This is a genomic window from Pseudohongiella acticola, from assembly GCF_001758195.1.
GTDB lineage: Bacteria > Pseudomonadota > Gammaproteobacteria > Pseudomonadales > Pseudohongiellaceae > Pseudohongiella > Pseudohongiella acticola.
Genome location: NZ_MASR01000001.1, coordinates 2,707,878 through 2,765,548 on the forward strand (window position 1 = coordinate 2,707,878; position 57,671 = coordinate 2,765,548).

At 55.6% G+C, this 57,671-nt stretch carries 39 protein-coding genes and 2 pseudogenes (1 of these 41 only partly in view); 16 read left to right on the forward strand and 25 right to left on the reverse strand.

What is annotated here, in order from left to right; translation table 11 throughout:
* Positions 1-14 precede the first annotated feature (14 nt).
* The 6 genes and pseudogenes from PHACT_RS11725 to PHACT_RS11745 all read left to right on the forward strand — a co-directional run bounded on the left by PHACT_RS11725 (position 15) and on the right by PHACT_RS11745 (position 7,973).
* Positions 15-1,319 carry an adenylosuccinate synthase gene (locus tag PHACT_RS11725; protein WP_070117936.1) on the forward strand — a complete coding sequence of 435 codons (1,305 nt, stop codon included), beginning with the start codon at positions 15-17 and terminating at the stop codon, positions 1,317-1,319.
* Between the two features lie 36 nt (positions 1,320-1,355).
* Positions 1,356-3,080, forward strand: a complete 1,725-nt coding sequence (locus tag PHACT_RS11730) for a potassium/proton antiporter (RefSeq protein ID WP_070117937.1) — start codon at positions 1,356-1,358, stop codon at positions 3,078-3,080.
* Positions 3,081-3,150: 70 nt separating this feature from the next.
* Positions 3,151-4,185, forward strand: coding sequence for an alpha/beta fold hydrolase (locus PHACT_RS11735; protein ID WP_070117938.1), 1,035 nt, complete (start codon positions 3,151-3,153; stop codon positions 4,183-4,185).
* Positions 4,186-4,352: 167 nt separating this feature from the next.
* Positions 4,353-5,573: pseudogene (locus tag PHACT_RS16690) on the forward strand (malic enzyme-like NAD(P)-binding protein); the annotation flags it as partial.
* Between the two features lie 78 nt (positions 5,574-5,651).
* Positions 5,652-6,638: pseudogene (locus PHACT_RS16695) on the forward strand (phosphate acyltransferase); the annotation flags it as partial.
* A 96-nt stretch (positions 6,639-6,734) separates the two neighbouring features.
* A complete protein-coding gene (locus PHACT_RS11745; protein WP_139141521.1) occupies positions 6,735-7,973 on the forward strand; it encodes a hypothetical protein in 1,239 nt (412 codons plus the stop codon).
* Positions 7,974-7,991: 18 nt separating this feature from the next.
* On the opposite strand, the gene PHACT_RS11750 is transcribed toward PHACT_RS11745, so the two are convergent.
* The 3 genes from PHACT_RS11750 to PHACT_RS11760 form a co-directional block, all read right to left on the reverse strand.
* On the reverse strand, positions 7,992-9,287 hold the full coding sequence (locus tag PHACT_RS11750; protein ID WP_281201732.1) for an acetyl-CoA C-acetyltransferase: 1,296 nt from the start codon (positions 9,285-9,287) through the stop codon (positions 7,992-7,994).
* On the reverse strand, positions 9,280-11,421 hold the full coding sequence (locus tag PHACT_RS11755) for a 3-hydroxyacyl-CoA dehydrogenase NAD-binding domain-containing protein (RefSeq protein ID WP_070117941.1): 2,142 nt from the start codon (positions 11,419-11,421) through the stop codon (positions 9,280-9,282). The genes PHACT_RS11750 and PHACT_RS11755 overlap by 8 nt, the downstream gene beginning before the upstream one ends.
* A gap of 118 nt (positions 11,422-11,539) precedes the next feature.
* A complete protein-coding gene (locus tag PHACT_RS11760) occupies positions 11,540-13,153 on the reverse strand; it encodes an alkaline phosphatase (protein ID WP_070117942.1) in 1,614 nt (537 codons plus the stop codon).
* Between the two features lie 240 nt (positions 13,154-13,393).
* Here PHACT_RS11760 and PHACT_RS11765 point away from each other — a divergent pair, with 240 nt between their 5' ends.
* On the forward strand, positions 13,394-15,604 hold the full coding sequence (locus PHACT_RS11765; protein ID WP_070117943.1) for an acyl-CoA dehydrogenase: 2,211 nt from the start codon (positions 13,394-13,396) through the stop codon (positions 15,602-15,604).
* 118 nt (positions 15,605-15,722) lie between these two features.
* Complete coding sequence (locus PHACT_RS11770) at positions 15,723-16,730, forward strand: hypothetical protein (protein WP_070117944.1); 1,008 nt, start codon at positions 15,723-15,725, stop codon at positions 16,728-16,730.
* A gap of 18 nt (positions 16,731-16,748) precedes the next feature.
* Here the strand turns inward: PHACT_RS11770 and PHACT_RS11775 are convergent, their stop codons facing one another.
* Positions 16,749-17,951, reverse strand: coding sequence for an SO2930 family diheme c-type cytochrome (locus PHACT_RS11775; RefSeq protein WP_070117945.1), 1,203 nt, complete (start codon positions 17,949-17,951; stop codon positions 16,749-16,751).
* A 53-nt stretch (positions 17,952-18,004) separates the two neighbouring features.
* Positions 18,005-19,228 (reverse strand): parallel beta-helix domain-containing protein, encoded by a 1,224-nt coding sequence (locus tag PHACT_RS11780; protein ID WP_139141571.1) that lies wholly within the window; start codon positions 19,226-19,228, stop codon positions 18,005-18,007.
* Positions 19,229-19,418: 190 nt separating this feature from the next.
* Here PHACT_RS11780 and PHACT_RS11785 point away from each other — a divergent pair, with 190 nt between their 5' ends.
* Positions 19,419-20,738, forward strand: a complete 1,320-nt coding sequence (locus PHACT_RS11785) for an MFS transporter (RefSeq protein WP_070117947.1) — start codon at positions 19,419-19,421, stop codon at positions 20,736-20,738.
* Positions 20,739-20,793: 55 nt separating this feature from the next.
* Here the strand turns inward: PHACT_RS11785 and PHACT_RS11790 are convergent, their stop codons facing one another.
* Entirely contained in the window at positions 20,794-21,261 is a 468-nt protein-coding gene (locus PHACT_RS11790; RefSeq protein WP_070117948.1) for a CYTH domain-containing protein, read from the reverse strand.
* A gap of 15 nt (positions 21,262-21,276) precedes the next feature.
* Positions 21,277-21,711: a hypothetical protein gene (locus tag PHACT_RS11795; RefSeq protein ID WP_070117949.1), complete on the reverse strand. Its 435-nt coding sequence runs from the start codon at positions 21,709-21,711 to the stop codon at positions 21,277-21,279.
* Between the two features lie 188 nt (positions 21,712-21,899).
* Between PHACT_RS11795 and PHACT_RS11800 the strand changes: the two genes are divergently transcribed.
* Positions 21,900-23,834 (forward strand): lysozyme family protein, encoded by a 1,935-nt coding sequence (locus tag PHACT_RS11800; protein WP_070117950.1) that lies wholly within the window; start codon positions 21,900-21,902, stop codon positions 23,832-23,834.
* A gap of 2 nt (positions 23,835-23,836) precedes the next feature.
* Here PHACT_RS11800 and PHACT_RS11805 read toward each other — a convergent pair whose 3' ends face one another.
* From PHACT_RS11805 to PHACT_RS11820, 4 genes are read right to left on the reverse strand one after another with little or no spacing between them, the layout of a single operon-like run.
* On the reverse strand, positions 23,837-24,454 hold the full coding sequence (locus PHACT_RS11805) for a glutathione S-transferase family protein (RefSeq protein ID WP_070117951.1): 618 nt from the start codon (positions 24,452-24,454) through the stop codon (positions 23,837-23,839).
* A gap of 53 nt (positions 24,455-24,507) precedes the next feature.
* Positions 24,508-25,188, reverse strand: a complete 681-nt coding sequence (locus tag PHACT_RS11810) for a DUF3047 domain-containing protein (protein WP_070117952.1) — start codon at positions 25,186-25,188, stop codon at positions 24,508-24,510.
* Positions 25,189-25,191: 3 nt separating this feature from the next.
* Positions 25,192-27,336, reverse strand: coding sequence for an EAL domain-containing protein (locus PHACT_RS11815; RefSeq protein ID WP_070118409.1), 2,145 nt, complete (start codon positions 27,334-27,336; stop codon positions 25,192-25,194).
* A gap of 27 nt (positions 27,337-27,363) precedes the next feature.
* Positions 27,364-29,670, reverse strand: a complete 2,307-nt coding sequence (locus PHACT_RS11820) for a hybrid sensor histidine kinase/response regulator (protein WP_070117953.1) — start codon at positions 29,668-29,670, stop codon at positions 27,364-27,366.
* A gap of 202 nt (positions 29,671-29,872) precedes the next feature.
* On the opposite strand from PHACT_RS11820, the gene PHACT_RS11825 reads away from it, so the two are divergent.
* Positions 29,873-31,144: a Glu/Leu/Phe/Val family dehydrogenase gene (locus PHACT_RS11825; protein WP_070117954.1), complete on the forward strand. Its 1,272-nt coding sequence runs from the start codon at positions 29,873-29,875 to the stop codon at positions 31,142-31,144.
* 70 nt (positions 31,145-31,214) lie between these two features.
* On the opposite strand, the gene PHACT_RS11830 is transcribed toward PHACT_RS11825, so the two are convergent.
* Positions 31,215-32,717 (reverse strand): DEAD/DEAH box helicase, encoded by a 1,503-nt coding sequence (locus tag PHACT_RS11830; RefSeq protein ID WP_083264543.1) that lies wholly within the window; start codon positions 32,715-32,717, stop codon positions 31,215-31,217.
* Between the two features lie 415 nt (positions 32,718-33,132).
* Between PHACT_RS11830 and PHACT_RS11835 the strand changes: the two genes are divergently transcribed.
* Positions 33,133-35,319, forward strand: coding sequence for a TonB-dependent receptor (locus PHACT_RS11835; RefSeq protein WP_070117955.1), 2,187 nt, complete (start codon positions 33,133-33,135; stop codon positions 35,317-35,319).
* Positions 35,320-35,346: 27 nt separating this feature from the next.
* On the opposite strand, the gene PHACT_RS11840 is transcribed toward PHACT_RS11835, so the two are convergent.
* The 11 genes from PHACT_RS11840 to PHACT_RS11890 form a co-directional block, all read right to left on the reverse strand.
* Positions 35,347-37,308, reverse strand: coding sequence for a NosR/NirI family protein (locus tag PHACT_RS11840; RefSeq protein WP_070117956.1), 1,962 nt, complete (start codon positions 37,306-37,308; stop codon positions 35,347-35,349).
* Positions 37,305-38,291: a calcium/sodium antiporter gene (locus tag PHACT_RS11845; RefSeq protein ID WP_070117957.1), complete on the reverse strand. Its 987-nt coding sequence runs from the start codon at positions 38,289-38,291 to the stop codon at positions 37,305-37,307. The genes PHACT_RS11840 and PHACT_RS11845 overlap by 4 nt, the downstream gene beginning before the upstream one ends.
* Before the next feature lie 78 nt (positions 38,292-38,369).
* A complete protein-coding gene (locus PHACT_RS11850) occupies positions 38,370-38,756 on the reverse strand; it encodes a GtrA family protein (RefSeq protein ID WP_317622265.1) in 387 nt (128 codons plus the stop codon).
* Positions 38,757-38,767: 11 nt separating this feature from the next.
* Positions 38,768-40,102: an NAD(P)/FAD-dependent oxidoreductase gene (locus PHACT_RS11855; RefSeq protein WP_070117959.1), complete on the reverse strand. Its 1,335-nt coding sequence runs from the start codon at positions 40,100-40,102 to the stop codon at positions 38,768-38,770.
* Between the two features lie 3 nt (positions 40,103-40,105).
* Complete coding sequence (locus PHACT_RS11860; RefSeq protein ID WP_070117960.1) at positions 40,106-41,059, reverse strand: NAD-dependent epimerase/dehydratase family protein; 954 nt, start codon at positions 41,057-41,059, stop codon at positions 40,106-40,108.
* On the reverse strand, positions 41,056-42,768 hold the full coding sequence (locus tag PHACT_RS11865; protein WP_070117961.1) for a hypothetical protein: 1,713 nt from the start codon (positions 42,766-42,768) through the stop codon (positions 41,056-41,058). Before PHACT_RS11865 ends, PHACT_RS11860 begins: the two co-directional genes overlap by 4 nt.
* 11 nt (positions 42,769-42,779) lie before the next feature.
* Complete coding sequence (locus PHACT_RS11870; protein ID WP_070117962.1) at positions 42,780-43,553, reverse strand: SDR family NAD(P)-dependent oxidoreductase; 774 nt, start codon at positions 43,551-43,553, stop codon at positions 42,780-42,782.
* 22 nt (positions 43,554-43,575) lie between these two features.
* A complete protein-coding gene (locus PHACT_RS11875) occupies positions 43,576-44,904 on the reverse strand; it encodes an FAD-binding oxidoreductase (RefSeq protein ID WP_070117963.1) in 1,329 nt (442 codons plus the stop codon).
* A gap of 22 nt (positions 44,905-44,926) precedes the next feature.
* Positions 44,927-46,348, reverse strand: coding sequence for a UbiA family prenyltransferase (locus PHACT_RS11880; protein WP_083264544.1), 1,422 nt, complete (start codon positions 46,346-46,348; stop codon positions 44,927-44,929).
* Between the two features lie 111 nt (positions 46,349-46,459).
* Positions 46,460-48,745, reverse strand: coding sequence for a hybrid sensor histidine kinase/response regulator (locus PHACT_RS11885; protein ID WP_070117964.1), 2,286 nt, complete (start codon positions 48,743-48,745; stop codon positions 46,460-46,462).
* Complete coding sequence (locus PHACT_RS11890) at positions 48,726-49,958, reverse strand: EAL domain-containing response regulator (protein WP_070117965.1); 1,233 nt, start codon at positions 49,956-49,958, stop codon at positions 48,726-48,728. The genes PHACT_RS11885 and PHACT_RS11890 overlap by 20 nt, the downstream gene beginning before the upstream one ends.
* 126 nt (positions 49,959-50,084) lie before the next feature.
* Here PHACT_RS11890 and PHACT_RS11895 point away from each other — a divergent pair, with 126 nt between their 5' ends.
* The 4 genes from PHACT_RS11895 to PHACT_RS11910 all read left to right on the forward strand — a co-directional run bounded on the left by PHACT_RS11895 (position 50,085) and on the right by PHACT_RS11910 (position 55,416).
* The gene (locus PHACT_RS11895) at positions 50,085-52,439 is read left to right on the forward strand and encodes a TonB-dependent receptor (protein ID WP_070117966.1); all 2,355 of its coding nucleotides are present in this window, start codon (positions 50,085-50,087) and stop codon (positions 52,437-52,439) included.
* Positions 52,440-52,549: 110 nt separating this feature from the next.
* Entirely contained in the window at positions 52,550-53,668 is a 1,119-nt protein-coding gene (locus tag PHACT_RS11900; RefSeq protein WP_070117967.1) for an alkaline phosphatase family protein, read from the forward strand.
* The gene (locus PHACT_RS11905; protein WP_245730725.1) at positions 53,665-54,726 is read left to right on the forward strand and encodes an alkaline phosphatase D family protein; all 1,062 of its coding nucleotides are present in this window, start codon (positions 53,665-53,667) and stop codon (positions 54,724-54,726) included. Before PHACT_RS11900 ends, PHACT_RS11905 begins: the two co-directional genes overlap by 4 nt.
* Positions 54,727-54,828: 102 nt before the next feature.
* Entirely contained in the window at positions 54,829-55,416 is a 588-nt protein-coding gene (locus PHACT_RS11910; RefSeq protein WP_070117968.1) for a YhgN family NAAT transporter, read from the forward strand.
* A 44-nt stretch (positions 55,417-55,460) separates the two neighbouring features.
* Here the strand turns inward: PHACT_RS11910 and PHACT_RS11915 are convergent, their stop codons facing one another.
* Positions 55,461-56,990, reverse strand: coding sequence for an alanine/glycine:cation symporter family protein (locus PHACT_RS11915; protein ID WP_070117969.1), 1,530 nt, complete (start codon positions 56,988-56,990; stop codon positions 55,461-55,463).
* 43 nt (positions 56,991-57,033) lie between these two features.
* Positions 57,034-57,671 carry the 3' portion of an alpha/beta hydrolase family protein gene (locus PHACT_RS11920; RefSeq protein ID WP_070117970.1) on the reverse strand. 1,069 nt of this gene lie beyond the right edge of the window, so 638 of the gene's 1,707 nt are visible here — the last part of the coding sequence; the start codon falls outside the window, past its right edge — the gene reads right to left on this strand; the stop codon is at positions 57,034-57,036.

Consider the following 57,671-nt stretch of genomic DNA (forward strand, 5'->3'; position numbering starts at 1 on the left):
AGAGTATGGGGAACATGGGTAAGAGCGTTGTTGTTTTGGGCACCCAGTGGGGTGACGAAGGGAAGGGTAAGATTGTTGACCTGCTGACCGAGCAGGCGGCAGTCGTCACCCGTTTTCAGGGCGGCCACAATGCCGGGCATACTCTGGTCATCGGCGGCAAAAAGACCGTCTTGCACCTTATCCCCTCGGGTATTCTGCGTGAGGGTGTCACGTGCGTGATTGGCAACGGTGTCGTGGTCAGTCTGGAAGCACTGATGAAAGAGATCGGTGAGCTTGAGGCCCAGGGCATTCCGGTTCGTGAACGGCTCAAGATAAGTGGTGCCAGCCCGGTTATTCTGCCCTCACACGTGGCGCTGGATCAGGCCCGCGAAACCCGCCTTGGTGATGGCAAAAAGATCGGCACCACGGGCCGTGGTATTGGACCCGCGTACGAAGACAAAGTGGCTCGTCGCGGCATCCGCATGGGCGAATTGTTTAATCCGGAACACCTGGCGCTTCGTTTGCAGGAGGTAATGGAGTACCACAACTTCATGTTGACCAACTATTACAAAGTCGATGCGGTCGACTTTGAGTCAACGCTGGCCCAATGCCTGGCTTATGCGGAACAGGTGCGCCCTATGCTGGCCGATACCGTGGAGCTTGTGCATACACACCGAAAAGCAGGCGACAACCTGATGTTCGAAGGTGCCCAGGGTTCACTACTGGATATCGACCACGGCACCTATCCCTTTGTGACCTCGTCGAATACCACAGCCGGCGGCACCGCCACGGGCAGTGGTTATGGCCCCCTGTACCTGGACTATGTGCTGGGCATCACCAAAGCCTACACAACACGGGTTGGTTCTGGGCCGTTTCCGACCGAGCTGTTCGACGATGTGGGTGCACACCTGGCCAATGTGGGCATGGAAAAAGGCGCAACCACCGGCCGTGCGCGTCGCTGTGGCTGGTTCGATGCTGCAGCTGTTCGGCTGGCAATTCGCATCAACAGCGTGTCGGGCATCTGTCTGACAAAACTGGATGTGCTGGACGGTCTGGACACAATCAAGGTCTGCACGGGTTATGAAACACTGGCCGATGACGGTGACGGGGTCACTGCCTGCATGACAGTGGATCGGTACGAAAGACTGAAACCGGTGTACGTAGAATTGCCCGGCTGGACCGAATCCACCGCTGGCGTGCGCTCACTGGAAGAGCTGCCGGACAACGCACGGGCCTATATCCGTTACATTGAAGACATCATCGAAGCGCCGGTAGACATCATCTCAACCGGTCCTGATCGCGACGAGACGATCATTCTGCGGCATCCTTTCGGCAGTTAAAATCTGGACGGCCGCTGAATAAGTCTGGGATAGAACATGGATTTATTGGCCATTAACAGCTTTTTCCTGATTGGTGCCCTGCTGGTGGGGTTCAGCGTGTTATTTAGCGCTGTTTCCTCCCGGCTCGGTGTTCCGATCCTGTTGATCTTTCTGGGCGTCGGCATTCTTGCCGGTGAGGAAGGCATCGGCGGCATCCTCTTTAACGACTACTCTCTCGCTTTTTTTGCCAGCAATCTTGCCTTGGCCATCATTCTGTTTGATGGCGGTATGCGCACCCGCGTTGCCAGTTTCAAGGTCGCGCTGTGGCCTGCCTTGTCGATGGCGACATTTGGTGTCGTGATCACGGCCGGACTGACTGGTGTGGTCGCTGCCTGGTTATTCGGGCTCAGCCCGCTGCAGGGACTGCTGATTGGTGCCATTGTTGGTTCCACCGATGCGGCGGCTGTGTTCTCCCTGCTGGGCGGCAGACATATCAACGAACGGGTTCGTGCCACATTGGAAATCGAGTCCGGCAGCAACGATCCGATGGCGATCTTCCTGACCGTGACGCTGATCGATATTCTGGCGACGGCGCAGGGGGGGGGCGACAACTCGGCATTGGGGTTCATCGTCAGCCTCGTGCAACAGTTTGGCGTCGGCGTGTTGCTGGGTGGTGCTGGTGGATGGCTGTTGCTGCAGTTGATCAATCGCAGCACACTCGCCAATGGTCTGTATCCGTTGCTGGCCGTCAGTGGCGGTCTGTTCCTGTTTGCCCTGACTGCCTTTGCGGGCGGCAGTGGTTTCCTGGCGATCTACCTGTGTGGTGTGTTTCTTGGCAACAGACCTTTGCGCAGCCGCACCTCCATTCTCAGCGTGCTCGACGGGCTGGCCTGGCTGAGCCAGATCGGCATGTTCCTGGTGTTGGGATTGTTGCTGACGCCCAGTGAGTTGCTGCCCATTGCCGTTCCCGGTCTGTTATTGGCGCTGTGGATGATTCTGGTCGCTCGCCCGCTGGCGGTTTTTGTCAGTCTGGCACCGTTCAGCCGGTTCAAGATGCGTGAGCGCTGGTATCTGTCATGGCTCGGTCTGCGCGGTGCGGTTCCCATCATCCTTGCGGTATTCCCGGTCATGGCTGGATTGCCGGACTCACAACTGTACTTCAATCTGGCATTCTTTGTGGTGCTGGTGTCTCTGCTGGTGCAGGGAACCTCGATACCGTTTGTCACGCGCCTGGCAAAAGTGCAGGTGCCGTCGCAACCCATGCCGATCTCCCGGGCGGGCCTGGAGATTCATCACACCAGTGAATGGGAGCTGTTCGTCTACCGTCTGGGCGCCGAGAAATGGTGCATCGGCCGCGAGTTGCGACGACTCAAGATGCCCGACGGCACCCGCATTGCAGCCTTGTTCAGAGGGCGTGAACTGCTGCACCCAACGGGGAGCACGCGGCTATTGGCTGATGACATCCTTTGCATTATTGCCCATGAGCATGATCTGTCGGCCCTGGGGAAACTGTTCAGCGTGGCGCCGTCCAGTGGCATGGATGACTGGTTCTTTGGCGACTTCATACTTGATGCATCCGCCAGTATTGCCGATCTGGCACCGGTCTATGGTTTGCACCCCGACGTGTCTGTTATGGGCCTGAGTATCGGGGAGTTCCTGAACCAGCGCATGGGCGGCAAACCGGTGCTTGGCGATCAGCTGGAATGGCAGGGATTTATCTGGACCATCGCGGCCATTGAAGAAGGCAGCGTCAAACGCATTGGTCTGAAGCTGGCGCAATGAAACGCATGGCCCGGTTTCGTGTACACTGGCCCAATTTGGACAAAACTCACAACAACAACAGGAGAAAATAATGCCATTGTCGAACTTAGCCATCAATCTTCGTACTTGGGCGTTTGCCGGCGTCATGCTTGGTGCTGCCAGCGTTGCAGCGGCGCAGGGCGAACCCCCCAGTGAGCCGCCTGCTGACTGGGGGCCGGTGTCTGCTTCAATGTCTGAAATTCCGTATCCTTACCCGGTGGATTACATGCCGGTGACGCATTTCGGCCAGGACGGCCTGAAAGCGTATATGGATGTGGCGCCGACTGGCACAGCCAATGGCCAGGCGGTGATGTTGTTTCACGGTATGAATTTCGCCGGTATTGGTTTTGCGCCGACGATCGAAGCACTGGCCGCGGCAGGTTTCCGCGTCGTGGTCCCTGATCGTGTTGGTTATGGTCGTTCCTCAAAAATGGACATTCCCTATAACCTGCACATTTTTGCCTCCGATGCGAAAAAACTGCTGGATCATCTGGGCATTGAACAGAGCGCTATTGTTGGGCATTCCATGGGCGGGATGCTGGCGGCGCGATTCGCCATGACCTATCCTGATACCACCACGCATGTTGTTTTTGTAAACCAGATTGGCATGTCAGATTCACGCCCGGGTCGGCCGTGGCGGGATATTGAAGAGGCTGCCGAGAGCGTCAGGGAAAACACTACTTACCAGTCAATTCTTGCCAACCACATGCGTTACTACAATACCGAAATCAAACCCGAATACCTGGAGTTTGTGCGTTATCAATACGGCCAGACCCTGACTTCTGACTGGCCCCTGCTGGCACGTATCAGAGCCTGGCAGCAGGCGATTCTGTTTTTCGATCCGGTGGTATATGACTGGCAGCATATCGATACCAAAGCGCTGGTACTGGGCGGCGCAGACGACCGCCTGACGCGTGACTTTTCCGGCCAGGCCCGCAATCTGGCAGAAACCCTGCAGAACGCGGAGCTCAATCTGTATCCCGGAATCGGGCATAATCCGCATTTTGAGAACCCGGAACAGTACCATCGTGATCTGGTTGAATTTTTAAGCTCAGATCCGGATGAGCCAGCCAGCTCTGACTGGTAAGACTGGCCGACACCAGGCAATGCCAGCCCCGACTGATGAATTGGCATTGCCGGTAGCATAAGCGCTAAAATAGACCGATCGGCTGCTCGGTCGCACTATCGCCCTTTTGAGGGCGATAGTTTTTTACAATCAGTCATGTCACCGTGCCACAGACAGGAAGGACCTACATGTCAGAAGACTCATTCAAGGACAGCGCGCTTCGCTACCACTCAGAACCGACGCCGGGCAAACTTGCCATTCGGCCGACCAAACCACTTGCCAACAACAGGGATCTGTCGCGCGCCTACTCTCCGGGTGTGGCATTTGCCTGTGAGGCGATCGCCGAGGATGTCAATGAAGCGGCCAATCTGACCGCCCGAGGCAATCTTGTCGCCGTTATCACCAATGGCACAGCGGTGCTGGGCCTGGGCAATATCGGGCCACTTGCTGCCAAGCCGGTGATGGAAGGCAAGGCAGTGTTGTTCAAGAAGTTTGCCGACATTGACGTGTTTGATATTGAGATCAACGAAACTGATGTCGACAAACTGGTCGACATCATTGCATCGCTGGAACCTACGTTTGGCGGTATCAACCTGGAAGATATCAAGGCACCGGAGTGCTTTCTGGTAGAAAGACGTCTGCGCGATATCATGAACATTCCGGTGTTCCATGATGACCAGCATGGCACAGCCATTGTCGCTGCCGCTGCGGTCTACAATGGTCTGCGCATCGTCAACAAAAAGTTCGACGAAATCAAGCTGGTAGCATCCGGCGCTGGTGCGGCCAGTATCGCCTGCGTCGAATTGTTGATCAGCATGGGTGTGAAAAAAGAAAACGTGCGCATGCTGGATCGAAACGGTGTTATCTATCAGGGCCGCCAGCAAGGCATGAATCCATGGAAAGAGCAGTTTGCGGTGGATACGTCGGATCGTACCATCGAAGACGCCATTGTTGATGCTGACCTGTTTCTGGGGCTTTCAGGCCCGGGCGTGCTGAATGGTGCCATGGTCAAAACCATGGCGCGCGATCCGCTGATTCTGGCGATGTCGAACCCGATACCTGAGATTATGCCGGAAGAGGCGCGCGCCGCCAGACCTGATGCAATCCTGGCAACCGGTCGTTCCGATTATCCCAACCAGGTTAACAACGTTCTGTGTTTTCCGTTCATTTTCCGCGGCGCGCTGGACTGCGGTGCCACCCATATCAATGACGAAATGAAGCGTGCCTGTGTTCGTGCCATTGCTGATCTGGCGACGCGTGAAATATCCGAGACAGTGGCCAAGGCTTACATAGATGAGGAGCTCAAGTTTGGTCGCGAGTACCTCATCCCCAAGCCGTTTGATCCGCGGTTGATCGAAGAGGTGCCTTTGGCGGTTGTCAAAGCAGCCATGGCCAGTGGCGCCGCCACCCGGCAGATTGATGATCTGGACGCATATCGCAACAAACTCAGCGCCTACGTCAACAGCAGCCGTCTGTTTATGCAGCCGTCCATTGATCTGGCCGCTAAACATCCCGCGCGCATTGTCTACGCCGAAGGCGAAAATGAAGACGTGCTGCTGGCCATGCAGGCTGTGGTTGACGAAGGCGTGGCCAAACCGATTCTGATTGGTCGTCCACAGATCATCGATGCGAAAATCGAGAAAATGGGCTTGCGACTGGTGCCCGGCACCGATTTTGAGGTCTTCAACTCCGAAGAAGCCGATGTGCACAAAAAGTACTGGCAGTTTTACCATCAACATGTCGGCCGCTCCGGTGTGTCTGTGGATGCTGCCAGAACGACAGTGCACAGCAATACCACGGTACTGGCGGCACTGATGGTGGCCATGGGCGAAGCTGATGGCATGGTCTGTGGCAAGGTCGGTCGTTTTGACGCGCATCTGAAAGACATTCGACCCATTATTCGATCAACCAAACCGGGTGGCCGTCTGTCGTCTGTCTGCGTGTTGCTGATGGATGATGGTCCGCTGTTCCTGACTGATCCTTTTGTAAATGTTGACCCGGACGTCGATGATATCGTTGATATCGCCAAGGACGCGATTCGATTTGTCCAGCAATCTTTTGACATCGAGCCGGTGGTGGCACTGTTGTCACATTCCAATTTCGGTACCTATGAGGATGAATCGGCACTGAAAATGAAAACTGCTGCGCATCGCCTGCGTATGCAGATGCCGGAAGTACAGATTGATGGTGAAATGCACGCCCTGACTGCGCTGAACCCGGACCTGCGGGCCACGGTTTTTGAGGGTTCCACAATCAAGGGCCGCGCCAATGTACTGGTCATGCCTAACATGGACACGGCCAGCATTGCGCTTGGTCTGCTGCGCTCGTTTACCAATGGCCGTTTGATTGGTCCGTTCCTGTGCGGTCTGGAAAAACCAGCCCATATTCTGATTCCGTCGGTATCAGGTCGGGGTATTCTCAACCTCACTGCGCTGGCGTCGGCGGATATTTATCAGCACAAACAGAATCTATAGCTGTTGCCGGGTTCGTTAAGGCATGTCGATGCGCTGCGGTTGCCATGCTTTACGGTTCGGTGACGTTTCTGCTACGTAAATTTCGGGAGCAAACTGATGTCGGTGAGTAAGCCCGCAAGGGTCCTCATGGTTGGCGGTATGGCATTGCTGATGTCATTCAACGTTCTGGCACAGACTGCGTGGCGTGACCCTCACCCACAGCGACTGGATGGGTTCGTGGAGGGGCGGGAGTTTCTCTACAATAGTTCCAGCTTCATCAATCGATTCAGCTACCGGCAGTTATCGCAAGTGCCGGCGCCCGGTGAAGACGGGTTGTCTAGCACCGGTGGAAGTATCACCGGGGATGAACTGTACCTGGAAACCAGTCTGCAAAAAACACTGTTTTTTGATAATGATACAGTCGGTGTTATTGCGCGGGTGCAGCGCCGCGAAGATTTTGATGGGCGTTTTGATCGACAGTTACTCGGTGTGGTCAGGAAGTTCGGCGATCACTGGCAAGGTATCCTGTCGGCGGATGTGTCGGGCGACAAAGGCGAAATAGATTTTTATTATGAAGCAGCCTGGCAGCCGGATTCGTCGCAAAGATTACGATTGGCGCTGGTGCAGGTCGATCGTCTGTACAACAACAAAGGCAACAGCGATAACAAATACGAACGCACGCCGGTCACTCTGTTTGCACACTATCAGTATCAATCCGATAGGCATCTGGGGTTTGACCTGGCGGTTAATTATTCTCCCCATGCCCAATACGAAGACAGAGATGCATCACTTTACATACGCGGCGATCAGTTGCGAGTTGCAGGGTCGCTGACGCTGGGTGTGTCACGCCATTGGCGTTCGCAGTGGTCGTTCAAACTGGAGAACAGTAATCGTGATTTTCGTGCTCTGGCGCCGGCTGCCAGCGCCGGCCGTGATGCCTTCACTCGCCGAATGCGCAGTGCCACCTTTGCGTTAACGTCTGATGTTGCGGCCGAATATCATGCTGGTGTGCGTTATCTTACGCTGGATGAGCAGGGCTGGTTTGGCCAGAATCTGGCCAGTTCAGGCTTTCATCGCAGGGATGAGTTAATGTTGTTTGCCGGGCTGACCGTTTGGCGCCGGGACGCAAGCTGGTGGCAGCCAACGTTGACTGTTGGTGATATTGAAGTCGACAGGGAATTGTGGCAACGGCCTGCAGACAACCGTCAGGATGATGAATGGCAGGCCCGTCTGAGCCTGCCGTGGCGCTACGTCGTCAACCAGGAAAGCGGCGCTATTCTGACGCTTAATCCCACACTGGACTTGGATGCCATGAAGTTCGGCGGTGGCAATATCCAGCTGCACTGGCCGTTCTGAAACCGTATCGCCGCTGGGTCAGGGACGTTCGACAATCGCGGCGACACCCATGCCGCCGGCGGTACAGATTGAAATAAGGCCGCGACCGCTGCCTTTCTCTTCCAGTATCGCTGCCAGCGAACCTATAATGCGCGCGCCGGTTGCAGCAAAGGGATGGCCGAATGCGAGTGAACCACCCTTGATGTTCATGCGGGTGCGGTCAATACTGCCCAGCGCCTGTGTCAGTCCAAGTTTGTCGCGGCAGAATCCTTCATCTTCCCAGGCCTTTAGGGTGCACAATGCTTGCGCGGCAAAGGCTTCATGGATTTCGTAGCAATCAAAGTCCTGCAGCGACAGGCTGTTTTGCTGCAGTAACTCGCTGACGGCGACAGTTGGTGCCATCAGCAGGCCTTCGCCGTGTACGAAGTCAATGGCGCTGCTGCGGCCACCCGTCAGGTAGGCCTGTATGGGCAGGTTGTTGGCGCGCGCGTATTCCTCACTGCATAACAGCACGGCGGCTGCGCCGTCGGTCAGGGGTGTGCTGTTACCGGCAGTCAGGGTGCCTGAGCTGCGATCAAAGGCGGGCTTCAGGGAAGCCAGTTTCTCCAGGTTGCTGTCACCGCGGACATTATTGTCACGACTGACGCCCTGATAGGACGAAACCAGTTCGTCGAAGAACCCGGCTTCGTAGGCAGCAGCTGCCTTAATATGGCTTTCCATCGCCAGTTGGTCCTGGTCCTCACGCGATATACCCCAGTCCCGCGCCATCAATTCACAATGCTGACCCATGGACAGTCGAGTGCGCGGCTCGCCGTTGGCCGGTGGTTGAGGTGTCAGTTCGCTAAAGCTGAAGCCCTTGAATTCGCGAAAGCGGGCTTTTAGTGTCCGTGCCTGCCCAAGCTTGATCAGTCGGCGTGCAAACTTTCGTTTGAAGACAATGGGTGCATCGCTGGTGGTATCAGTGCCGGCGGCAATGGCACATTCAATTTGCCCGGTCGCGATCTTTGCCGCCGACATTAACGCTGCCTGCAGGGATGTACCACAGGCCATCTGCAGAGTAATACCCGGTGTTGCTGGCGACAGGTCAGTGCTCAGTACGGCTTCACGCGCCAGGTTCCAGTCTTTACTGTGGGTGGTCACTGCACCCGCCAGAACTTCGTCGATTTTTTTGCCAGCGAGATTAAATTTTTCACTCAGCTGCTGCAATGTGTCAGACAGCATGTCCAGATTGCTCAGATCCGAATAGGCAGTGTTGGAACGACAAAAGGGGATACGCATGCCGCCGGCAATAACCACACGGCGCAGTGTTTGGGTTTCCTGTGTAGAATTAGTCACTGGTCTGTTTCTCCTGCCCGGCGTTGGGTTTGGTTGCTGCTTCGGCTTCGGCTTCGGCTTCGGCGTCGGACGTATTGTCATTTTTAATATTCGTTGAATGGGCGCTGTCTGCCACTTTCGGCTGGCGATCCCGGTTTTCAAGGTAATGCATCGGGCCGCCGCGGAAGGGAGCGAAACCAGTACCAAAAATCATGCCTGCATCCAGCAGGTCGGCGTCGGCGACGACACCTTCAGAAAGTGCTGCCTTACACTCATTTATATAAGCGCCGATCAGTTTTTCGGAAAGCTCTGCCAGATTGTGATTCTCCGCAGCTACGCCACGCTTCACGGGTTTGTCATTCTCCCAGACATAAATGCCCTCGCCTGATTTTTTGCCGAGTTTGCCGTCGTCAACCAGGGCCTGAATAAAATTTTCCTGGGGACTTTGTGATTCCTCGCTGGCCCCCTCCTGCAATACCTCGGTTACCATCAGGCAGACATCGAGACCAACAGTGTCCGCCAGTTCGACAGGTCCCATGGGCATGCCAAAGGCCTCGGCGGCGGCGTCCAGCACTTCTGCGGGCACACCTTCCTGATGCAACTGCAGTGCCGTCATCATGTAAGGCGCCAGCACGCGATTGACCAGGAAGCCGGGAGTGCTCTTGACCGGCAGTGGGAAGCGACTGATCTGTTGACAGAAGGCAGCGCCTTTCTGGCGATAGCCCGAGTCGGTATCGGGTCCGTACACGACTTCAACCAGGGGCATTTTGGGTACCGGGTTAAAGAAATGCAGTCCAATCAGACGAGACGGATTCACTAAGGAGCGGGCCAGCGTTTCCAATGGAATGGCTGAGGTATTGGTCGCGAGCACGGCACCGTCTTTAAGTCTGGGCTCGATGCTTTTGAACAGTTCCTGTTTGGCCTCGGCATTTTCAAAGATGGCCTCAATGACAACGTCGGCGCGTGGCACCAGGTTGGCGTCCACGTCCGGCCGCAACCGTGCCAGCGCCGCTTTGACTTTGTGGGTGTCGCGCAGTTTCTTTCGGAACAGCTTCTCAGCGCGCTTCAGGGCCGGTTCGATGTATTTCATCTCGCGGTCCTGCAGGCTCACATCCATGCCGCGCAGTACGCACCAGGCGGCAATGTCGCCCCCCATGGTGCCGGCGCCGATGACGTGCACATGGCGCACATCAAATTCGGTACCCTTGCCTTCGGCCTTGAGACGTTCCATCAGGTGGAATGTCCGGCGCAGACCTTCTGCGGTCGGAGTTACCATCAGTTCCCCGACAGCCCGTGCTTCTTCCTGCAGCATTTTATTGCGATTGCCACCAAAGCGCTCCCAGGTATCGATAAGACGATACGGTGCCTGGTAGTGGTCGGGGCGGGCCTTCTTTTGTGTTTGTTTGCGCATCTGCGCGGCGAGCAGTTTGCGCGCAGGCCAAAAATTGCTCAGGCGAGCGACGAGGCCTGGTTTCCGGCTTTTTTTGCCGGCCATGATGGCGCGGCGGGCTGCCCAGATCAGTTCTTCGTGTCGGCCGATAACCTCATCAACGAGTTGCACAGACCTGGCAGCGCGGGCACTGATTTGACGAGTGGTCAGCATCAGTTCCATGGCCTTCATGCCACCCATGGTGTGAACGGAGCGTGCCGAACCGCCAAAGCCGGGGAATATGCCGAGTTGGACTTCAGGGAAACCCAGTCGGGTTGAAGGCACATCCTTGGCGATTCGGTAATCGCAGGCCAGCGACATTTCCAGGCCGCCACCCAGGCAATAACCTTCTATCGCCGCCACCGTGGTGCAGGGCAGTTTCTCCAGACGGGTAAACATGCCGTGCACCCGGGAAATCTCATTGCTGACCTTGTCCGCTGAGCTAAATCCTTCAAACTCTTTAACGTCGGCGCCAAAGGCAAAACCGGTGGTCTTGCCTGACATCAGTACCAGGCCCTTGGGTTTTTCCTTTTCGGCGAGTATGACGATTTGTTCAAACTCTTCCAGCACCGCACGCGAGAGGGAATTGACGCGTTCGCCCTCCCGGTCGAGGCGGGCGTAAATGATGTTGTCCTGATCACGGGACAGGTGCCAGTGCCGGAAGCTGTCATCCGTCACATCAGGAATGGATTTTGTGTTGTCAGTGTTTGCAGAAGACTTGCTCATGAATACCTCGGGCAGTGGTGTTGCTGCTGAATGAATTCATTTTGCCTGAGGCCGGCCACTGTTACAAATGGCACAATGGGCCGCCTCAGGCGAAAGCCTCGTTTAGCGCAAAAAAGACCTACCAGCCCAGGGCGTGGCGCATGACGTGATAGATATAATGTTGTTCGTGAGTGCTGTGGATCAGATGTGCCCAGGGGCCACGGGCATAAATGGCCACGTCTTCGCCAGCGTGGCCCTCTGATTCCAGCGGCACCAGGGCTTCCTGATGAAAATCGGGGTGGGTGGTATCCACTTCACGCAGATTGGCCCGGCCTGCTGCGCCGGGTATGCCATAACGACGATCGCCGCCACCTGCCTCGGCGAAGCCCAGACCGTCGCGGTACCCCAGTGTGGTGTAGGGCATATCGTCGTTCGCGATACTGACGCCACTATGGGGATGACCATGATCGTCATTACCGACAACGGCGCCCAGAATTGGGTTACCCCGGGTGGCGTAGCCACCCATGGTCAAGGTATGACTGTGGTCGGCTGTGACAATGATCAGGGTATCGCTGTCATTGGTCATGGCCATTGCTTTCTGGACGGCAGCCGACAGTTCCCGGGTGTCCTGTAATGCCCGGTAAGCGTTGCCGGCATGGTGGGCATGATCAATGCGACCGGCTTCCACCATCAGGAAGAAACCTTCGTCCTGGCCTTGTTGCTGCAGCACGCGGATGGCTGTCTCGGTCATGGTGGGCAGGTCCGGCTCGCTCGCATCATCACCGGCGCGATCATGTGAATAACGCATCTGTGAGCGACTGAACAGGCCCAGAACGTGCCGCGTTGTTGTTGTGTCGAGTGCGGCCAGTTGATCTTTGTTCCAGATAAAAGCGCTGTCGTTATACTTTTGCAACCATTCACGGGTCAGGTTGCGGCCATCAAGGCGTTGCCCTGCCTGACCGGTCAGCGATTCCGTTTCCGACGTGGGCACAAAGGCGGCCAGACCGCCGCCCATGGCGACATTAATGCCTGTTCCAAAGTCGAAGGACAGCAGTTGGGCCGCAATATCCTGACAACCATTGGCGATGGCTTCCTCGCTAAGGTTGGCGTCACTTTCCCAGTTGCGCTCGGGGCTATGGGCATAGGTCGCTGCAGGTGTGGCATGCGTGATGCGCGTGGTGGTGACAAAGCCTGTGGCCAGGCCGCGCTCAGCTGCGTCCTGCATCAGGCTCGGCACTTCTTTGCCCAGTGAAGACTGACAATCGGCGCGGTCCGCATATTGATTGACGCCAATGACGCCCGCGCGGGTCTTGATGCCGGTCATCATGGCGCTCATGGTACCGGCCGAATCAGCCGTCTGTTGATTGGTGTTGTAAGTCTTGGACAAGCCAACATAGGGGAAGCGCTCAAATGTCAGCAGGTTCTCTTCGCCGGCGCTGCCCTGCATCTGGGCATCAAAAATACGTGCCGCGGTGATGGTAGAAATGCCCATGCCGTCGCCGACAAAGAGGATGACATTTTTGGCACGATTGGTGTTCGGCGTTCTGGCCAGTGCGCGCTGCAGTTCCGCCTGGCCCAGTGCCTGCCAGTATTCTGGTGATTCTTCAGCCGGCGCCGGGTAGAACGTCTGCGCCGTTGCCACTGAGGTTGCGGTCGTCAGTATCAGCCCCATTGCCAACCCGGCACCTGACAGGCCGCGCCGGGCGAAGGGAAGAGTTGATAACAGCGTTCGGGGCGAATGCAGGGTTGGCATGGGTTCAATCCTGGAATGTTGGTTGGATTTTTGATTTTGCAGGCATGTCCTGATATTTCAGTCATTGTGACCAAAGAGCTTATCAGCTGCATGACAATGTGTCGCATTGTTGTGCCAGACTGGGGGCGCATCGTCGTATTTAGTGGTGGCCGGATAAAAATGAACGCATTCCAATTTCGGTCAATCCCAGTTATTCTGTGGGCTACAGCTTTGCCATGATGTTCGCGAGGAACACGATTTATGTTTTCAATGATTATGAAGTTCATGCGGGATAACAATGTGCTGCCACGTATCTCAGACACCGAGAGACAGGCACTGGAAGCCGGCACAATCTGGATAGACGGCCAGATCTTCTCCGGCAACCCGGATTTCGGCAATATGCTTGAGGAGCCCTACAACCAGCTCTCGGCCGAAGAGCAGGCATTTATGGACGGCCCCACAGAGACGCTGTGTCAGATGATCGACAGTTATCAGATCACCACATCGCGCAAGGTTCCCGACGCTGTTATCGACTATATCAAGCAAGAGGGCTTCATGGGCTTGCTGATCCCGAAACAGTACGGCGGCAAAGAATTCTCCACGCTCGCTATTTCCTCGATTATGGCGAAAGTAAACGCTTACTGCCCGACAGCTGGTACCTTTGTTGTGATTCCCAACTCCTTGGGTGCGGCTGAACTGCTGAAACACTATGGCACCGAGGAGCAGAAGGATAGCTATCTGCCCAGGCTGGCCAGTGGCGAGTATGTGCCCTGTTTTGGTCTGACCGAGCTGACGGCCGGGTCTGATGCCGCATCAATCAGGGCAGAAGGCGTTGTGTTCAAGGACACCGACGGCGAAACCAAAATTCGGCTCAACTTTCGCAAGCGTTACATCACACTGGCACCTGTCGCCAACCTGATTTCGCTGGCATTCCAGATGCACGATCCGGACAACCTGCTTGGTAAAGGCGAGTATCCGGGAATTTCCGTGGTCATGTTGCATAAAGGTACAAAAGGGCTGACAAACGGCGATCATCACCTGCCTATTGGCATGAGCTTTTATAACGGCCCCATCATCGGTGAGGACGTGATTGCGTCGCCTGAGCAGCTCATCGGCGGTCCGGAGTATGCCGGGCAGGGCTGGCGCATGCTGATGGAGCAGCTGGCCGGCGGGCGTGCTGTGTCGTTGCCGGCGGGTGCCATTGGCGGCATGAAACTGGTGGCGGCGGCGACCGGTGCCTACTCCATGATTCGTCATCAGTTTGGTATCCAGATTGGCCTGATGGAAGGCGTACAGGAAAAAGTGGCACGCATCGCCGCATTTGCTTACATCTTTGAAGGTGCCCGGGTTTACTCCTGTTCGGCACTTGATAACGGTCAGCAGCCACCCGTGATTTCGGCACTGCTGAAGTCGAGCAGTACAGATTATGGCCAGCGATCGCTGATTGATGGCATGGATGTGTTCTCCGGTGCCGGTGTCATGCAGGGGCCGCGCAATATCCTGGGTGGCGGCTACAGCAGCGCCCCGGTGAGTATTACGGTTGAAGGCGCGAACATCATGACACGTACGCTGATTACGTTTGGCCAGGGTGCCACACGTTGCCATCCGTACGCACTGCCCCTGGTCAAGGCTGTCGAAGACAACGATGCCAAGGCATTCCGTCAACGTCTGCTAGGCTGGTTGTGGCATACCGTGAGTAATTTTTTCCGCAGCAAGGTGCGCGGCCTTACCCGCGGCTTTAGCGCCGGCAGTCCGGAGTCGGGCGAAGTCGCGACCTACTACCGGCGACTGGCGTGGGCTTCATCACGCTTCGCCCTTCTGGCTGACCTGGCGCTTTACCTGATAGGTGGCAAGCTCAAAGTCAAAGGCAGCCTGGGTGGACGCTTCGCTGATGCCCTGACCTGGCAGGTGCTGGCATTGTCGACGCTGCGTCGATATAAAGCCGAAGGTAACAAGCCGGAGGATTTGCCCATTGTCAAATACAGTTGCGAGTTTGCACTGGCGCAGATTCAGGACGCCTTTGAGGGTATTCACGCCAATTTTGATGTGCCGGTTGTGGGTTGGTGGTTGCGAGGACCGTCGTCATGGTTCCTGCGACTTAACCCGCTATCGCGTGGTCCGTCGGATGACCTGATTCCGCAAACGGCAGGTGCCATTCAGCAGCTGAATGACCAGTATCGACGCTTCACAGACGGTATCGCACCGTTCGCCGAGGACCAGCCTGGCATGGGCACTCTGATGAAAGCATTCCGTCTGCACTCGGAAGCTGTGCCAGTGATGAGCAAAATTCATCAGGCACAGAAAGAGCGCAAAATTGGCAAAGGTTTGTCTTTTGATGTGGTTGATGAGGCTTTGACTGCCAACGTCATCGGCGCCGATGAAGCGACACTGATGCGGGCCGCCAATACGGCGGCAATGGCAGCGATTGAGGTTGACGTGTTTGCGCCGGAGGACTACTTTCAGGAAGCATGATATCGCTGTCAGCATGCTGTCTGGCGAAAACTGAATGAATTCATTTGACCTGTTCTGGTGCCCGTGATACTAAATGTTCGCGTGGTACCAGACTAATAACAAACAAAGAAGTGGTCCTATGAATTCGAATTTTCTGCAAAAAAAATCCGTCAGCCTGTCCCTGTCCCTGGCGTTGCTCACGGCAGGCCTGATCAGCTCATCAGCCATGGCTCAGAATGAGTACCAGACGCCAACAACCGACTGGGGCGTACCTGATCTTCAGGGCATCTGGGATTATTCGTCCAGAACCGCGCTTGAGCGTCACCCTCGCTTCGAAGGCAAGCTGACGGTCACTCAGGAAGAAGCTGAGCGCCTGGTGCCGTCGCTGCAGGAATATACCGACGCCCTGGAAGAGCGAGGTGCTGAAGCACCCGGTCCGCATAACGTGGGCGGGTACAATGCCTTCTGGATCAACCCCGGCGATTTTCTGGCAGTGATTGATGGCGAATTGCGCACATCGCTGGTCATTGAGCCCGGTGATGGCAGGATACCCTGGACAGAGCAGGGTCGCGAACTCCGGGCAGCGCAACGGGCCACCATGGCCTATGAAAATATGGATGAGAATGATGGTCCTGAAGGACGTTCGCTGGCCGAGCGTTGCATCCTGAGTTTTGCATCGATTGTTCCGTTCATGCCTTCGCTGTACAACAACACTACCCAGATTGTGCAAAGCCCGACTCACGTCATGATTCTGGCGGAGATGGCGCATGATGCCCGTGTCGTCAAGATTGGTGGCCAGCACGACCCGCATAATGTGCCACGCTGGCATGGTGACTCAATTGGATACTACGAAGGTGACACCCTGGTTGTGGAAACGATCAATTTCCACCCGGAGCAGGTCGCCCGAGGCAGTGGCTATACGTCGGCCAACGCTAAAATAACGGAGCGCTTTTATCGTGTCAGTGAGCGCGAGTTGCGCTATCAGTTCACCATTGAAGACTCCGAATTGTATGAGACGCCCTGGACCGGCGAGCTGCCGATGTATGCAGCACCTGACCTGTACGAATATGCCTGCCACGAAGGCAATCATTCAATGCCCGGGATTCTGATGGGTGCGCGTGTTCTGGAACAGCTGGAAGACGAGTAGCTGCGATCGACCCGCTGATCAGTTGCAGTGGCCGGGTTGCTGGGCAATCCAGGCTTCTATCAACTGCAGGCCCTGGTCATGTACCAGACTTCGGCCCAGCTCCGGCATCAGTACGCCGGTTTCCTGGCTGGCGATGCGGTAGCTGAGAATGGAGTTTTCCGGCTGACCGGGCAGGATTGAGAAACGGTGCCCGCCGGCGCCGCGACCGGCGGCTACAGGCGGTTTGCATACACCCAGTCGCATGGCTGAGGTTTCCCCGGCATGCAGGAACAGACCGGATGTATCGCCGCTGCCGCCAGGCTGATGGCAATGCCCGCAGTTGATATCCAGATAAGCGCGAGCACGTTGTGCGATTGCCTCTTCCGAATCTTCTTCGTGTACTGAGTCACGCCAGACGGCATTTGCCGGAATCTGCTCAGGAGCAGGTAGATCGGTCAGCCAGCCGCGCTGCTGCCAGACATCCAGTTGCCTGGTGTGTTCGCCGTCATCCAGTGCGACCAGGCGGTTCAGGTGTCGCGCTGCCGGACCGATCGGCGACAGGTCGCCCTTATTTTGATCCAGTACATGACAACCAGCGCATTCGTTGCGATTGGGTACTACGTAGGTCAGCGTCGAGTCCTCAAGCGGCAGTCGCTGAATGTCTCCAGCGATCTGCAGAGTGGCCTCGGTCTGTTCATTGTTCCAGACGTAAGGCAGTGCTTCCCAGCCACTGGGCTGATGCACCAGCAGGCGGGTTTCGATCAGTCTGAATCTGTCCAATGGCAAAGCGCCACCGATAACGGCAGACGTGTTGGCGCCGGCCTTGAGCAGGCGAGGCTTCTCGTCTGAACCGGCACCCTCTGAATCATTCTCGGTCACTGCCGGCGTTGCCACGGGATAATAAAAAGTTTTACTGATGATGGTGCCGACCGGAAACTCAAACGTGTCAGTGTCCTGGTAGCGGGCAGCGGTACCGTCGGGCAACCAGACGGTGCGTAGTTTGAGTGCATATTCGCTGAACAGCGGCGTAGCCAACTGATAGGGTAATATTTCCGGGTTGAGCGTCAGCTGATGCCCCTGTTCGCCTGCATTCAACTGAAACAATTGCCAGGCTGACAATTGCGCCGGGTAATTGTCGCTGTCGAAAAACCTTGGTTCCGGTTGCTGACATGATATCAGCAGCCCTGACAGACCAATGGCCGCGGCAGCGGCCAGACGCGCAGTGAATCCGGAACCAGGCATATGTTAGAGCCTCTTCGTGTTTGGTCAGGCCTGCTCTATGTCGGTCAGGCCTGTTATTCCGCGGTCAGCCCTGCCGGCAGCGTCACGGCTGCCAGTTTGCTGTGCTGGCAGGTGTGGGCGCTCATATCGACGCGGGGGTTAGTATTGTTGTTGGCGGCATCAATGTTGAGCACGCTGGTATCGCCGTTATCAACACAAATGGCATAGGTCATGTCATTTCGTTCCGGGTGTGTGACACCGTCCCAGACAACATCGGGGAAACTGCCTTCGTCGCCAAACAGTGCCTGGCGCAGCATGTCGAGTTCCGCGCGTCCGGGTGCGTTGCCGCCCTCGGTAAAGGTGTTGTTATAGATGTAGATGGTTTCGGGGTAGGGGTCAAATGCTTCCGCCATTTCGCGTTCCGAATAACCGGCACTGAAGTAGCTGGAAATCAGAACGTTGGCGGTTTTGTTGTGACCTATATCGTTGTCAAAAATTTCCACCTTGTCATTGGAGTTGATGATAATGCCTGAGCCGGCAGGCACACTGGCGACCGCAGTGCCCGGTGGCGCAAAATTGTCAGTGTTGTTCTGGTGCACGCGGTTGTTGTAGACGCGTGTGGTATGACCTTCCACCGGCAGGTTGGGCATGTTGAAGATCAAAATGCCACCGGTGTTGTTGACGGCATCATTGTCATAGACATCGGCGCCAATGGTGTTCTCGATTTCAATGCCGGCAACATTGTATTCAGCACGATTGCCGCGCACGATGACGTTCTGTGACTGACCAACATAAATACCCGCGTCGGAGGCGGCGATGGCAACAGAATCTTCAATCAAGGTGTGTTGGGTCTGCACGGGGTAAATACCATAGGCGCCATTATTGGTATCAGGGCCGTTGGTCCATTCGGTGCGTACCCGGCGTATCACGATATTGTCGCCGCGGGCTATTTTCAGGGCATCGCCACGCGAGTCTTCAATACCGATATCTTCAATGGTGAAATTGCTGGCATTAACCAGTAGACCTTCGCCGCCGGTAATCTGGTCTTTGAAAGACAGAATGGTCTCGTCCATGCCAGCGCCGCGCAGGGTTACGTTGTCAACATTCAGGGTCAGGCTGCGTTCAAAATTGAATACCCCTGCTGGCAGAGTAATGACATCACCCGGTGTGGCTTCAAGAAAACGCAGTTGCAGTTCAGCCGACGGGTCAGTCATTACATCGCTGCTGCTGGCTGTAGTGGCGTCCGGTGTTGCTGGAGTATCGGGGGAACAGGCCGCCAGGACAGTAGCCAGTGTCATGGAAATTATGAGGTAATGCTTTCGCGAACCGAAGGGAATCTGGTACATGAACTGTTGCCTCGTGCAGATGTCGATTGTAGGCAATCGAACAGGGTGAACAAGCGTTTTTGTTGTCGTTCTACTGCTGGTCAAAAGCTAACCGTTATTGCCTGTTTTTGCAACTCACATGCAGAGGAGATAAGCTTTCGCGATGGAAACTGACACCGCAGATGACTGGAAGACGTCGCTCTACGAACGCCTTGCCGAGGATGATGAAGGTCGCGTCTGTAAAGACATCAGCGACGATGCCTGCCGGGAGACTCCAGGAAACTTTCTGGCGACCCTGATTGCCAATACCGCCAGCAATGTTGCGGACCGCCTTTCCAGTGCCAAAACCACACTGCCATGGTTGTTAATGCAGGTGGGTGCGCCTGCATGGATTATCAGCCTGCTGGTCCCCATTCGCGAGTCCGGCTCCATGTTGCCGCAGATGCTGATTGGCGCGTGGGTGCGTGGACAGGCCATCCGGAAATGGGTCTGGGTCGGCGGTGGCGCCATTCAGGGCTTGTCACTGCTGTTGATGGTCTGGTGTGCGTTTACGCTACAGGGGCTGATGGCCGGGCTGGCAATCGTGGTGTTGTTGACCCTCTTCAGTCTGGCCCGGGGCGCCTGTTCCGTCGCCTACAAAGACGTTTTGGGCAAAACCATTCCGAAAACACGGCGCGGCCGGCTGTCCGGCTGGATCAGCGCGATTGCCGGGCTGGTCGCCTTCTTTGCCGGGCTTTGGCTCAGCATCGCAGGCGATAGTGAAGCCACCGGCTTCTATGCTGCGTTGCTGGCTGTTGCTGCAGGTTTATGGTTGCTGGCAATCATGGCCTATGCGCGTATTCGGGAGTTTCCGGGTGCCACTGACGGTGGTGCCAATGGCTTCACGGAAGCGTTTTCGCAATTGTCCCTGCTTCGCGACGACAGGGCGTTTCGTCGGTTTGTGGTGGCAAGGGCACTGGCCATGGGGTCAGGGTTGGTGGCACCTTTTTATATAGCGCTGGCGCAGGAAGATCTTGGCAACGCAGCGTCGCTGCTGGGTATTTTTATCGCTGTCGAAGGTCTGGCCGGCCTGCTGAGTTCACCTGTCTGGGGACGATGGGCGGATCGCTCGAGTCGACAGGTTTTTGCGATCGCGTGCACACTTGCCTCCATGACCTCACTGGGCGTTGCCGTCTGGGCACTGGTGGGGGCGTCAACGACGGTGTCGCAATGGTTCTATCCGATCGCGTTTTTTGTCCTGGGTGTCTCCCACGCCGGGGTAAGGCTGGGGCGAAAAACCTATCTGGTTGACATGGCCGGGGGCAATAAACGCACTGACTACGTGGCGGTGAGTAATACCGTCATCGGCTTGCTACTGCTGTTGTCCGGGGTGCTGGGTGCCTTGGCGGCGATGGTGTCCGTGCCGCTGGTAATTACCTTACTGGGGCTGGCGGGATTGCTGGGCGCCGGCCTGAGTCTGCGCTGGCCTGAGGTGTCGGGTTAGTAGCTGTCGGGCCAGGACGTGTCGGATTAGGAGGCGTCGAGCCCGGTGGGCGGGATCAGTTCGGGTCCGGTTGTGGCGTCACCGCGAGTGATGAATTGAAATACCGTGGATCACCTGACACTTCTTCGCCTACCCAGTCCGGTACTTCAAAGCGGGTATCCTCGGCGGGCAACTCGATTTCGGCCAGTACCAGGCCCCGATTATCGCCGTTGAATACGTCGACTTCCCAGATATGACCGGCATATTCGACGCGATATCGAATTTTTTCAATCAGCGGTTTGGGGCACAGTTCAGTCAACATTTCTTCTGCGTCAGACACGGGCACCGGGTATTCGTATTCAGCGCGGGCATAACCACGGGTCGGGCCTTTGACGGTAATAAATGCCTGCGCACCGGCAATGCGAACCCGCACCGTGCGGCCGTCGCCAGAACAAAGATAACCTTGACGGTAGTCGACACCGGTATCGTTGGGCTGCCAGCGACTCTTGATGACGCGGTATTTACGCTCGATTTCAACGGCCAAAAGAAACTCCGGAAATTACGAGTTCAGGTTCAGGTGTTGCAAAATAAAGCGACGCAGATCGTCGGCGCTGTCAGGGCGGCCCATCGTGGCAACGGCATCGCCACGGCCATTGAGCAGGACCAGCGAACCGTCACTGAGACTATGGGTTTCAGCAAAGGCAACGCCGTCAGGGTGGCCCGTGTGTATCAGCAGGAACACCACCTGGTCCTGGAACTCCGGATACAGTGCCTGCATTTGCTCGATGGTACGCTCGCCACCCATGACGTGAATCTCACGCAGCATCACCAAAGCAGGTTTACCTTGGCCAACCTGACTCAGATCACTGGAAAAAGTGGCCTTAGGCAATAGTTGCCACAACACCAGGCTGACAACTGCCAGACAGCCCAGAATCACCAAGAATCTGACAATTTTTGAGGACGCCGACCTGGAAACGGGGCTGCTTTGGTTCATGATCTAAAACTCCAGTCTGATGGGCGTAGGCCGCTGTGTGTGCTGCATTGCATTCAGGCAAGGGCAGAGAATACCATGGCTGACACATGTCCCACTATAGACTGTACGTTGGCAGTTGTCTGGGCGACACAGGGGTGGGGCAATCTGACAAGTCTGCGTTATACTGCCATCCGCGACAAAGGGGATGTATGTTTAGTTTGCCCAACTGGCTCAGACAGCGCTCACAGAAAAAGAATGGCATATCGCTTGGCCGCGAGGAAAATGAGCGGCTGAATCAATTTGCCCGCAGTGTCCGGCGCGTGCGTATGTCGCGCAGCCTGCTGGGTCTGGCATGGACGGCGGGGCCGGTCACCGCCATCGGTCTGTATGGTGGTTATTACATCGGTTTTGGCCAGGCACCTTCCAGTCAGCAACTCGTCTACTTTGTCAGCTTTACTGTTCTCAGTGGTCTGATCGCCCTGATCGCCAAAATTGTCTATGACAGTACCCTGGGTTACGCGACCGAGCGTGCTCAACTTTATGTCGTTGAGGTCACTGACAAATTGGGCGATCTGATACTGGCTGCGCGCAACCTGATGATCAGCAATCTTGAAGGTGACATTCGTCAACGTGAGGCCGCCACGCAACTGCTGCAGAGAGCCGACTTGCCCCCTGACGGCGTTGCCATGGCCTGCGAGCAGCTGACCGGTGATGCTGAGATGGGTCGAATACTGGCAAGTATCGATAATTTCCGTCGGGCGGGCCTGCACTCCCGAATCGCTGACATACACGAGGCGCACAATGAACATTTCGCCAGCGTCATTGCCGAACTGCATCAGGTTGCACCGCAGTCGGCTGACGTATTGCGGCAGCGATACCTCGGCGAGATCGGCAATCTGCGCCACGGTACACCACGCACGGAACACTTTATTGCCCGGGTTCTGGCTGCGATTGAGCAGGACAATCTGTTGCTCATTACCATGCAGGACGTTGAGTCCATGCTGGTATTGTGTTTTGAGCTGATCAATGGCCGCGAAATACCGATGCTGATGTTTGACTATCGGGGTCGTTGGCGTCTCGCGGCCGCTCTGGATCGAATGGAGCGCAAACGCAGCCGTTATCGTATCGCGCAGGCAGCGGGCAGTAACCGGATACGGGGGCTGGCGTCATGGCTGGTTGAAGTCGATGTCATGAGTTATGACGACGTGCCGGAAGGGCTGTCGTCGGGGTTGTTGGTCGAACGTGTCGGCAATGCGCTGGACGCGCTGGCGCTGCGTATAAGAAAGGATGTTGATGCCATCAGAAAGGGGAATTCCGGTCTGCGTACAAGGCTGCGCAGCGATGCTGAAATTATGGCCAGTGCCCTGCGCCTGTACCGCATTTCCCATGAATCGTTCAAACGCATCGGTGAGTTGCATGTCGAATTCCTGGTCACGGTGGAAGACTGGAACCGTATGATGGCTGATGCCCATCTGGATGATGAGGAGTTGCAGATAGGGCCCCGTGGCCGCGGTGTCCGGATCCGTGAACAAGTTGTGGGACTTGACGAGGAGGAGCGCAAGGAGGTCTGCCGAACTCTGGCGAGATATCTGCGTGAACAGTATCTGGAGGCACACGAGACCAAAGGTCTGTTTGAACGCCGCAGTGACAAGGACAACCCGCTTACACTGGACAGTGCCCGACAGCTGGTCATTGAAGTTGCGCTGGCGCTGGAGCCTCATATACATCTGTCCTATCCGGATGTGCAACGCGGCATCGGATCAACGCTGGAAACATATCTGGGAGACCTGGAACCGGGAATGAGTGCCCAGGAAAAGAAATTGCTCGCTGAATCGATGGCGCAGGATGTGGTAGAAGACATGAGTCATGCGGCAGAACATCTGGCGGTGGCACTGGTTCGGCACTACCGGGTTAATCTGACCGACGATGCCAGTCAGTTTCTGCACGAGACCTATGGCGCACGTCAGTCGGTTCTGGACATATTAAGCCAGCATCGCGGTAGCGACGAGATCTCGCAAAGCCTGCTCGCGGGCAGGCCTGCGATAGTGCCGCCAGCGCAGCGAAGCTGGTATCGGGCACTGGTGCATGCCAAGCGGCTGGTGGGCAGTGAACGCTTCATACCGCCCTGGTCGGAGCGTCTGTAATATCAGGCTTTTGCTGAGGGGCGCTGCGAAACCCGGTCATACCATGCCTGCAGATGGGTCTGGTCCGGCTGAATGCGCTGTGAAATAACACGATTAAAATCTACGGTGCACAAGGCGTTAACGTCAGCCGCAGTAAACTGATCGCCGCAGATGAATTCACGATCGGCGAGCTGTTTGTTCAGAAAATGCAGGAACTTTGATGCCTGTACCTTGCACTCTTCACCCCATTCCGGAAACGGTTTCATGCGGTCTTTGAAATATCCGGTGGTATGCTGAAAGGCCATGCCAGTCGGGGTCATGAAGTAGAAATCAATCCAGCGCAGCCACTGGTCAACCTGTGCTTTTTCCAACGGCGTACGGCCCAGCAACGGTGGCGAATCCGGGAATGCTTCTTCGAAGTAGCGGCAGATTGCCATGGTTTCGGCGATGCAGGCACCGTTGTCGAGTTCCAGCACAGGCACTTTTTTCATGGGGTTACGCGCGACAAATTCCGGTGTCAGGTTTTCGCCTTTCTGCAGGTCCAGCTGAATGATCTCGACGTCGTCCAGCAGGCCTTTTTCCGCGAGGAAAACGCGAACACGTCTGGGGTTGGGTGCTGTGCGGGTTTCAAACAATTTCATGATCTACTCACTTGTTTTGGGTTTTGTTTATGATAACGCGGGTTTATAGCAGGTCAACTGCGCGGGCATGATCCATCGCTGTTTCTGGCCGTGAAGCGCAGGTCTGCGTAGTCGGCGCTGAGTGTGCTGTTGCTGTCATCGCCATCTGTCATCACAGCAATGCCATCCAGATGATCGATGTCTTCAGAGAATGCATGATTCCAGTCCTGCTGAATGTCGCGGCTGTGGCTTGTCCATTGCCCGGCGTTGCTGTTGCCACTGCTTACAGCCCACATTGTGGCGTTGTCACCGGCATAGGCATTGGGCCAGCGCTGACCAACGGCCTGCGATGCCGACCACACATAATTGATGGTTTTGGTGCGCCAGAACGCCAGTCCACCGCGCTTTACAACGTAAACGCGAGCAGCAAAATCATCGCCACTTTTGGCGCGTTCGTTAAGACTGGCGGGTGCGGTTGCCTTGATGCGCCAGCGCCAGCGCCAGCTAAGGCAGGGAGTGACACTGAGATCAATGTGGCTCTGGCGATAAAAAGCACTGGCGTTTCCCTCGGTCTCGGCGCTCAGTATTGTGATCTGCCTGGCATCAGTGGTGACGGTGTATTGCGTGTTGGCGTTGAAGCTGCGTTCGTCCCAGTTGCTGAAATCGCTGACATTCAGTTCGTTGCCAGCAGCAGGGATGCTGACAACGAGCGCCGCGCTCAGGCTCGCGACAGCACAGCTGAGTTTTGCTCCCATGGCTTACGGTTCCTCGGTATGCATTCGGTCACTGGCGCGCAGGACCATTTGCTGCAGGCTGTCTTTTGGATGTTCGAGAAGCGCCCAGCCCGCATTGTAGCTGATCGGCAACGGTTGCTTGATCGCCTTTGCGATGGTCCGGAATCGTTTAAGTGCCGCGTCCGGACCCAGCGCCTCAATATCGATCATCAGGACGACAAAATCATCATCACCGTAGCGTGCAATCAGGTCCGAGCCGCGAAATGTCTCGCGTAGCAGGCTGCTGAATTCCATCAATGCCTTGTCACCTGCAGCCGGGCCGTGGCGTTCATTAAAGGACTTAAAGTCTACCAGGTCGAACAGAAACAGGCATGCCTGCAGTTCAGCATCATGACACAGGGCAAGTGCTTCGTGTGCTCTGGAATCAAAACCTCGTCGATTAAGCATGTCTGTCAACGGATCGGCATGTGCCAGAAAATCAGCCGTCAGTTCGTTCTCGATCATCTGGGCTGTATGACGTAGCACCGATTTGTCGTGTTTGGAAAAATCACGCGGTTCCCTGTCTATCAGGCACAGGGTTCCTAGCCGACTGCCGGTGTCGGCATGCACCGGGCAGCCGGCGTAGAACCGGATGTTGGGCTCCTGCAGAACCAATGGATTATTTTCGAAAATCGGATCAAGTGTCGCATCCGGCACGACCATGACGTCTTCCTGTTCAATTGCGTATGTGCAGAATGAAATGTCGCGAGCCGTTTCCTTCGCATTCAGGCCCAGATTGGATTTAAACCACTGCCGATTGGTATCGACCAGAGTAAACAGGGCGATTGGGACGCGAAACAGGCGAGCTGCCAGCCGTGTAATGCGGTCAAAGCGTTCATCCGGGCGCGTGTCCAGTATGTTAAGCGAGCGCAGTACCTTCATGCGGCTGGATTCGTCAGACAGGCGACCGCCGCTCAACCATTGCAACACGGCTTCGGGAGCCATCGGGCGGGCGATTGCATAACCTTGTGCCAGGTCACACCCAATACTGCGGAGGTACTCCAGGGTTTCGTCGCTTTCGATTCCTTCGGCTGAGGTATACAGGCCCAGGCCATGGCCGAGCTCAATAATGGTTTTGATAACCGTGCGCGATTCTTTTGAGGCAGCAGCCGTCATGACAAACGATTTATCGATCTTGATTTCCGAGAATGGCAATCGCGCCAGCTGCAGCATGGAAGAGTAACCCGTGCCAAAATCATCAATGGACAAATGGAAACCTTTCATTCGCAGTCGGGTCAGAATGTCCAGCGAGCTGGTCGGGTCTTCCATGGCACAGGACTCGGTCAGCTCAAAGATCAGTCGTTCAGGGTGAATGCCCATGCTCTGGCAGTACTCGGCCATGCGCTCGAACAGGTCGGTGTTGTTCAGTGAGCTGGCGGAAATATTGATCGACAGTGTGATTTCCCGCAACCGACGGCGCAGGTAGTCGTATTCAACGGATTCATCCAGTGACCGGGGCAGGTGAGCCAGCCAGCGCAGGGCCTGTATCATGACGGATTCGGTCAACTGGTCGATCAGACCGTAATGTTCGGCCAAAGGAATAAAACGGTCCGGGCCGACCGGGCCCAGTGCCGGATGATTCCAGCGGGCGAGCGCTTCAAATCCTGCCAGCAGGCTGGTGCGGCAATTTATTTTAGGTTGATAGGCCAGCGTGATCTGTTGCTGTTCAATTGCCTGTAGCAGATCTTCCCGGCTTATCTTGTCTTGCGGAATTGGCTCTGCAGACATCGCACCGGCCATAGCCGGGGCGGTACCTTCCGAATTGGTCTCATGATTCAATAGCGCCCGCAAACGTGCAGGTGAGAACGGTTTTGCCAGCACGCCAATGATATTAAGCCCGTGCTCTGCTGCGGACCTTGCCGCGGCGTCAAGCACGCGGCCGCCGACGCCGCTGGAAATGATGATTTCGGCATGACATTCCAGACGGGCGAGCTCGGCCATCACCTGAACGCCGTCCATTCCAGGCATGATCAGGTCCAGCGCAATAAAATGTGGTTGCCAGTCCCGTATCTGATTGAAAAACAGTGCCGGATCATCGACATATTTCGCGTCGACACCAGCCGTTGCAGCGATATTGGCAATCGTCTGCCCGGTAAGCGGATCATCATCGAGAATCAGTAAACGTGTCATTTCCAACATCTCTCGAGTCGCACGGTGTCAGGAGCCGGCCGAGTCTTGCTGCATGGCTTTGAGCTTCTCCAACAGGTCGTCGCGTCGCCATGGTTTGCTCAGCAGGTGCGTGTCAGGCTGCAGGCGACCCTGGCGCAGCATGGCGTTTCTGGTGTAACCGGAAGTGAACAGGACATGAAGGTCAGGCTGCAGCTTTTTAGCCGCTTTGGCCAGCTCGGGCCCGTTCATGCCGTCACCCATCATGACGTCGGTGAACAGTAGGTCAACATGATCAGTTTGCTGCATCAAGGTCAATGCATCGCTGCCATTGGCGGCACTCAAGGTCTCGAACCCGAGCGCCTTAAATTGCTTCTCTGCATAATGCCTGACCAAGGGCTCGTCTTCAACCAGCAGAACCTTGCCAGTACCCAGAACGACATCGTTGCCCGATAGATGATCTTGCCGGCTACTCAGACCCGATAGGGTTGTTGGATCAGAGCCGACAGGAAGATACATGCGAACGGTGGTGCCATTATCGGGTTCTGAATAGAGAGAAACATGCCCTCCGGATTGCCTGATGAACCCGTATGCCATGCTTAAACCGAGCCCTGAGCCCTGGCCATAGGTTTTGGTAGTAAAAAATGGGTCAAAGGCCCTGGCTTGAACGTCTGCGCTCATTCCCGTGCCAGTGTCACTGACTGAGATCGTAACATAGTGACCAGCCCTTGCTTCAGCATGCAGCTCTGTATTGTCGGAGTCCAGTTCGCAGTGGCCAACTTCCAGCAGCAATTTGCCCTGGCCGGGCATGGCGTCCCGGGCATTGAGACAAAGGTTCAAAACAGCGCTCTCAAATTGCGGCGGATCGATTGTCACCATTGGCAATTCGGGTTCGGTAATCAGGTTTATAGTGATACGTTCCGGAACTGCCTGTCGGACCAGTGGCTGAATATCACGGATGAGAGAGGCGATGTCGGTTGCCTTTGGTGTTAACGGCTGCTTTCGAGCGAAAGCAAGCAAGCGCTGCACCAGATCAGCGGCACGCTGACTGGCATCGTTGATCATGTCGACCAGAGGCTGTTGGTCGGCATTCAGCGTCGAGTCTTCCTTTAGTAGTTCGGCGTTGCCCTGAATCACGGTAAGCAGATTGTTGAAATCATGGGCAACGCCACCGGTCAGTTCTCCCACTGTCTGCAGGCGTTGTGCATGGCTGAGCTGTTCCTCCAGTTGGCGTTTCTGGGTGATGTCGGTCATGCCAGCGATCAACCTGATGGCGACGCCCTCTTTATCCCGTATGACAAAGCCATGTTCTTGCACGATAGCAATGGAGCCGTCCTTGCGGACAAAGCGGTACTGATAGTGGTGCCGCTCTCGCCCGGAGTTCAGGGTCTGGTAGATCGTGGCCAGTGCCTGTTCCCTGTCCTCAGGGTGCAGGCGCTCAGTCCAGCTGCTCGGTTTTGCCATCATCTCTTCTCGCGAGTAGCCGAATAAATTGGTCACGCCCTGGTTCCACCAGATCTGATCGGCCTGAATGTCCCAATCCGAGATAGCGTCGACAGTGGCTTTGGTTACATGTTCAAAACGCTCGGCGTAAACCCGAATATCATGGATATCGATGGCTGAGCCTGACCATTTAACAATATTGCCGTCTCCATCCCTAACGGGGGCACCCTGCAGCAAATGCCAGCGCCAGGCGCCATCATGGCGGCGCACTCTGCACTCAAGGTCATAACTGTCCTTGTGCTGCACGGCGTCAAGCCATCGTGCCCGCAGCTGGCTCAGGTCGTCAGGGTGAATAAGCGTCGACAGCAATTGGCCTGCAATCAACGTTTCCCGGGACTGTCCTGTGAACTGATCCAGTGCCCGGTTGATATAGTCAATACGGCCGTCGCTGGTTGCCGTCCAGATGATCTGCGGTATGGCATCGGCGAACAGTTGAAACTGTTGTGGGTGCTGAAATGGCGCAAGCGGATCGTCAGGTGTCGGAATCAGGTTCTGCAGGGTTTGGCGACTAACTGCCAGCGCGTTGATATCGTCGCGCAGACCATGTATGCGTCGCATGATATAGGCGCACAGACCTGCAATGAGACATATTTCCAGGATGGATATGGTGCGATTGCTGGCCCAATAGGCGAATGGCAGCCCCGCCGATGATATGAACGAGCCCGCGATGATGAAAACAATGCTCGCCAACGTCATGGCAATCAGGAAACGACGATTTCCGGACAGCGCTGCCAGAATGATGCTCAGCAAATACAGATCGCCATGAGTGAATCCCAGGGGAGTAGCTGCATCCAGCAACAGTATCAGCAACGCGCCGAAAATACTGCCGACCTTAAAAACACGTCTATGTTGCATATGGTGTAACCTGTTGCGCCTGCCGCTGGCTGCAGATGCCCGTCAGCGGCTCGTTGATAAACCAGTGTAGCAAACTTGAAAGTGAGCAGTCTGTACTGCCTTACGCAAAGATGCAGGCGGTTGTCGGTCGAGCTATGATACCCCTGATATTGATCAATACCCGTCACTGGACATTAAACGGGTTTAAACTATGGAGAGTCTTATGTCGGATACCCTGCAAGGTGCATTGAGCCAGCTGAAAATGGCAGCCCGCCATACCGAGGTGCCAGAGGAAGTGCTGGAGGCCCTGAATTTCCCCAAGGAAGTGCTGACTGCGCGCATCAGCGTGCGCATGGACAATGGTAAACGGCGCTCCTTCGAGGCCTGGCGTTGTCGCTACGACGATACCCGGGGGCCAACCAAGGGCGGTATCCGCTTTCATCCAGAGGCAAATCTGGAGGAGGTGGTGACACTGGCGTTCTGGATGACGTTCAAGTGTGCCGTTGTCAACCTCCCTTACGGTGGTGGCAAGGGTGCGATTCGCGTCGATCCACGCGAGCTGTCGAGGCGAGAACTGGAACGCTTGTCTCGCGCCTATGTGCATGCCTTTTCCAGCATGATTGGGCCGGACCGCGACATTCCGGCGCCTGATGTGTATACCAATGCCAGGATCATGGGCTGGATGGCTGATGAGTACTCAAGCCTTGTGGGTTATCCCTGTCCGGCAGTGATCACCGGCAAACCGATTCCATTAGGCGGGTCTCTGGGGCGAGACGATGCGACTGCAAAAGGTGGTTTTTATGTATTGAAAAACCTGTTGTCCGAAATTGGCCTGGAGAACTGCGAAAAGCGTGCAATTGTCCAGGGCTTTGGCAATGCAGGGGCAACAATAGCCAGCCTGCTGCACCAAGATGGCTGGAAAGTTATTGCGGTGTCGGATACGGGTGGTTGTGTATACGATAAAACCGGTCTGGACCTGCAGAAACTGGCGAACATCAAGAAAGAGCGCGGTTCGGTGACTGATTATGCCAAGCAGATCTCCGGTAGTGACATAAAAACCCTGACGCAGGATGAGATGTTTGCGCTGGAGTGTGACCTGTTGGTGCCTGCCGCGCTGGAAGATCAGATTACCCGCGACAATGCCGGCAGCATCAAGGCATCGGTCATTATGGAGCTCGCCAATGGACCAGTGACGGCGGAGGCAGACAGTGTGCTGGAAAAAAACGGCGTGACCGTGATTCCGGATATTCTGGCAAACGCCGGGGGCGTCACGGTGTCTTATTTCGAATGGGTTCAGAACAGGCAGGGTTTCTACTGGACGGAAGATGAAGTGCAACAAAAACTGCGGCCGATCATGGAGCAAGGCAGCAGTGCGGTCTGGAGTCTTGCGCAGAAAAAGGACATCAGCCTGCGGACCGCAGCCTATGTGTTAGGACTGGAGCGCATCGCCGATGCGATAAAAGCACACGGCACGCAGGATTATTTCTGTCCGTGATTGTGGCGCCCAGCGGGCATGGGATCGTTGCCGTGCTTTGCGCGGCGACGATCCCATGGACCTTATGCTGTTACCAGGTAGACACCAGCTTGGCGCCTTCGCTGCGACGCGACCTGGTGTTCTGATTGTTGCCGTTGCTCCGCGCGGGTCGCTGCCCCCGCGGTTTGGCAGCGACCGGGCGGTCACCATCAAACGTGGTATTGCCATTACGCTGCAGGCGTTCTTCCTCGCGATAATCGCTACTGCCACTGTTCTGCATAGGCGCTTGCTGCTGGCGATTATTCGAAGACCGTGGTGAGCTGTTGCGGGCGGACGCTGAACGTCCCGAACCCGGGCGACCCGCGTTTTGCCCCTGGCGGGCACTTCCTGGTCGGCCGTTGCCCTGGCCGCGACGTTGCTGCGGTCGACGGGTTTCGGTGTCCTTGACATCTTCCAGGCGTTCCCGCAACTCAAAGCCAGGCACCACTTCGCGTTTCATGGTGGTCTTCAACACTCGCTCAATCTGCTTCAACTGCTTCAGCTGATCACCGCTGAGCAACGAAATGGCCGTGCCTTCGGCGCCCGCACGTGCAGTACGGCCGATGCGATGGACATAGTCTTCCGGTACATCAGGCAAATCGTAGTTGATGACGTGAGGCAGCTGATCTATGTCGATGCCGCGTGCCGCGATGTCCGTGGCTACCAGCACCTGCAGTTCTCCGTTTTTGAACTGGTGCAGAACCTTGGTCCGTTGAGCCTGGCTTTTGTTGCCATGAATGGCGCCGGCGTTGATGCCATCACGTTCCAGCATCTGTACCAGTTTGTTGGCACCATGTTTAGTACGACTGAAAACCAGGACCTGGTACCAGCTGTTAGTGCGGATCAGGTGGCTGAGCAGTTCTGTCTTGCGCGACTTGTCGACCGGATGCAGGGTCTGGGTAACCCGATCTGCTGTTGTATTGAGCGGTGCAACATTGATCTGTACCGGGTTGTGAAGCAGGCCCTTGGCCAGTTCCCGGATCTCACCGGAGAACGTCGCCGAGAACAGCAGATTCTGTCGTTTCGGTGGCAGCAGCGCGAGAATTTTTTTGATATCACGGATGAAACCCATGTCCAGCATGCGGTCAGCTTCATCCAGTACCAGCACTTCAAGTTGGTCAAAACGGACTGCATTCTGCTGATAAAGGTCCATCAGGCGCCCGGGGGTCGCCACCAGAACGTCGAGTCCGCCGCGCAGAATCATCATTTGCGGGTTGATTTTGACGCCACCAAAGATCACGGCTGAGCGTACCTTCTGGTATTTGCCATATGTTTTCAGGCTGTCATGAACCTGCGCCGCCAGTTCGCGCGTAGGCGTCAGTATCAGGGCGCGAATCTGTCCGCCGCGGGTGCGTTCGCCGCCATCCAGTTTCTGCAGCAGGGGCAGGGTGAAGCCTGCGGTTTTACCGGTGCCAGTCTGCGCTGATGCCATGACATCGGCGCCGTTCAAAATGGCGGGGATGGCCTGAGCCTGGATGGGAGTCGGGGTAGTATATTGCTGATCAGCCAATGCTTTCAGCAGGCCTTCGGAAAGGCCCAGATTATCAAAACTCATTGAATTCCTATTGGTCTCTAAGAAGAGCGACGTTGGTTGTGTTGTCGGCTCTTGATACACCTGTAATGTGAACACTTGAAAATCTATTGTGAACACGTTCTGAACCGCGGCTGAAATGAGATTTCAGTGAGATCCTGAGGTGAGCACGCCAGTGTGGATGGTTGTCCGTTGACGCCGACATGACGTTAGGACCAGTCCACATAAGTGACAGGTACCCGACAGGGCGGGTACGTGTAATGCAGAATTGCAGAACCGGGATTGTAGCGCGTTTCCAGCCAAATAGATACTTTGTCACAATTAGCGGCAATAAATTCATTGCCTGATGCAGCAATATTGCTTACCGTACCGCCCCTAATATGCATATTAATATCACCCGGTTGTACCAAAACCAATAAAAAGCAAGAGCATTTGTCTAATGAAATCAGTCGTTTTCCCTAAGATCGGTCGTGCCGGGGGTGTTCCCCGCGCGTTTTCGCGCACGCTATCCGCGTCTGTCCTCAGCCTGGGCCTGTTTGTTGCTGCGCCAGTGAGTCTGGCCCAGAACGCCGAAGGCACCGAAGATTCAACGGTTACCTATCCGGCTACCTACTTTCAACAATGGGCGCCCGTTACTGCGCAGGACATGATTAATCGCATTCCTGGTGTGGGTTCAGCCACGGGCAGTAACTTTGGCCGCTCCAGTGGCGGCCGCGGGCTGGGTGGCGGCGGTGGCAACCAGATCCTGATTGACGGCAAACGTGTGGCTGGCAAGAGTAACGAAGCGAGCAGCCAATTGGCTCGCATTCCCGCTGACAAGGTCAGTCACATTGAGTTGATTCGGGGTACATCCGCTGAGCTTGACGTGCGTGCGGATCAGATCGTCAATATTATACTGACTGAAGCCATGTCCAGCCGGTCATTCTCGTACGAGGTTAACACTGACCGCTATATGGACGGACATGTGCAGCCGGGTGGCAAAATCGCGATGAACGGCCAGCAGGGTGGTTTCACCTATCTACTCAGTGTTGAAGCTGAACCCCGTCATGACTATCGGCCCAGCACCGAGAGTAGTGTGTTGGGGGATTTTTCGCCGAATGACAGCATCAGCGAAGAACGTACACGGGATCAGTACACCTATGGCTACGCCGCCAATCTGGCATACGAAATCAGCGCCGATAGTAGTGTTCGACTGAACATGTTGTATTCGGATTATGACAATACCGTGGATGTCGAGCGGCGCATTACCGACCTCACGGTCAGCCCGCCAGAAACAGTCTTTGAACGCGAAGTCATTCCGGGAGTTAATGACAACTGGGAGATTGGTGGTGATTACGAACGTGTGTTCAGTAACAACCATCGCTTCAAGATACTTTTTATCGCTAACGAAAAAAATGAAGAATTTACGCGTGAGCGTTTTGCCCGCGAAGGCAATGGCAATGAGGAAAAGGATTTGTTCCTCAATTCTGATGCCACCACCACCGAACGTATTGTCCGTACCTCCTATTCTCTGGGCTTGACCGACGGCCAGGACCTGGAGCTGGGTGTGGAGCGGGCACAAACCACGCTGGATTCAATGTTGCGACTGGGTCAGCCGGGCGCTGGTCCCGGTAATGACAACTTTGGCGGATTGACGCCTGTTGCTGTCAGCAATGCCAATTCTACGGTTGAGGAAATCCGTTATGAGCCGTTTGCGGTGCACAACTGGCAAATTAATGCACGCATGACGCTGGAGAGCTCGCTGATCTACGAAGCGTCTGAAATTACCCAGACCGGTGATGTCTACAATCAGCGTGATTTTGGCTTTTTCAAACCAAAACTTGATTTGCGTTATGACCTGGGTAATGGCAAACAACTGCGTGCGACTGCGACCAAAGCGGTGCGCCAGTTAAGCTTCTCGGATTTTGTTGCTTCCAGCGATATGCGTGATGATGATGCCGAAACCATGGCGGGGAATACCAACCTGCGACAGGAGCAGGTGTGGAATTTTGATTTGGGTGCTGAATACCGCCTGCCCAATGACCTCGGTGTGATCGACGGCAGCGTATTCTATATGCAGCATATCGATGTCATTGAGCGCATTGACGTATCGGCAACAGCCGGTGATCCGGTTTCCGCCAATGGCAATATCGGCGATGGCGACATGTATGGTTTGCGATTGAACGGCAGCGTTCGCATGAACATGATCAATTTGCCTGACCTGATGATCATATCGAGTCTTGAGGTTAAAGACTCTGAGATCACCGACCCGTTCCTGGGTATTGATCGTCGTTTTGAAGGATTTGAGCGTGGGCGTTTCCAGCTCGGTTTCCGTCATGACCTGCCGTCACTCAGAATCAATTACGGCATGAACTGGAATAACCGTTTTGATGGCAACATGAAGCGTTATGATATCGATAATATCGAGCGCAGCTCCGGTGACCCGAATGTCAGTGCGTTTCTGGAATACGTGACACCTGGCAATATCCGGATACGCTTTGATGCGCGTAACGCCACTAACAATATCCAGTGTCGTGAGCGCACGCGCTTTGATGGTCGTATCAGCGGTGGTGTGATCTCGGAGATCGAAAATTATTGCACTGATGCTGCGCGAGTGGTGTCCATCAAGATCAACGGCACGTTCTGACGCTGCCGGTCCGTTTGCTGTTGCCAGTCAATCAAGTTGATTGACTGGCAACAGTTGTACCCCGCGTGCCGTCAACGATTCCACGCTGTGCTTACAGACCCCCGCTTTAGCAATCAACTTGCTTTCACAGATATCACAACGCACACATTCCTTGAAATCAATCTGTTCGTTACGAATGGCACCGGTCGGGCAGGCGTGTTCGCAGACTTTGCACACAGTGCATTGTGGTACGCGTCTGATCCGACGCAGGCTGATCAGGGACATTACTCCCAGCGCCGCACCCAGCGGACACATGTAACGGCAGTAGAAGCGCTTGACGACTGCCGACGCCAGCACAATTGCAATCAGAATGATCCATAACACAACCGATGTGCTGTAGAAAAACAGGGTGCCAAACGGTTCAAAGTACTGAAAAATGCTGACATCGCTTTGCACCAGCGCCATGAGGATGATCAGCGCCAGAATGATGTACTTCAAATACAGCGCCCTGTCGTGAATATAGGCTGGCACGGTGCGCTGCCAGCCTTTGGGTACAAAGCGGGAGAGTATGTCCTGCAAGGCACCGAAGGGGCATAGTGAGGAACAGAACACCCGTCCCCAGATCAGTGTGGTGATCAGCGTGAACGCCACGATCATCAACAGCGGCAGGTCGCTAAGTATCATTGACGGCCCCAGTTTGATGGTATTGGTGATGTGGGAGACTGACAGGAAACCACCGTTGATAAAGCCCAGATAAACCAGCGTAATACTGAGCGCGAGCCAGCGCAGCCTGGCATCCTTGCGCAGGAAGGCTGTCATCACCAACCCCAACAGTAGAGTCAACGGCAGAACCCGGGTCCAGTTGATGTCAGTTAACAGCCCGCCGGCAGACGCCTGCATCATGTCTTCAGGGGCCACGTCGCCCGGAGCCCGAATGTCACGCCCCAATGCCAGGTCCAGCGCAATGCCCTGCAAGGTGATATCGATCGAGTAAGGTAGTTCGCCGTTTTGCGGGTCGTAGTAGACGGTAAACGGTTGCGCAAGATCCAGCTCTGGTGCGAGAATCATGGCAACGGCAAAGTTGGCCTGGCCAGCAATCCTGCCCTGATCGGCACTGCCGGCGTAGACCGTCTGCCGTCGCGGCATGGGAAAAACGACATCTCCCTGCTGGATCGAAAACCGCTCCTGACGGAAGGGTTCAGACGCATTGCCGCCGATGCCGACCAGCATCAATTTTCCATCGTCAAAGCGACCGCTGGCATCGCGCTCGGCACGGGAGTAGGCATCATTGCCAACCAGAATCTCGCCCAGCACTTCATGGCCCATATAGGCAAATGACAAAGACAGCACAGTTTCATCGGGCAGGCGGGCATTCATGACCTGGATCTGACCCTGCGTTATCATGTCCTCCCAGCTCAACGGTGCCAGGTGTTCCCTTGCATTGCTGGTAGTATCAGCGGCCGCAGAAAAGCCACTGCTGGCGAGGTAGGATTGCGCCACGCGTCGAGCTGCATTATAGACTCCTCGTGTGGCAGCCCAGCTGCTGATGGTGGCGCGTGATACACCATCAATGTCGCGCCCTACCCGAAACGAATCTGTTAAAGGTTTGCGCCGGAACTGTTCCTGAAATGGGCGTATGGAGAGGAAGTCGCCGCGACTGGACCTGAACGATTCGTTGTAATCCAGCACCTTGATTGCAGTCACGGTGGCAGCGGTATTCAGACCCACAAGTACATCGATGGTTGAACTGAAACCAATTTCTTCAGGCGGCAAGTCAGAGGTCTGAAAAACGTAACCAATCACGGTTTCGTTGCCGGTAGCGGGGTCAGCAGCGAACGCAGTGAACACCGGCGGAGTGCCTGCTTTTGCGCTGAACCGGTCGGCCGCAGGCATGACCTGTTGCAGAAGGAGTTCGTCAACCTCTCGACTGAAAGGGGTCTGGGCAAACACGGCACTGGCGCTCACCAGCAGGGCTATAAACAGGGTCGCCAATTGCAGTTGTCGTGTCATGCGGCGACAACAACGCTACGAACCAACCACGCGGTATAAGCTGCGTAAACCAGCATCAGTATCACTCCTTCCGGACGACTGATGCGCCCCTGGCTTTTGAAACCGTAACCTAATACAAACAGTGACACAGTAAGTCCTGCCATCACTGCCATGTCCCGGGTCAGCACTTCGTGGCCGACACCCATGGGGTGGATGACGCCGGCAATGCCCACCACTGCCAGCGTATTGAACAGATTCGAGCCGAGGATATTGCCCAGTGCCATATCGTGCTCACCTTTGCGCGCGGCGATGACGGATGAGGCAAGCTCAGGCAGCGAGGTACCGACGGCAATAACGGTCAGGCCAATAATCAGGTCACTGACGCCGACGCTCTGCGCGATGGTAACCGCGCCCCAGACCAGAATGCGTGAGCTCGCAATCAATAACACCAGCCCGATCACTGTCCACATGACCGCTTTACGAAGTGGCAACGTTCGGGTGTCGAGCTCAGCCACAACGTCGCCGCTCAGCGAGTCAGGGCAGGCAGAATTCTGGTCGCGGCGGCCCTGGACCACGGTCCACGTCATGATGGCAGCAAAAACGCCCAGCAGGACCAGGGCGTCCGTGCGACTGATGAAGTCATCAAGCAATTGCCAGGCCGCCAGCAGCGTTACCAGCGTCAGTATCGGCAGCGTCCGGCGCAGTACCTGAGAATCAACGAGAATGGGGCTGATCAGGGCAGTAATGCCCAGAATCAAGGCTATGTTGGTGATGTTGGAGCCATAGGCGTTGCCCAGGGCGATGCCGGGATTTCCCTGCCATGAGGCCAGTGCCGACACTACCATTTCCGGCGCAGACGTGCCGAAGCCAATGATCACCATGCCAATGATCAACGGTGGGATATTAAAATGCCGTGCCGTTACTGCGGCGCCTTCAACAAACCGGTCGGCACTCCACACCAGAATGATGAGTCCGATCGCAATTGCCAACAGCGCAAACAGCATGTGATTGTTCCACACAATGGTCAGTGAATAATGCGGGGCGACCTGAGACAGTCGCCAACGCGCTTATTCTAGCGATTGTCAGCGGAAAGACCAGTACTTGTGCCCTAAAAAGCTGGTAAACACAGGAATCACGATACCAACAGCGTGAGCAATTTCGAGTCTGAACAGCGACACACCCAAGGTGGGAAGTACGCTGTAGGCCATCAGCAGACTGACAGCCCAGGTCTGCACGATAGCGAGCAGGTTGACCAGGGCAAACAGCAGGATTGAGCGTTGCAGGGTTTGTGTACTCACTTTGAAAACGAAGATTCGAGCCAGTACGTAAGCGGTCACCATGCCGGTAAGGTAAGCCAGTACAACGGCAGTCGAAAATCCCACCCACATATTGTAGATGATGCGGGTCACAAAATTGACCAGCGCCGCGGTACCACCGGTCAGTAGAAAGGCGAGAAACTGTCGTGACATGAATGGCTGAATCATGAGTCAGGCCCGGTGTCGGCCCGTACCTCGCGAGCCAGTTGTCGACCAAACTCCATGCTCTCGGAGATGCCCCGGTCGCTGGGATAATAGTGTGAGGTGTCAGCCACCCACAAGCCTTCAATGGGCAGCTTTGCCGGCGGCAACCGGTCGCTAAATCCGGGTTCGCAAATCGGCTGGGCATAACGATAGCGGCTGGCGTGAATGTCAATGAAATCGCTATCCTGCAGGTGCGGGTTAATCTTCTTGAGATAGCTGCGCACTTTGTGGATAAAGGTGTCATCGCTATCGGCGTACTTGGCATGTTCAGCAGGCAGATAAAACGGCACGTAAACCAGATGATGCTGCATTGGATGCAGATTGCTGTACTCGACCAGACCAGGAATATCCATCTCCGGGTCGTTGATGTTAAGCCAGAACTTGTCTGACACCGGCTTGCTTAACTTGGCGATAATACAGACCACAGCTATATTGCGCAGGCTGGCGTAAGCCGCGCGGGTAGCGTCGGGCAGCCCGGGCATCAGCCTGGGCACATAAGGCAGTGGAATGGTACTGACCACACGTGCGAACGACTGCAGGTCGCTGCTGGTCGCCACTCGCAGACCTTCAAGTTTATGGCCATTGATGACCACTTCCGTAACGGGTGTGCTTAGATGGATTTCGCCGCCACCTGTCGTAATTTTTTCGGCCAGAGCCTGCAGGAGGGTTTCCGATCCCCCTTCCAGATAACCCAGGCATTCGTGCATCAGACTGGTACGCGAACGTCCCACACGATGTATGCGGCTCCAGATCCACGCAGCCGACAGGTTGTCCGAATAGTGGTAAAACTTGTAATCAAACAGCGTGCGCCAGACCGCCTGCCACGCCTCATCCCCAACCCAGCGCCGTATCCAGTGGCGTGCGTCTTTGTGGTCCAGGTCCTGCCAGCCTGTGCGTTTGGTTGATACGAAGGCATGCAGACCATAACGGATTTTGGCCGCCAGACTGAGGCCTTTAAAGCGCAGCAGTGCCAGTGGATTGCCCCAGTCCTGCAGCTGATTACGGTACCAGTAACCCATGCGGGTTTCGGTCCAGCGCATGCGATCGGCAATGCCAAGCTCGTCAAGCATCTGTAACAGACCGTGATCTGACAGGCAATGGAAGTGATAATAACGTTCAATCTGCAAGCCCCCAAAGTCGAAGCTTGCCGCCATGCCACCGAGTCGGTCGTCGGCCTCAAAGACGATGGGTTGATAACCTTCCTTTAGCAACTGATAGGCCACCGCCAACCCCATCGGGCCAGCGCCCAGGACAGCAACACGTTTGTCGGCAGGTTTTTCTGTTGGCGCTTCCATGTCCTAAAACTCCAGGGCGACATCGCTATAGCGCGAGTCGTTAAAGGTTTCGTGAATCGCTTTTTTGAATGGCGTATAAGGCACATCAAAAAGGGTCGGCCAGTCAATGACCTCAAATTCGTCTTTGGCGGTCAGTGCGGCCAGCTGCTGGGTCGTGAAAGGCGGGTTCCGGTCGAACAGTGCCCACGTCCACAGCAAGGCATAAAACAGAGAGTACGGAATGCGCAGAATCAGGGTGCGCGCGTCAACTGCGGCTTTGATGTCACGGATCATGTCAATGTAATCGATTTTCTCATGACCGGAAATGTTGTAGATACCATGGCCGCGTCGTGACTCAATGCAGCTGATGATGATGTCACAAAAATCCCCAACGTACAGTGGTTGACGCATATAGCGGCCGTGCCCGGGTATGGGGAAAACCGGCACCTTTTTCATAAAACGTGATAACCAGCCCAGGTGTTTGCGATCGAACCAGCCAAACATCAGGGTCGGTCGCAGGATCGGGCAATCAAGGCCGCTTTCCAGAACCATGGTTTCCTGTTCGCCTTTGCTGCGCGTATAAAAGTCATCGGCCACTGACTCTACGACTGATGAGCTGATGTGGACGAGGTAAGGTGTTGTCGGACACGCCTTGAGGGTGTCCAGTATCAACCGCGTTGCGTCGACATTGTTTCGCTGGAAGTCTGCGTAGTCGATGCCGCCAATCTGTGCCTGCAACATGACCACCACATCGGCTTCACGAATATGGTTCTGCCATGCGCCAGGCTGCGCAAGGTCTGCGACTTCACAGATAATATCCGTCTGTACTGTCTGCAATACCCGCAGATTTGCCTGATGTTTATCGAGCACAACAATATTGTGGTACCCCTGATCGCGCAGCCGGGCGACCAGGTTCTGGCCAACCAGACCGGCGCCGCCGGGGAGTACGATTCTGATGTGTTTATCAATCTCTTTCATGGTAATTCCGTTGGCAGTTCACAGCGAGCGGTGTCAGCGATAAGGACGATCGCGTCTCCGGCAAATTCGGACCTGACATAGCCCTGGAATCCGGATAACCGGGCATGTGTCCCGACCACATCGGCCACATCGTTTCTGGGCATGCCTGTCAGTGCATAGCCAGCAATCTGCCCGCCGGCGTCGGTGATGGTGATCAGCTCCGGGATCACCTGGACCTCATCGTTTAGCAGCCAGCCCTGCACGCGCAGGTAAGCCGGATCGGTGTCGATGTCAGACACAATATCCAGATGCCCGCGACAAACAGGCGATTGCGTCTGGGGCATGTGTTGGCCAAGCGTCTGCTTCAGGTCCCGCCAGGGATAGACGCCAAAAACTGACAGGTTTTCCCGGGATGCGGTGTCGGCTATCCGCAAAAAGCCAACTGACAACTCATGCACATTACGTATCTGAGGCTCATCGCGGACACCCAGTTCCAGCGCCAGTGCGGCAACATTGCGTGTGGTCACCAGCGCCTGTTGACCGCGAGCGGCTTCAAACTGATGCACGAGCATCAGTGCTGGCAGCAACATCATGAGTCCGGTACTGATCACCGGGTAGCGTCGCCATGCCTGCCACAGCAACGGCAGCACCAGCATCAGGGCACAGGCCCAGGCCATCAGGGCAGGTGTTGTGTAACGAAAGCTGGTGGCCTGGTACACGCCGAAAATAAGGCGCCCGCCACCTGTACCCACTGCCGTACCTGCAAGATAAATTATACAGAACACCAGTGCCAGTTGCAGGGCATTGTCACGCGGGTTTCGCAAGCTCCGGAACAGGCAAGTGAAGGCAATCACCGCCATCAGTGTGGTCGAAACAACCGCTGCGGCAGTGCCGCTTATTCCGGTCCCGAACAGGTGGTAAAACGGACTGCCAAGATAGAGGGCTACATACAGAGCGAGCTGCAGTGGGTGCTGCAAAACCGTTTCGGTGAGAGAGCCATGGTGGCCTGGAGAGAAGTAATCGTGAAAATACAGCCCCAGAATGACCGCAGTCAGCACTGCCAGTGTCAGCGTCTGCCACAGCCGCATGCGAGCCGCGAGGGCATAGGCTGTCATCAATGGCAACGCCAGAATGCCATTCGCCATTGTGCCGGCGGACGCGATACCAAGCAGGCAGGCAGCGGCAAATGCCAGATGCGCCCGTTTATTGCGGGCCGGTCTATGCAGTATGTACAAGGCACACAGCGGTACAAGCTGCGCCAGAAAAAACTGACTCTGGAATGCCCATGCCAGGTTTTCATACTGCATCCATTGATACAGCCAGGCAGTGACGAAGCAGGTAGCAAAAAACACGATATGGTTGCGGGCAGACTCGTGTGCCATGCGATCACGGCTGACATAAAAGAATAACAGCACAGCCAGCGCGACGATGACATAATTCATTGCCAGCAGGAAAACGCTGAGGCCGTCAAAGAATTGATAGTCCAGCCAGAACAGCAGGCGCGACAGCACAATGCGGTGTTCGTTGTGCTGTGCCCACCACAGCCAGCTGGCACCGTCGTTAATAGCAATATAAAAGTTGAGGGTTGCGTCCCACATATCCCAGAATGGCACGGGTGAGTACATGCGAACTGTGCCCGTGATGGCCAGCACAACAAAAATGGTGGCCACCAGTGCTGCCAGTGCGGCGGCCGTGCGCGTCAGTCCCTGCTCTGAAAAAAAGCGGTGCATCCCTGTTAATCCTATATGTCCATTTTATTGAATATGAATCGGGGCAGATGACGAATGATCATCATGATCAACCACCATTTTCCCGGCGTATAAATAACGGCGCGGCCCTTTTGTACGCCCTGCACAATATCATTGGCCACCGCCTCTACGCTGGCCAATTTGGCACCGTCCTGTTTCAGGTGCGCTGTCATGGGGGTGTCGGTTGGGCCAGGTTTGACCAGCACAACGCCAACATTGGTTCCGGCCAGGCGGTGCTGCAATCCTTGTGCGTAACGAGTGACCAGGCCTTTGGCGGCGCCATAAACATAATTGGATTTGCGACCACGGTCACCGGCCACCGAACCAACCAGAACGATGGTACCGGCATTGGCGCGCTGCATCGGGCCGGCAAATGCTTCGGCAAATAATGCCGGGGACAGTCCGTTAATATGCATTGCCTCGGCTGCCATAGCGAGATTCTGTTGACAGGCAGACTGTTCTGGCAGGGTTCCGTGCGCGATCAATACGATGTCGGGTGTGCCCGCCGCCACGATGTCCTTGACTGTCTGTTGAATGGAGTCTGCTGAGGAAAAATCCGGCAGCAGGATTTCACATTGAGCGGCAGGGTTGCGCACGCTCAGGTCGGCAGCAATAGCAGACAGTTTCTCCTGATCACGACCGAGCAACACAAACTGTTGTGTTTCCGACTGCGTCTGTTGCTGATATTGCTGGGCCCATGCACGAGCGCAATGCTCGGCAATCGAGGAGGTGGCACCGACAATTACGATTCGTTTGTTCTGTGTCATAACATTACCTTTTTGACCTGGGTCACGAGCCGAGTAAGCGGCGTGACATGGCCGAGCTGATGCCCGGGTCACGAAATGCGGAAAACTGTGTCAGCTCCGGATAGCTGGCGGCAAACATATGCGCTGGCATGCGAGCATCCTTGGCGGGATAAAGTCGGCCGCCTGCCGAGGAGACGACATCATCGAGCCGGGCCAGCAGATCTTCGGTTGCCCCGCCTTTGTTGGGAAAATCCAGCGCCAGCGTCGCACCGGCCATCGGAAAGCTCAGCAGTCCGGCGGCAGGGCGCTCAGTAAAGGTTTTTAAGACGGCCAGGAATGAGCCTTCGCCCGCATCCGCGATTGCCGTCAGCATGCTCTCAATTGCCTGTCGCGCGTTGTCGCGTGGAACCACGCATTGATACTGATAAAAGCCGCGACGTCCATACATGCGGTTCCAGTTATTGATCTTGTCCAGTGGATAAGAGAAGCTTTCGTAGTGCGCCACACCGGCGCCCGCCTTGCGAGCGTTCATCGCGTAATACGCCGCATTAAAAGGACGCAGGCTCAGTCTGTTGACCAGTGAAACCGGCGGTGTCAGTGGCATGTCGATATTCTTGCGGCGACGAACCTTACTGATGTCAGGCAGGTAATACGGCAACGCAGCGAGTTCCTGTTTGCTGGCGTGGTTGGCGCGCATGAAAATTCCGCGTGTTTGGGGGCCTGCAAGGCAATCGATCCACGACACAGTATGTTCCCAGCTGGCTTCGGATTCGTCAGCCAGCGCAAAAAAATCATCCAGGTTACTGAAGGGTACGGTATCAGTCAGCAGCCAGGGGCTTTCGATGCGGCGCAATTGTAATTGCACGTTGTAGATGATGCCGGTCAGGCCCAGGCCTGCAATGGTTGCCCGAAACATGTCCGGGTTTTGCTTGCGGCTGCAATCCAGCGTGGTGCCGTCCGTACGTGCCAGTTTGAAACTGACGACGTGTTCGCCAAAGGTACCCATGACATGGTGATTCTTGCCGTGAACATCGTTGGCGATTGCGCCGCCCACGGTAATCAGTTGCGTGCCAGGTGTCACTGGCAACATCCAGCCACGCGATACAAAACAATCCTGAATTTCTTTCAGGGTTACTCCTGGCTCGCAGCACAGCAGTCCGGTTTGATCGTCAAAACTGATAAACCGGTTCAGCCCCCGCGTCAGCCAAAGTGCACCGCCCGGGTTCAGGCAGACATCGCCGTAGCTGCGGCCCATGCCATAGCTGATGCCGGGCGCGCTGCGTTGAATCTGGCTGGAAAGACATCGATGGTCACTCAACGCGATTGCGTCATGGTGATCCTGGCTGAGACGACCCCAGGAAGCAATTTTCATGGCTGGACAATCCCCTGCAATTTCATGCTACCGATCCGATCACAAGCACGGTAGCGAAGCCGAGTCCGGCCAGCAGACTGGCTTTGTCCTTGACCGCAAAAACCAGTGGGTCATCATGCATGTTGCCACGGCTGGCCTGCATCCACATCCAGCTGACCCAGAACAGCATAAAAGGTATTGCTGCCCAGACCAGTGTCGGGTTGCTATACAGTTCAAGCACTTCTTCGCTGTTCAGGTACAGCGCCAGAATCATGACGGCGACGTAACCGGACGTGACTCCCAGCGTCTGAATAAGCGGGGCGTCGCTGGTGTAATATCCACGCCCGTGTGCCTTGCTCTCGCCACTGAGCGACTGCAGCGCGAGCTCGGCGTAACGTTTGACAAATGCCAGTGACAGGAACAGAAATACCGACTCCGCCAGCAGCCAGAACGACAGCTCCAGACTGGCAGCTGCGGTGCCAGCAATAATACGCAGGGTATAAAGCATCGCCAGGGTCAGGCAGTCCACCAGCATCAGTCGTTTGAGGCCAAACGAATACAAACAGGTAAGCAACAGGTAGAGGGCCAGCCATTGCAGGAAGGCAACGTTGACCCAGAGCGCAGCACTGATGCCCGCCAGCAACAGGAATGGCATCAGAACCACACCTTGCCAGGCCGGCAATAGTCCGGAGGCGAACGGGCGAAAGCGTTTGCGTGGATGCAGGCGATCACTTTCAAGGTCCAGCAGGTCGTTGGTGATGTATACCGCCGATGCACACAGGCTGAAGGCGACAAACGCCATGATCAGGGTTAGCCAGGTGTCGGTATCACTGAACTGATGGGCCGCAATCAGGGGAATGAACAGCAGCAGGTTCTTCAGCCATTGATGCGCGCGGATAACCCGCAACCAGGCAAGCGGCCCCCGGGGGCGTAAGGGAAACTCCTGCTCAATATCGCATACGGCGCGAGTCCGGTCACTGAGCCCGCTGGCGCCGTTAACCACAACGGCGCTGTGTGCGACACTCCAAACGGGCAGGTCTTTGTCGCAGTTGCCAACGTAAACAAAGCCGGTCTCGGCAAAGCGTGCTGTCAACGCGTCGGCCTTGTTGGCGCCGGACAGATTGGTTTTGCCATCACTGGCCATGACCTCGTCGAACAGCTGCAGGTGCTCAGCAATTCCCTGAGCGATGACCTGGTCTGCGGCGGTGCAGAGTACAAGCCTGCGCCCAGCATTCTTCTGTTGACGCAGCCAGACCAGAAGTTCTTCATTGTATGGCAGGCTGGCCGGATTGATCTGTGCCTGTTTGGCCAGGTGCTGTTTGAGGACTGCTTTTCCGCGTGCCATCCAGACTGGAATGGACAGCGTAGCCCACGGTCGCTCACGCAGCACTTTGAGTGCTGATTCGTGCAGCATATCCGTGTGGATCAGGGTGCCATCCAGGTCGACTACCAGCGGTTGATTCAAGCAATGCTCTCCCGTCAAAGCCGTCAGGGTATCAGATTAAACAGCGCGTGGGAATTTTTTGCAGCTTTGTTGGGGTATTAGTGGCAGGGTGGCAATCGCGGGGCAGCAACGTCAGGGTTCGTCCGGGTTTTCATCAAGCACTTTGCGTACTTTGGCCGCAAGTTCCTGCCGGCGATAGGGTTTATTCAGCAGATGCACACCGCGATCCAGGCGGCCATGATGCACAATGGCATTCTCCGTGTAACCTGACGTGAACAATACCTTGATGCCGGGGCGTAGCTTGAGGGCGAGATCGGCAAGCCGACGACCGTTCATTGAGCCAGGCATAACGATATCCGTGAACAGCAGGTCAATGTTGTTCATCAGTTTTAAGGTATCGTGAGCCTCATCTGCGTTTGTGGCGGTATGTACTTGGTATCCCAGTGCTTCAAGTTGGGCGCTGACGTGTTCGCGCACCAGCGGATCGTCTTCAACCAGTAGTATGATTTCATTGCCGCCCTCAATGTCGGGTGCCAGGTGTCCGTCATAATTGGTATTGTCTGCAGAGTTGGCGCGTGGCAGGTACAGTTTTACTGTTGAGCCTTCATCGATTTCCGAGTAAATCTTGACGTGGCCGCCACTTTGCTTGGCAAAACCAAAGACCATGCTCAAACCGAGACCACTGCCTTTGCCCATCTGTTTGGTAGTGAAAAATGGCTCGAAGGCTTTGCGACGTACTTCGGGCGTCATACCGGTACCGGTATCCGAGACCGACACCATGACATATTGGCCGGGCACCACCTCGTCCTGTGTGTCGGCATAGGCCTGGTCCAGTTGTGTGTTGCCGGTTTCAATGGTCAGTTTGCCGCCACTTGGCATGGCATCACGCGCGTTAATGGCGAGATTGAGCAGCGCACCCTCAAGTTGGCCCGGATCAACTTCCGATAACCACAGACCCCCTGCGTATACGGTTTCGATGTCAATGTGTTCCTGCAATGTACGTCGCAACAGGTTGTCCATGTTCTGGATCAGCTTGTTGATATTGACGTTCCTTGGGTCCAATGGTTGTCGACGTGAAAAAGCAAGCAGGCGGTTGGTCAGTTCGGCGCCGCGCTCTGCAGCCGTGGCCGTCATTTCTGCAAGCATCCGCAATTGCTGCTGATCGGTAAGCTGTTCGGTCAGTAGTTCTGCATTGCCCAGAATGACGGTGAGCAGGTTATTAAAATCATGAGCAACGCCACCCGTCAGCTGTCCTACCGCTTCCAGTTTTTGAGCCTGTCGCATACGCTCATCTAGCTCAATGCGATCGGTGACATCCATCATGCTGCCAACCATGCGAATGGCCTTGCCATCTCCGTTCCGTATGACAAAGCCGCGGTCACTGACATTCCGAATGGTGCCGTTGCTGTGCATAAACCGATACTGGTCTTGCCAACCGGTAGTCGTTCCATCAATGACCTTGTTGATACTGTCGATCACACGTTCTCGGTCATTTTCATGAATGTTGCGAACCCATGCTTCCGAGCTTGTGACGGTTGACACAAGGTCATGGCCATACACCGCGAGCATGTTGTCGTTCCACCAGATAGTGTCGTGCACCAGGTCCCAGTCCCAGATAGCGTCACGGGTTGCCCGGGCGATGAGGTTGAACCGTTCATTACTGATGCGCAGCGACTCTTCATTGTTGATGCGCTCGGTGACATCGCGGAAATAGACAGCAAGGCCGTCCTGGGTAGGGTGGGCACTTACTTCGAACCAGGCATTCAAGGGGGCCGGATAGAAGTCGGTAAACCGGACGGTATGCTGTTCGTTGACCGCCTCTTCGTAGCAGCGCCGAAAGTCGGAATCGTCTGCTGCAGGGAATTCGTCCCAGATACATTTACCCAGCAAATCTTCCCGGCGGCGCAGCAGTAGTATTTCCGCCTGAGTGTTGAGAAAACCGAAACACCAGTCGTGGTCTATTAAGAAGAATCCGTCGCTGATATTTTCCAGCGTTTGCTGTAATTGCTTTGACAAGGATTCAGAGCGTTCGCGCGCAACGATCAGTTCCGAAATATCCTGGAACGCGCCATGGACAGCGACGATTGTGCCGTTGTCATCCCTGACCGCCTCACCGATAGAGCGAGCCCACAATGTTCGGCCTTTGCCAGTGACAAACTGCACAATCTCATCGTAAGGCGTGCCGTCATTTACGCATCGATCAAAGACAGTCTGAATCCGGTCCCGGTGTTCGGGCGCATAGAATTCAATGGCCTGTTCCACCGATGGCTGGAAATCAGGTTGTACCTCATGAATCATCCTGGTTTCTGCCGACCAGTGCACCTCCTGCTTGACCAGGTCGACTTCCCAGCCCCCGAGCTTGGCTGCCGTTCCCGCGATACGGAGCAGTTCGCTGGTCTTATGATTTTTGCGCCTCACTCAGGGCCTCCTGGCGACTTTTTCTGGAATGTATCCATTGCAACGCTGCGTCGGGGGGCATGGGCCGGCCGATAAAATAGCCCTGTGCATGTATACATCCCAGATCGCACAGAAACTGTAAGGTCCAGTCATCTTCAACGCCCTCTGCCGTAACATTGAGGTCGAGCGCCCTGGCCAGGCCGATCACAGCGGCGGCGATCTTTTGTGACTCGATTGACGCTGAGGCTGACATAACAAACATTTTGTCGATTTTCATTTCGGAGAACGGCAGACGGGCAAGTTGTACCAATGACGAATATCCCACGCCAAAATCATCAATGGACAGGTGAAAACCCTTGATGCGGAACTGGGTCAGGTACTCAAGGGCGGCGACTGGGTTTTCCATGCTGCTGGTTTCGGTAATCTCCAGTGTCACCTGATTCGGCGCAACACCATAATGGTCACAGGCCTGCTGAACCCAGGCCGGAAACTGGGCATCTGCCAGCACAATCGGCGACATGTTGATTGACAGCTTCAGGTCCGTATCGAGAAAGTTGTCGGCGAACCAGGCCAGGCTGAGATCAAAGACCTGCCTTGTCAATTCGGCAATGTGGCCACTTTGCTCAGCCAGCGCGATAAACTGGTCCGGGAAAATCATGCCACGCTCGGGGTGCTGCCAGCGTACCAGGCTTTCAAAGCCCACCACCTGCTGGGTTGTACAGACTATCTTGGGCTGAAAATGCACGCTTAGCTGCTTTTGTGCGAGCGCTGTTGCCAGCATGTCGGCACTGACCGGCAACACTTCCTGCAGCCCGGGCGAGGCCTGCTTGAACTGGCTCATTTCCTGAAACAACAGGCTGCGCAACCGGGTGGGCGTGAAGGGTTTGGGCAGAACGCCGGAAACGCGCAGGCCGTTCTCCTCGGCCGCCCGGCTCGCGGCTTCCAGTACGCGTCCACCCAGACCGCTGGTGACAATGATGGTCCCCTGGCTGCCAGATACAGCCAGTCGGTGCAGGGTTTCGACACCATCAACATCAGGCATGACCAGATCGACAATCATGTGCGAAGGTTGCCAGCCTGCGACCAGTTGGAAAAACTCTTCAGCGTTGGTTGTTGATCGTGTTTCGAAGCCAGCCCTGCTGGCGATGGCGCAAATTGTCGCGTTGACGCTTACATCATCGTCCAGTACCAGCAGTCGGCGGGGAAGGTCTTCAAGGTAGTCTGGTGCCCCCATGAGTTCTCCTGTCCTGGAAATCAACTGTCATGTTTTTGTTATAAAACTGTTATCGAACTGTCGCTCGGTTGTTACAGACGGGTAATAAGGTACCCATCTTGAATACACTATCTGGGGTTTTACCTAATGACAACCAAAAAATTATATCGCGGTATCTGTCTGGCGCTCAGCGGCCTCGCAGCGTCACCCTTGGCGCTGGCGCAGAGCACACCGGCAGTAGAAGAAATGGTGGTAACGTCGCAAATGCGCACCTTTGCCAGCAGCTCGGTGAGCGAGGAAATGCTGGACCAGGTATCGGGCGCATCCAGCGTTTTGGGTGCCATCGACTATATCCCCGGGGTTCTGGTTAACGAGGGTGATGCCTTCGGCGGTGATGACTGGTCCACAACCATCAGCATCCGCGGTTTCCAGGTCAGCCTTGACGAACAGCAACTGGGCATGACCATAGACGGTATCCCCAATGGCAACTCCAATTACGGTGGCGGCTCCAAGGCCAACCGGTTTCTGGATACAGAGAATCTGGCGGCTGTCGATGTGGTTCAGGGTACCTCTGATATCGCGTCGTGGTCACACGAGGCACTGGGCGGCAGCATGAACTTCCGCAGCGTTGATCCGACGAGTGAGGCCGGCCTGACGGCGTCAACCACGTTTGGTGACAACAATGCACGCAAGATCTTTGCACGCTATAACACTGGCGAAATCATGGATAACACCTATGCCTGGATCAGTATATCCGGTTCCGACATTGACTCATGGATCGACGGGTCGGGTGAGTCCAACCGCGATCACATCGCAGCCAAGCTCAAGGGCTATTACGACAATTTTGAACTGACCGGCTATATCTCCTACGATGACGCGCACGAAGACAACTATCAACGTGTCACGCCGCAGGAATTCGTGGAAGATCCGACCTGGGACCGCCTGACCGGCAACTGGACGGGCATTCCTCATGTCGATCAGTTGTACCGTCGCGCCTGGTCTACCTTGCGCAAGAATCTGCTGGCCTATGCTAAAGCTGATTTTGAAGTGTCTGGCATCGATTTCAGCACCTCGGTTTATCACCACGACAACAGTGGCCGCGGTGACTGGATTCCGCCCTATATTGTAGACGTACGCAATGACGGCGCTGGCAACCCGCATTCGGAGCTGAATACCGGAGCGCCGGCTCTGGGCGGCAGCCCGCTGGGCACGATTACCTTTGTTGATGCCGATGGCCGAGCGCTGCAACCACGTCCCGGCTGTGAAAGCTCGCTGGTATTCCCGTACGGCGGCGCAGGCCCGGCTTACGACCCCGCATGTTTCCCGGCGGGCGCGCTGCCTGTCAGTTCCTACCGCCACACGGTTTATGAAAAGCAGCGTACCGGTTTTGTCGCTGACTTCTCCTGGGTTCAGGACTTCAGCCAGTTCGATAACACCTTGCGAGGCGGTTTCTGGTACGAAGACAACAACCGTAATGAATCGCGTGACTGGTTAAAAGTTATAGATTCCAGAACAAGTTATAACTTCAATCACGTGCCTTACTGGACGCAGTACGACCGGAGCTTCCCGCAGGAGACCATGACCTGGTATCTGGAAGACACCGTTGCCGTGGGTCCGCTCACGGCGCGTCTGGGCGTGAAGCAGTACCTGGTTGATATTGACCGTGAAGACGAACACCAGGGTGGCCTGAGAACAGCATCGGTGAACTCTGACTCCGATGTGCTGTTAAGTGGTGGTCTGGTTTACGCGACACCAATAGATGGGCTGGAAGCCTTTGTTGGCTACGCCGAGAGTTTCTCATCCATCAAGGACGGTGTGCTGGAGGCCAATCAGACTGCCCTGGATTCAGTGGAGCCTGAAACCGCTGACAGCATGGATCTGGGTCTGCGTTATACCACTGGTATGTTCAACGCCAGTCTGACTTATTATGATATCGAGTTCGCCAACCGTATCACCTATATCCCGGAAGGCTCCACCGACGGTATCGATTACCTGGGTGAAAGCGACGGTGCTTACGTTAACGTAGGCGGTATCGATTCCTCGGGTGTTGAGGCAGCCGTGCAGGCCAGTGTTTCTGAAACGCTTAGCCTGTATTTCTCCTACACCAAAAATGACTCCACCTATATTGGCACGCCAGACCCGGCCGCCAACACGCTGCTCGGCGTATTTCCGGGCAATACCGTGTTCGGATCTGCCGAAGACATGTTTGTCATCTCTGCCGACTGGCGGCGTGACAGCTTTTCCGCTGGCCTGACTTACAAGAATGTGGGTGATCGCTGGCTGGATGCTTCCAACACGACACGCATTGACGGTTACGGCGTAGCCGATCTTTATGTTGGTGTTGATCTTGCTGAGTACCTGCAAGGACTTGACGGTGCCAGCATAAAGATCAATGTCACCAATCTGACTGACAAGTCTTACATCGGTGGCGTTGCTGGCGGATGGGGCGGCTGGATAGCGCCGCCACGCACAGCGACAGCGACGCTGACTGTCGACTTCTGATAGTTGATCTGATGCCAGCAAGAAAAGCCCGCAGTGTATGCTGCGGGCTTTTTTTTCATCTGTATATTTTTTCAAAAAATGATGCCATGTGATCATGGCGGGAGAGCAGAATGACCAGTCGTATTTGTATAATATTGATGTTGCTTGTGGCCCCGGTGCAGGCCAGGGCGGCCGAGAACGTGGTTCTGATCACGATCGATGGGATTCGCTGGCAGGAACTGTTCCGTGGACTGGATGCACGTCTGGCCGAGCACCCGGACTATTCAGCGCGCAGCGAGGAACTGGTGTCGGCTTTCTGGCGCGAATCAGTAACAGCGCGTCGTGGCCTGATCATGCCGTTCGTGTACGGTGTCATGACAGCGCAGGGCGTCATGGTCGGCGATCGTGATCAGGGCTCATGCGCTCGTATGAGCAATGACTGGAACTTTTCCTACCCGGGCTATAACGAAATTCTCAGTGGCGTCACCAACGACAGTATAGATTCCAACGCCAAAGTACCAAATCCGGAAAAAACCGTGCTCGAATTGCTGCAACAGAATCCGGCTTTTGCCGGCAGAGCCGCGGCCTTTGGATCATGGGATGTGTTTCCCTATATCTACCATGTCGAGCGCAGCGGCATTCCCGTTAATATCGGCCTAACGCTTGATCCCGACAGTGATTTCGAGCGTTTCCTGAACACACTGCAACAGGATATCTCACCGCATTGGCCGACGGTGCGGCATGATGCGTTTACGCACCACTATGCGCTGTCGACCCTGCGCGAGCAACAACCGCGCTTGGTGCATATTGCCTATGGCGAACCAGACGACTTTGCTCACGATGGCAAGTATGATGAGTACGTGTTTGCGTCACGCCGGGTGGATGGGTTTATCGAAGAAGTCTGGCAGACGCTGCAGTCGCTTGAGCAATACCGGGATAACACCGCGCTGTTCGTGACAGTTGATCATGGCCGGGGCGAAATGCCGCTGGAAACCTGGCAGCATCACGCCAGCAAACGCGCCGTGGAGCAGTATATGACCAGCCTGGCGACGTATGAAAATGGCATCGAAGGTTCTGATGCCATCTGGATGGCTGCCATGGGCCCGGGTGTGCCTGCGCACGGCGCTATCGCACCTGATGAATGTTTGAGTGCCACTGGTATTGCGGCAACCCTTATGCATTGGCTGGGCGAAGACTATCAACGCTACAATGCGCAGATGGCCCCACCCATGAAGGAGTTTTTACCATGACGTCATTTGTGCGCAGAGCACTAAAGCCGGCAACATACCTTGGAATAAGTGGTTTGCTGATGTTGGTTATGGCGCAGGCGTCGGCACAGGGCCGCACTGTCATCGCCTTTGGTTCCTGCGTACACCAAGACCGGCCACAACCGATCTGGCAGGCAGTGCTGGCTGACGAGCCAGAGGTGTTTGTGTTTCTGGGCGACAATATCTACGGTGACAGTGAAGACCCGGCAGTGCTGCAATCAAAGTACGAACAACTGGGGGCGGTTGACGGTTTTCAGCGCCTGCGCGAACAGACCGATGTGGTTGCCATCTGGGATGACCACGATTACGGTGTCAATGACGGTGGTGCTGAGTACCCCGGTAAAGAAGCATCCCGCCAGGTGATGCTGGATTTCTGGAACGAACCTGAGGATTCCGAGCGGCGATCACGGCCGGATGGTATCTACACATCCTATGAATACGGCGAGAGTGGTCAGAAAGTGCAGTTGATCCTGCTGGATCTGCGCTGGAATCGCACGCCCTTGGTCGCCGTCACTGATCCGGCCAAACGGGAAGCCCGTCAGGCGCTGGACATGGGCCCATATGAGGCCGACTTGTCAGCCGCGGCGACCATGCTGGGCGAAGCGCAGTGGCAGTGGTTGCAGCAGCAGCTCATGGTTGATGCCGATTTGCGTATCATCGGCTCCAGCATTCAGCTATTGGCAGATTTTACCGGCTGGGAAAGCTGGGCCAATTTTCCCGCTGACAGGCAGCGTTTTTTCGAATTGTTGCAGTCATCCCCCCATGTGCCTACAGTGCTCATCTCCGGCGATACGCACTGGTCGGAATTCAGCCGTATCGATGATGCCGGGCTGCCTTTTGCCCTGGTGGAAATGACCTCATCCGGGCTGACCGAAGAATGGCATGCCATCAGCCCCAACCGACACCGGGTCGGCGAAGCCTTTGCGGTCGCCAACTATGGGCTGATTGACATCGACTGGTCCGCTGATGCGCCGGTGCTTGACATGTCCATCCGTGATCAACACGGCACCACGCTGCTGCAACAGACCGTGAGTTTCTGACAGCAGTTAACCATCGGGTCTGTTGTGTCGGGATGAGTTCAGGGCGGAAAGGGCGTATGATGCGGTGCCTGATGCCAATGAAAACGCCCGGATCTGAACACTATGGAAACTTTTGCCGCTGCCGTCACGCTGTTCCTGATTATGGACCCGCTGGGCAATATCCCGATATTCCTCAGTGTGCTGTCAGGGGTTGCACCTGAGCGTCGTCGGCTCATTCTTATCCGTGAGCTGTTGATAGCGCTGGCCATTATGTTGTTGTTCCTGTTCACGGGGCCGACGATACTGACCGCGCTGGGTCTGTCTCGCGAAGCAATCTCCATTGGCGGTGGCCTGGTACTGATGATCATTGCCATTCGTATGATTTTTCCGTCTCGCGGCGGTGTCATGGGTGATGATGGCAGCGAGGGAGAGCCATTGATTGTGCCCCTGGCCATGCCTCTGATTGCCGGGCCATCGGTGTTGGCTACCTTGGTGTTGTTGGCGGAGACCGGTCCGGATCGAAGCGGTGACTGGCTGCTTGCATTGATGGGCGCGTGGACGTTGTCGGCAGCCATTCTGTTACTGTCGCAGCGGCTCTACAAACTGCTGGGTGCCCGTGGCCTGAAAGCCATCGAACGGCTGATGGGCATGATTCTGGTGACCATTTCTGTGCAAATGCTGCTGGACGGATTCAAGAGTTATCTGGGCTGAAGAGGAGAGCACCCGTCGTGCTCTCCTCACTACGGATTTGAATTCTAGTCCGGGGACTTTTCAGACGCTGCACCCGCGTTGCTGCTATTAGTCTGGTCATGGCGCTTTTCCCAGAACGTCGCATTTTTGATCCCCAGTTTGCGCGGGTCAAACGTGATCGGCTTGCCGCTTTTTAACTGCTCTTCATAGTCTTTCAGGCAGGTGATGGCGGGGCCCGACACAAAATAGATCGCCAGGATACCCACAATGTTGATCCAGGCCATCAGCCCAACGCCGATATCACCGATAGTCCAGATGAAGCCGGCGCTGTTGACCATGCCGTAAGCCACCATGAACATGATCATGAACTTGATCACGGCCAGCGGGATTCTGGCCTTGAAGTAGCGATTGAGGTAAGCGGTGTTGGTTTCAGCAATGTAGTAATAAGCCAGAATCGTGGTGAAGGCAAAAAAGAACAGCGAGATGCCAACAAACACCGGACCGAAGTTGCCAAAGACACTGCCCAGAGCCATCTGGGTAAATGCTGCCGAGCTTATTTCAGTGCCGGCATCCACGTTCTGAACAATGAATTGACCAGCTTCCAGTGTGCCCTGAACATTGTACTGTTGAGTAATCAGGATCATGAAAGCTGTCGCTGAACATACAAACAATGTGTCGACATAAACCGAAAACGCCTGCACCAGACCCTGTTGTGCCGGGTGTTCGACTTCGGCCGCAGACGCTGCGTGCGGGCCAGTGCCCTGACCGGCTTCATTCGAGTAAATGCCACGGCGAACGCCCCAGCCAATGGCAGCACCGAAACCTGCCTGCGCGGTAAAGGCGTCGCTGAATATGAGACCAATCACGCCAGGCAACTGTCCGATGTTCAGGAAGATGATGATCATGGCCATGATGATGTAACCCACGGCCATAAAAGGAACCACAACCTGAGTAAAGTGAGCGATGCGCTTAATACCACCAAAAATGATGAAGGCCAGGATCATCAGAATGACCGCCAGCGCCACCAGTTTGTTGGAACCGACTTCGCCGAACTGAGTCACCACCAAGGTGCCTTCGCCAAACACCTGCGTTACCGCATTGCCAACGGCATTGGCCTGAACGCCGGGCAGGAACATGCCGCAGGCGACAATGGCGGCCAGTGCGAACAACACCGCCAGCCAGCGTTGGCCCAGGCAGCGTTCAAAATAATATGCCGGGCCGCCGCGGTATTGACCGTCTTCCTCTACCTTGTAGAGTTGGCCCAGTGTCGATTCGGCATAGGCAGTGCTGGCGCCCAGAAACGCCACCACCCACATCCAGAACACGGCGCCCGGGCCGCCAAAACCGATGGCGGCGGCAACGCCGGCAATGTTGCCGACACCAACCCGCCCGGACAGCGACACCGCGAGCGCCTGAAAGGAGGAAATACCCTGTTCGGATTCATTGCCTTTAAACAGCAGACGACACATTTCGCGGAAATGGCGTAGCTGTGCAAAGCGGGTAAGTACGGAGTAAAACAGGCCCGCACCCAGACACAAAAATACCAGTGCGCTGCTCCAGATGATGTTGTTCAGCGACGTAACCAGACCTTCCATTTTATTATCCTTGGCGTGCGTTCTTGGGTTGCATTAATGTGGTTCAGCCGGCGAACTGGGTCGCCTGACCCGCCACAATATACCAGCTGACAAACAGCGCATTGATAAATGCACCTGGCAGGTAGCTGGCCGTGCGCCGATACGTGTACGTGCTGATGATGCCGACAATCAGCAGCATCGGCACAAACTGTATCATAACAATTGTGTTCAATGGCTCAGCCGGTGTAATCAGCACGCCGCGCGTAAACAGGCTGATGTACTGGGCAAGCAGAAATGCCAGAAACCCACCCATCAGAGCCAGAGCATTGCTGGTGTATTGTTGCAGTGGTCGGTCGCTGGCGACCGAAAGGCCGCTGTGCAATGCGCGCAAGGCCAGGACAAAGAACGCCATAAACGGTATCAGGTAGACCAGCATCATCTGAACCTGACTCAGGCTCATGGCCTTGACGCCAACAAACCAGAATCGGAAATCAACCTTGAACAGGAAGTCGACTGCCAGTACTGAAAGATACGCCATGCCAACCGTGGCAATTGCGATGCTAATGGAAGGCAGCAGCCGATGGGAATACGTCAATTTGCCCGTCCGGATGATGAAACCAAGGATAGTAAAAATCACGCCGTTAACGATGGCCCAAACTGCAATCTGGCTGGTGATGGCCTGTGGAAACCACGCGGACGCGG

Coding starts and splice junctions, on each gene's coding strand:
- PHACT_RS11725 (WP_070117936.1), top strand. CDS start 15: ATGGGTAAGAGCGTTGTTGTTTTGGGCACCCAGTGGGGTGACGAAGGG.
- PHACT_RS11730 (WP_070117937.1), top strand. CDS start 1,356: ATGGATTTATTGGCCATTAACAGCTTTTTCCTGATTGGTGCCCTGCTG.
- PHACT_RS11735 (WP_070117938.1), top strand. CDS start 3,151: ATGCCATTGTCGAACTTAGCCATCAATCTTCGTACTTGGGCGTTTGCC.
- PHACT_RS11745 (WP_139141521.1), top strand. CDS start 6,735: ATGTCGGTGAGTAAGCCCGCAAGGGTCCTCATGGTTGGCGGTATGGCA.
- PHACT_RS11755 (WP_070117941.1), bottom strand. CDS start 11,421: ATGAGCAAGTCTTCTGCAAACACTGACAACACAAAATCCATTCCTGAT.
- PHACT_RS11760 (WP_070117942.1), bottom strand. CDS start 13,153: ATGCCAACCCTGCATTCGCCCCGAACGCTGTTATCAACTCTTCCCTTC.
- PHACT_RS11765 (WP_070117943.1), top strand. CDS start 13,394: ATGTTTTCAATGATTATGAAGTTCATGCGGGATAACAATGTGCTGCCA.
- PHACT_RS11770 (WP_070117944.1), top strand. CDS start 15,723: ATGAATTCGAATTTTCTGCAAAAAAAATCCGTCAGCCTGTCCCTGTCC.
- PHACT_RS11775 (WP_070117945.1), bottom strand. CDS start 17,951: ATGCCTGGTTCCGGATTCACTGCGCGTCTGGCCGCTGCCGCGGCCATT.
- PHACT_RS11780 (WP_139141571.1), bottom strand. CDS start 19,228: ATGACACTGGCTACTGTCCTGGCGGCCTGTTCCCCCGATACTCCAGCA.
- PHACT_RS11785 (WP_070117947.1), top strand. CDS start 19,419: ATGGAAACTGACACCGCAGATGACTGGAAGACGTCGCTCTACGAACGC.
- PHACT_RS11795 (WP_070117949.1), bottom strand. CDS start 21,711: ATGAACCAAAGCAGCCCCGTTTCCAGGTCGGCGTCCTCAAAAATTGTC.
- PHACT_RS11800 (WP_070117950.1), top strand. CDS start 21,900: ATGTTTAGTTTGCCCAACTGGCTCAGACAGCGCTCACAGAAAAAGAAT.
- PHACT_RS11805 (WP_070117951.1), bottom strand. CDS start 24,454: ATGAAATTGTTTGAAACCCGCACAGCACCCAACCCCAGACGTGTTCGC.
- PHACT_RS11810 (WP_070117952.1), bottom strand. CDS start 25,188: ATGGGAGCAAAACTCAGCTGTGCTGTCGCGAGCCTGAGCGCGGCGCTC.
- PHACT_RS11815 (WP_070118409.1), bottom strand. CDS start 27,336: ATGACACGTTTACTGATTCTCGATGATGATCCGCTTACCGGGCAGACG.
- PHACT_RS11820 (WP_070117953.1), bottom strand. CDS start 29,670: ATGCAACATAGACGTGTTTTTAAGGTCGGCAGTATTTTCGGCGCGTTG.
- PHACT_RS11825 (WP_070117954.1), top strand. CDS start 29,873: ATGTCGGATACCCTGCAAGGTGCATTGAGCCAGCTGAAAATGGCAGCC.
- PHACT_RS11830 (WP_083264543.1), bottom strand. CDS start 32,717: ATGAGTTTTGATAATCTGGGCCTTTCCGAAGGCCTGCTGAAAGCATTG.
- PHACT_RS11835 (WP_070117955.1), top strand. CDS start 33,133: ATGAAATCAGTCGTTTTCCCTAAGATCGGTCGTGCCGGGGGTGTTCCC.
- PHACT_RS11840 (WP_070117956.1), bottom strand. CDS start 37,308: ATGACACGACAACTGCAATTGGCGACCCTGTTTATAGCCCTGCTGGTG.
- PHACT_RS11845 (WP_070117957.1), bottom strand. CDS start 38,291: ATGCTGTTTGCGCTGTTGGCAATTGCGATCGGACTCATCATTCTGGTG.
- PHACT_RS11850 (WP_317622265.1), bottom strand. CDS start 38,756: ATGTCACGACAGTTTCTCGCCTTTCTACTGACCGGTGGTACCGCGGCG.
- PHACT_RS11855 (WP_070117959.1), bottom strand. CDS start 40,102: ATGGAAGCGCCAACAGAAAAACCTGCCGACAAACGTGTTGCTGTCCTG.
- PHACT_RS11860 (WP_070117960.1), bottom strand. CDS start 41,059: ATGAAAGAGATTGATAAACACATCAGAATCGTACTCCCCGGCGGCGCC.
- PHACT_RS11865 (WP_070117961.1), bottom strand. CDS start 42,768: ATGCACCGCTTTTTTTCAGAGCAGGGACTGACGCGCACGGCCGCCGCA.
- PHACT_RS11870 (WP_070117962.1), bottom strand. CDS start 43,553: ATGACACAGAACAAACGAATCGTAATTGTCGGTGCCACCTCCTCGATT.
- PHACT_RS11875 (WP_070117963.1), bottom strand. CDS start 44,904: ATGAAAATTGCTTCCTGGGGTCGTCTCAGCCAGGATCACCATGACGCA.
- PHACT_RS11890 (WP_070117965.1), bottom strand. CDS start 49,958: ATGGGGGCACCAGACTACCTTGAAGACCTTCCCCGCCGACTGCTGGTA.
- PHACT_RS11895 (WP_070117966.1), top strand. CDS start 50,085: ATGACAACCAAAAAATTATATCGCGGTATCTGTCTGGCGCTCAGCGGC.
- PHACT_RS11900 (WP_070117967.1), top strand. CDS start 52,550: ATGACCAGTCGTATTTGTATAATATTGATGTTGCTTGTGGCCCCGGTG.
- PHACT_RS11905 (WP_245730725.1), top strand. CDS start 53,665: ATGACGTCATTTGTGCGCAGAGCACTAAAGCCGGCAACATACCTTGGA.
- PHACT_RS11910 (WP_070117968.1), top strand. CDS start 54,829: ATGGAAACTTTTGCCGCTGCCGTCACGCTGTTCCTGATTATGGACCCG.
- PHACT_RS11915 (WP_070117969.1), bottom strand. CDS start 56,990: ATGGAAGGTCTGGTTACGTCGCTGAACAACATCATCTGGAGCAGCGCA.